Raw genomic sequence first — 57,048 nt, 5'->3', positions numbered from 1 at the left:
TGAGCGTCGATCAGGTCATGACCAAGGAGCCGAAGACGGCCGGACCGGATACGCTGGTTGCGACGGCGCTGCAGACGATCAACAATTCGGCCATCTCCAGCCTGATGGTTGTCGAGGGTGGACGGCTGGTCGGACTTGTCCATCTGCACGATCTGCTGCGCATCGGCGCGGCCTGAGAGGCCGTTTGGAAACTCTACTCTGGCGGCCATCTGATGGCGTTTTCTGCGCTTCCGGTGCTCACGGACCAGCGCATGACCCCGGAAACCGATTTCGGTTTCCGGAAAGGATCATGCGCAAATGCAAAGTGTTAGAGCGTCCTTTGCGCGTCCAAATGGACGCGCAGCGCTCTAATGTCCGCTGCGCGCCGGTTCTCGAAACCACCACCATATGACTCGCCAGAGCGAATTTCGAAACCGTCTCTGACAGAGGCTCAGGCCTGTTTGAAAAGTCGCCCCGCCGAGATCGGTGGGATCGGTCCTAAACCGCCTCGACCGTCAGTTCCAGATCGGTGTCGGCCGCGCCCGTCACGCGCACCTGTGTGCCGGCCGGCAGATCGGGGCCTGAGACGCGCCATAGCGTGTCGCCCAGCTTAATGCGGCCGCGCCCGTCCTTGATCGGCTCGGCAAGTGTCGCCTTCCTGCCGATCATTTGTTCGCCGCGGCGGTTGAGCAGTGGCTGGTCTGTCGGGTCGTGGCGTCCGCCCGCCAGTCTCTTGCCGACATAGGTTGAAACCAGCGACATCGCCAGGAAAGCGAGAACCTGGACCTGCCAGGTCCAGAAACCTGCGTCCCAGATGAGCAGGGAGACTGCACCGATCAGCAATGCGGCGATGCCGATCCACAGCATGAAGATGCCCGGTGCGACGACCTCCATTACGAGGAGAATGAAGCCGAGAACCATCCAGTTCCAGGGACCGAGTTCCGAAATGATGCGGTCAAACATGGGGTCGGCCTCAGCTCTCGCTCGGGCGAACTACGGGCGGGCGGGCGGCTTGCCGCGGCGTGCCGGCAGTGCCGTCGCCTCTGAAGACTTCCTTGGCGATCTCGCCGATACCGCCGAGCGTGCCGATGAGCGACGAAGCTTCCATCGGCATCAGCACAACCTTGCTGTTTGTGGCTGAGCCGATCCTGGTCAGCGCTTCGGTGTATTTCAGCGCGACGAAGTAGTTGAGCGCCTGCACGTCGCCCTTGGAGATCGCTTCCGACACCACCTGCGTGGCGCGGGCTTCGGCCTCGGCGGAGCGTTCGCGCGCCTCGGCGTCGCGGAAGGCGGCTTCCTTGCGGCCCTCGGCTTCCAGGATCTGCGACTGCTTGAGGCCTTCGGCGTCAAGGATCTGCGCGCGCTTGTTGCGTTCGGCCATCATCTGGCGACCCATCGATTCGACGAGATTGGCCGGCGGGTTGATGTCCTTGATCTCGACACGAGTGATCTTGATGCCCCAGGGATGCGCGGCCTCGTCGACGACGCGCAGCAGGCGCTCGTTGATGGCGTCGCGGTTCGACAAAAGCTCGTCGAGGTCCATCGAGCCCATCACGGTACGGATGTTGGTCATCGTCAGGTTGAGGATGGCGTTCTCCAGCCCAGCGACCTGGTAGGCGGCCTGCGCGGCGTTGAGCACCTGGTAGAAGGCGACGCCGTCGACGGCGACGGTGGCGTTGTCGCGGGTGATGATCTCCTGGGTCGGGACGTCGAGCACCTGCTCCATCATGTTCAACTTGGCGCCGATGCGGTCGACGAACGGCACGATGAGGTTAAGGCCGGGGCTCAATGTCTTGGTATAGCGGCCAAAGCGTTCGACGGTATAATTGTAGCCTTGCGGGATTGTCCGGATGCCTTTGAAAAGCACGAGCACGACAAGAGCGACAAGAACAAGAAGCGCGATATCGAAACCACTGAAATCCATTTGGCCCTCCCTCAGATGCCGAGCACATTAGAGCGACGCGCGTCCACTCGACGCACAAAGTACGCTCTAACTTTTATACCTGCGCATCGTGCTTTCCGAAAATCGATTCCGATTTTCTGCCGATGCGGTAGACGTTTCAACGCAACCGACTTCACCAAACACTTAAGTGTGTTTCAGAAATGTTACAATCGGGTGATCGCGAATTGTCGGCGTATGGGCGCCGGGCTAGCGGCGCTCGATTATGTCCGCTTCAAATCCAGCCCGACAGTTCGCGCCGCACCATCGCCTCGATCACCGCCATGCCCTCGGCACTGTCGTTGAGGCAGGGGATGTGCGCGAACTTCTTGCCGCCGGCATGGTGGAAAGTCTCGGCCGCCTCTCTGCCGATCTCGTCCAGCGTCTCGATGCAGTCGACAGAAAAGCCCGGATTGACGATGGCGATCGATTTCACGCCTTCTCCGGCCAATTTCTCGACCGTCTTGTCGGTGTAGGGCTGCAACCATTCCTGAGCACCGAAGCGCGACTGGAACGTGGTGATCAGCCTCTTCTCATCCCAGCCGAGCTTTTCCCGCAGCAGCCGGGTCGTCTCCAAGCAATGGGCCTCATAGGGGTCACCCTTGTCGGAATAGGGTTTCGGAATGCCGTGATAGGAGGCGATGACCACCTCCGGTTCGAAATCGAGCGTCGCCAGATGGCGCGAGATCGAACGGGCAAGCGCCTCGATATAGACCGGTTCGGCATAGTAGGGCGGCACGCTGCGGATCGCCGGGGCGCGGCGCATCTTCATCAGCGCGCGAAACAGCTGGTCGTTGGCGGTCGCGGTGGTGGTCGCGGAATATTGCGGATAGAGCGGAAAAGACAGAATGCGGTCGCAGCCTTGCGCAACCAACCCTTTGGCGACGCTCTCGGTCGAAGGATTGCCGTAACGCATCGCCCAGTCGACGATAACGTCGGGCAGGTCGCGCAGCGCCTCGGTCAGCTTTTCCCTCTGGGCGCGGGTGTAGGTGCGCAGCGGCGACTCGTTACGCTGCCGGTTCCATATCCTGGCATAGTTGGCGCCCGATTTCTTCGGCCGCGTGGTGAGGACCAGCCCGTAGAGGATCGGGTACCAGATCGCCTTGTTGAGCTCGATGACGCGCGGATCGGACAGGAATTCCCTGAGATAGCGCCACATCGGCCTAAACTCGGTGCCGTCGGGCGTGCCGAGATTAACCAGCATGACGCCGATCCTGCCCGCCCCGACCGGCGGCTGACCTGCCGGCTGCGGGCCGAGGCCCTTCGCCGCCGCGGCCTTGGGATCGACAGGGTTGGAAAGCGTCATTAGGGATCTCCGGACACCGCGCGAAACTAGCGATGCCGCGCCGGTTTTCAATGCAGCGTCTGGCCGCACCTTATCTTACCTCGAGCGGAAAGCAGAAAACCCGCCCGGTTCCCCGGACGGGTTTTCCAGCAATGACGGAAGAATTTAGTTTGCGGCCGGGATGGTCAAGGTTGCGCCGACGGGAAGGCGGCGCGGCTCATAGTCCTTGTTGGCGTCCGAGATCGTTTTCCACTTGGCGCCATCGCCATAGGCCTTCTCCGCCAGGTCCCAATAGGTATCGCCGGCAACGATCACATGGCTGCTTTCGGCCGGTGTTGCCTCGGCCGGCTTTGCCGGCTCGGCAGGCGCAGCCTCGGCTGGTTTGGCGGGTTCCGCCGCAGGAGCCGGTGCCGCGGGCGCCGTCTCGGCCGGCTTAGCCGGCTCAGCAGGTGCCGGCGCTGCCGGGGCGGGTTCCGCCGGGACGGCTGGCGGCGTCGTGGCGATATCGTCCGAACCAGCCGGCGGTTCGGGCATCGCCGGCTCCGCAGTTGCGGCTGGAGCCGTTTCTGCCGGCTTTGCCGGTTCCGCCGCGGCGGCGGCCGCGATCTCGGTGATGCGGCCATCGAGCTTCGGCGTATAGGGCCGATGCGCGCCGAGATAATCGGCGACCACCTGTTCGAGGCCCGGACCGTAATCGTAGGCGTTCTTGGCCTTGTCGGCGAATACGTCGTAGCCATCGCCGCCCTGGCGCACATAGTTGTTGGTGGCGACCAGGTAATCCTTATCCGGATTGATCGGCGTCCACGCGCCGCCTTGCATGACTTCGACCGACTTGACGCGCCCGGCATTCGGGGCGGCCGATTTGTCGAATGAATACTTCAGGCCGGCAACCTGCGGGAAGCGTCCGGCGCCGTCCTCGATCTGGCTGAGACCGTTCTCTAGCCCGGCAACCAGATCCCTGCCGGAAATCTGGAAGGTCGCCACTGTGTTCTGGAATGGCAGCACGTTCAGCACCTCGCCCATAGTGACGGTGCCCTGGTCGATCGAAGCGCGCAGGCCGCCGCCATTCGTGATGACGATCTCGACACCCTGGTCCTTGACGCGGTCGAGGACGGCATCGGAGACAAGATTGCCCATCTCGCACTCGCGGGTGCGGCAGTTCTCACGGCTGCCGTCGATCGCCTTGGTGGTCTCGGCGACCTCCTGGTTCTTCAACGCCTCGATCGGCGCGCCAAGCTCCTTGATGCGGGCAAGCACGGCGGAATCCGGCGTGATCGACTTGTCGAGGTAGATCGGGTCTCCGCTGGCTTGCTTGACGACGCCGTTATCGTCAAACACGACCTTGAACTCGCCGAGATATTTCGAAAAGGACGCCGCCTGGACGACCGGCACCTTGTAGCCGTCCGGATTGTCGACCATCGTCGGGTAGGGGCCTTCAGCCTTGGGGTCGGTGTTGGACAGCAGCGAATGGCTGTGGCCGCCGACCACCACGTCGACACCCGGGATCTTGGCGATGACGTCGCGCTCTCGCTTGTAGCCGATATGGGTGACCGCGATGATTTTGTTGACGCCTTCTCCCTTCAGCTTCTCGACCTCTGATGTGATCGACTTGACGTCGTCCTCGATCGTGACGTTAGGGCCTGGCGAAGTGAGTTCCGGCGTGTCGTTGGTGACCGCGCCGACGACGCCGATCTTCTGGCCGCCGACCTCGATCACGATCGACGGTTTCACGCGGTCACCGAGCTTGGATTGCGCGTTGGCCTTCACGTTGGCGCCGAGCACCGGAAACTTGATCATGTCCAAAAACGGCGCCAGCGCCGCCTCGCCGTCGTCGAACTCGTGATTGCCGACCGCCATGGCGTCGAATTTCATCTGGTTGAGGAATTCGCCTTCGGTCTTGCCCTTGTAGGTGATGTAGAAAAGCGAGCCCTGGAAATTGTCGCCGGCGCTGAGCAGCAGCACGTTCTGGCCCTCGAGTTTCTTGCGCTCCTGGGCGATCGCCGTGATCAGCCGCGCCGCGCCGCCGATGCACTCGCCCTTGGTCTCCTCTTCGGCCGAGCAGGTCGATTCATATTTGTTGTTGCTTTCGATGCGGCTGTGCCAGTCGTTGATGTGCAGGATGTTCAGCGTGTAGTCGGCAAAGGACACGCCGGCCGACAGGCCAAGCGTGGACGCCGACAGGGCGGCAACGGCGGCGATCTTCTTCATTTTCGTCTCCCGGATGACCTGAGTACAGCGCCGCGCGTCATTTCGGACGCACAAGGACACTGTACCAATTTGCGCATGATCCTTTCCGAAAATCGATTCCGATTTTGGGGTCATGCGCAGAGGTGTTTAACGCCCTTGCTTGACTGGAGCATAACAGCCAGCTTTTGCCCATATACACATCGCGTTTCAGCAAGCGGAATCGGGGACAGTTTTGCCGGCGCAAAAAAAGGGCGGAGGCCCCAAGCCACCGTCCTTTGCAAAGCAGTTCAGTAGGGGCCTCAGGTACGTCGCGTCAGCACGAAGTTCTGCCCGCTCGCGCTGGTGCAATTAAGCTGCGAGGTGGAGATCAACAAGCAGTTGAAGCTGATCGGCGTCTGGCGGATCAGCGAAGTGCCCTGGATCTCGACCGAGGTGCCGCCGGTCATGGTGTAGCTGCCGTCGGCAAGTTTCTGGCCGGTGTCGGTCGCGACGGTGTTGAAGCTGCCGCCGGCGAAGGTCGACAGGCCCGTGCCTTGCGCGTCGATCCATGAGCCTTCGACCGGGCTCCGCGCGGCCAATGGCGGCCCGCCCGGGCCGGCGGTGGTGCACGCCGCCAAGGCGGCAGCGGCCGCGACAATGCCGGCCGAAAGCAATTTGCGCGCAATCGTCATCATCAAAACCCTCTCCTCTCGCATCGGCCCGAAAATCGATCCGATTTTTCGGAAAGCACGATGCGTACATTCAAAGCGCTGGAGCGCACTTTGTGCGTCCAAATGGACGCACGTCGCTCTGGGCCACCTTCCTTCAATCGCCCGATTTCCAGGCGATTGCAAGGCAGTGAGACATTGCTATCGAACGAGGATGTTGCACTATCGAACGAGGATGTTGCGGAATTGCCATGGGTCGTTCTTGTCGAGGTCTTCCGGGAACAGACCAGGGCGGTTATCGAGCGGCGTCCAATCGGTGTAGTAGCCCTTGATCGGCCCGAGATAGGGGGACTGCACTTCCAGGCAGCGCTTGTAGTCCATCTCGTCGGCCTCGACGATGCCGGCTTCGGGATTTTCCAGCGCCCAGACCATGCCCGCCAGCACTGACGACGTGACCTGCATGCCCGTCGCGTTCTGATAAGGCGCCAGCTTGCGTGCTTCCGCCAGCGACAGTTGCGAGCCGTACCAATAGGCGTTCTTGTCGTGTCCGTAGAGCAGCACGCCGAGTTCGTCGACACCGTCGACCAGTTCGTTCTCATCGAGCACGTGATGTACGGATTGCGGCTTGCCGGCGGCACCGAACATCTCGTGCAGCGACAGTATGGCGTCGTTGCAGGGGTGGTAGGCGTAGTGGCAGGTGGGGCGATATTGAACCTTGCCCTTCTTGCCGCGCAGGGTGAAGAAGTCGGCGATCGAAATCGACTCGTTGTGCGTCACCAGGAATCCGTATTGCGGTCCGGGCGTCGGGCACCAGCTGCGCACACGCGTGTTGGCGCCCGGCTGCTCCAGGTAGATCGCGGCCTTCGAGCCATGCTTGTGCTCCTTGGCGTTCTTCGGCATCCACGTTTCATGCGTGCCCCAGCCGAGCTCGGCCGGTTGCAGCCCTTCCGAGATGAAGCCTTCGACCGACCAGGTGTTCCAGAACACGTCCATCGGCTTCGGCTTCTTGGTGCGCTGTGTGTCGCGCTCGGCGATGTGAATGCCCTTGACGCCGGCCTTTTTCATCAGCCTGGCCCAGCCTTCGCGATCTTGCTGCGCGGGCTCTGAGAACTCGAGGCCAAGATCGGTGGCGAGGTTGACCAGCGCCTGCTTGACGAACCACGAGACCATGCCTGGATTGGCGCCGCAGGTGGAGATTGCGGTCGCCCCGCCGGGATGCGCGTGCTTTTCTTCGATCATGGATTCACGCAGCGCGTAGTTGCTGCGGCTGGCATTGTCGGCCTTGGCGTCGAAATAGAAGCCGAGCCATGGCTCGACGACGGTGTCGATGTAGAGCACACCCAGCTTGCGACAGAGCCGCATCAAATCCACTGAGCCGGTGTCGACCGACAGGTTGACGCAAAAGCCCTGGCCGCCACCTTTGGTCAGCAGCGGCGTCAGCAGCTTCTTGTAGTTCTTCTTGGTCACCGCATCCTGCATGAAGGTGATGTCGCGCTCGTCGAGCAGCTTGCGGTCGGTATCGCGTGGGTCGATGACCGTCATGCGCGACTTGTCGAACTTGAAATGGCGCTCGATCAGCGGCAGCGTTCCCCGTCCGATCGAGCCGAAGCCGATCATCACGACAGGGCCGGTGATCTCACCGTAAACGGGCCAGTTTTCATTCGCCATTTTATCGATTACTCCCTCAGATAGGCTGAAAAGCCGGGCAAACAGACGCAAAGCGGAGCATTTTTTTGCCCGACCGCCACGCGCTACAACCACAGATCATTGTCATAAACCAGCGAAAAGCCGCGAGCTACGCCGCATTCGTCATGTGGTTAAGGGGGACGACCAGTCGCTGACGGTCGGCGGTCATTCCCCGTGAAAGAGTTGGCCCTTGTGGTCGAGTTGGGCGAACTCGAGCGCCAACAATGGCGCGGCGAAAGATGCGGCGAGTGTTGCCCGGTCGGGCGCCAACCCGTTCAGCGGATTTTCGCCCTCGGTGCAGCTGTGGACGCCCGAACCAGTTCCACGGGCAGAACGACTTGGCGGGGCGTCGTGGCAATGCTCTCACGACCGATCCTTACCGCGATGTCCGCGATCCTGCTGCCAGGCCTTGCCTCGATTTTAGACAGGCCAGCGCTCCAAGCCGTGCGACACTTTTCGGTTGACGAACGTAATAACATAACATAACGGATCGTCAAGAGCTGGGCTGACCTTGATGGCTCCCGCGGAGATGGATCGAATGGCTGCCTGTGTGATCTTTCAAGACCTGACGCTGGGCTACAACAGCCATCCCGCCGTGCATCACCTCGATGGGATCGTCCGGTCCGGCGATCATCTGTCGGCGGGCACGATCTACGTTTCTTCCATCTCTGCCGGGACGCGCGGCTGCTCGCCACGCGTCCGGCACATCTCCCACAGAACCGCTTGAACAAAGGAGTTGATCGAATGTCCAGGACGCTGAAGCTCGCCGCCGTGATGGGCGTCATAACATCGTTGCCAATCATCCCGTCGGTGGCCGCGGCCGAGAACCTCAAGGTTGTCGCCAGTTTCTCGGTCATTGCCGATTTCGCCAAGAATGTCGGCGGTGACCGTGTCGACATCATCACGCTGGTCGGCCCGAATGGTGACGCCCATGTCTACGAACCGAAGCCGGCCGACGCGGCCACCGTCGGTTCTGCCGACGTGGTGCTGGTCAACGGCCTCCAGTTCGAGGGCTTCCTCCAGCGTCTCGTCGAAGCGAGCGCGACGAAAGCGCCGGTCGTGGAATTGACCAAAGGCGGCGAGGTGTTGCGCAACACCGAGGAAGAAGGTCACCACGATCAGGATAAAGCCGCCAAGGGCGAGGCAGGGCACGCCGCGGAGGCGAAAGAGGGCCATGAGGAAGGGCACCATCATCACGGCGAGTCCGATCCCCATGCATGGCAGTCGGTGCACAATGCCGAACTCTACGTGAAGAACATCGCCGATGCCTTCTGTGCCGCCGATGCGGCCGGCTGTGACACTTATCGGGCCAATGCCGAATCATACGGCCAGCAGCTCGAGGCACTGGAAGAGGAGATCAAGGCTGCTGTAGCTGAGATCCCCGAGGACAAGCGCACGATCATCACTTCCCACGACGCCTATGGGTATTTCGAGCACGAATACGGCATAAAATTCCTCGCACCGGAGGGCGTCTCCACCGAATCTGAGGCCTCAGCCTCCGACGTCGCGGCCCTCATCAAACAGATCAGGCAAGACAAGGCTTCGGCAATCTTCGTTGAAAACGTCACCAACCCCCGCCTGATCGAGCAGATCGCCAGCGAGACGGGTCTGAAAATCGGCGGTGAACTCTACTCCGACGCCCTGTCGGACGAGAACGGTCCGGCCGCGACCTATCTCGAGATGATGCGGCACAACATCACGGCGATCAAAGGCGCGATCCTCGGAAGCTGATCGTCGCGCCACGACGGAAAGGCGGAGCAATCCGCCGTTTCGTCGACCGCAATCAGTTATGTAATAACATCAAGGAGAATACCGTGAGGACAAATTGGGCGTCAGCCACGGCCATCGCGCTGCTTCTGTCTCTATCTGCAAGTGCGGGCCATGCCGAGGAGGTAACCGCCTGGCGCCTCTTCATCTCGGATCACGCGGATCCAAAGGTGACCGTAATCGATGCGGTCGATGGCGGAAAGCTCGACACATTCCAGATTAAAGGGCCGGCGTCGCTCCATCGCAGCGAAAGCGGCCGGACTGTGTTCGCCGTGCAGGGCGCGGCCGGCGTCGTTACCGGGATCGCGAGCGGCATTTCCTTCGACGACCACGGCGAACACGGCGACATCGACGTTGAAGCGCCAAAACTCGCCGGCGTCGAGATCACAGGCAAGAAGCCGTCGCATTTCGTCGAGCATGACGGAGACTTCGCCGCTTTTTTCGACGGCGAAGGTGTCGCCCGTATCATCTCCGAAAAGGTCGTCCTGGAAGGCAAATCGGATTTCAGGGAAGTGAAGACGGACGCGCCGCAGCACGGCGTCGCAGTCGCCTATGGCTCCCATGTCATCCTGTCGGAGCCGAACAGGGAAAAGCCGGATGAACTCCCGGTCGGCATCAGGGTCGCTGACGAAGCCGGCGCGCCGATCGGCGGCATCCACGCCTGCCCCGACCTCCACGGCGAGGCGTCTTCCGGCAATATCCTGGCTTTCGCCTGCGCGACCGGCCTGCTTGTCGTCAGCCATGGCGACGGCACCCCGGCGATCCGTCATCTGCCCTATGCCGACAGCCTGCCGGATGGCAAAACGACGACGCTGATCGGCGGCAGGGGCCTGCAATATTTCCTCGGCAACTACGGCGCCGACAAGGTGGTGCTGATCGATCCGACGGTCGAAAGCGACGCATTCCGGCTGATCAGCCTTCCGACGCGCCGCGTGCATTTCGCGATCGATCCTGTTCGTCCGAAGTTCGCCTACGTTTTCACTGAGGACGGCCAGCTTCACCAGCTCGACGTGGTCAAGGGGGAGATCGCAAACTCGCTCAAGCTGACCGATCCCTATTCGATGGACGGTCACTGGAGCGAGCCGAGGCCGCGCGTCGCTGTCGCCGGCGACAGGATCGTGGTCACCGATCCTTTGAAAGGCGTGCTGCGTCTCGTTGACGCGACGTCGTTCGAGAAAACCGGCGACATTGCTGTCGAAGGCAAACCCTTCAACATCGTCTCCGTCGGCGGCTCCGGTCAGACCCACGAAGGCGAATAGTCGCTCCTCCCAAGCGGCTGCCGCGCGTCCGGCCCATTCTTTCTCGGGCCGGACGCATCTTCTCCAGCTCGCAAGGGGAAAACCATGCTTGAGACACAGCCATGGGCGTGACGCCTGGTGCCTTTTCGGTGCGTTTCAGCCCAGCCGCGCCGGGATCAATCCGCGCAGGGAATTGCCAACGAACAGCGCTTTGGCCGACTTCAGATCATCCAAGCTGTAGATTGCCTCGCGGGCGCGGCCTTCGTCCAGCAATTCGCCGCGCAATACGCCCGGCAGCAGGCCGCAATCGAGCCGCGGCGTTGCCAGCGCGCCGTCGCCGAAATCGGCAAAGAGATTGGTGATCGTGCCCTCACAGATTTCGCCACGCTCATTGGCCAGCAGCACCTCGTCGGCCCGGCTGATCAGATACTCGGCTCGCGCCCGCTGATAGGTGTCCCGGCGACTCGTCTTGTGGCGCAGCAGGGTGTCGTTTGAATCGAGCCGCACCCGCGCCAGTTGCAGCCTCCACACTTTGTCGGCTGCATGCGGCTCATAAGGCAGCGCCGAGACCGTCACCTTGCCGCTGCGCGACAGGACGAGGCGTGTGCGCAAGGCTATGTCCGGCAGCTCGACGGCGTTCTTGAGCATCTCGCCGACCTTCTGCGGATCGCAGGCAAAACCCAGTTCGGCTGCCGAGCCATAAAGGCGTGCCAAATGGCGGTCGAAACGGAGGAAGCCCTGGCCCGGCTGCCAGCGCATGGTTTCGATCAGCTCGAAATCGGCGGTGTTCCCGTCGCGTAGCGCGCTTTCAGCAGGCACTCTTGATACTCCTCCTCGGCCGTCGAATCGAAGACGACGCCACCACCGATATTGTAGACGGCTTCGCCACTGGAAAAGAGCGATATGGTGCGGATCGCAACCGAAAAGCGCATCCTGCCGCCGGGCGCGATCCAGCCGATGGCGCCGCAATAGACATCGCGCGGTGTGGCTTCCAGATCGTGCAGGATTTCCATGGCGCGGATTTTTGGGGCGCCGGTGATCGATCCGCATGGAAACAGCGCAGCGAAGATCTGGCGGATGGTGAGGTCGGGCAAGAGCTTGGCCCGCACACGGCTCACCATCTGGTGGACGGTCGGGTAGCTCTCGATGCGGAAAAGCTCCGGCACCTCCAGCGTGCCGACCTCGCTGATCAGCGAGATGTCGTTGCGCAGGAGATCGACGATCATCCGGTTCTCAGCCTGGTTCTTCTCATCATTGAGCAAGAACGCCTTCAGCCGCTTGTCCTCCGCCTTGGTCGCGCCGCGCGGGGCGGTGCCTTTCATCGGATGGGTTTCGATGATGCCTTCGGCGTCGACCTCGAAGAACAGTTCCGGCGAACGCGACAAAACAACCGGATCGCCGAGCGCGATCAGCGCGCCGTATTTTACCGGCTGGCGCTCGGTCAGCGCGTCGAAGGCGGCCAGCGGATCGCCCGACCACTGCGCATGCACCGGAAAGGTCAGATTGCCCTGGTAGCAATCGCCCTTTCGAATGTGATTGTGGAGCCGCGCAAAGCGTTTTGCGTAGTCTTGTGAAGACCAGGCAGCCCTCGCGTCGAAGATCGGACCGTTGGTCGCTGGCGCGTTGCTGGGCACGACCGCCTGTTCGACAGGCGCGTCGAAGACCCCCAGGCAGACAAGCGGGGCGCGGCGTCCGCCCGGCAGCAGCGGAACGAGCTTCGGTTCGAGCAGGTAGCCGGCCTCGTAGGAGAAATAGCCGGCCAGCCATTTGCCGGCGTCATGCGCGGCCTGCGCAATTTCCAGCGCCGGCAGGAAATCCTCCGCCTCGTGCGCCACGATGATGCCGGCCGGGCCGTCGAAAACGAGCTGATGGGCGCGCTCGTCATTCCGGAAAATTGCAGAGGGCAGGGACATGGGACTCGGATGCTGCGGTCGATGACGCCAGCTATCGCTCTATATGGGGGCTCGATCGCGCGCAATCGAGAGCGCGGCGTCTCAGGACGCAAAGGCAGCCTTGGTGCAAAAGCAAACTGGCGGCACCTCAAGGCGCCGCCAGTGCTCGATGCTGGCAGGCAATTCAGGTGTTGCTCGCGGTCCCCGCGGTCGGGAAGCGGCGCGCGAATTCCTTCTCGTCGCCGGCGGCAAGCAGTTTCGCCTGCTCGATCCAGCGCTCACGCTCGATGCGGCCGTCGAACTGGAGAACGTCTTCGATCCGCTTGATATCCGCCGCCGTCCAGGCGGCGATCTGAGCGTAGGTTCTAACCCCCAGGCCGTGCAGCTTCCGCTCGTTGACCGGGCCGATGCCGATCAAGCGACGCAGACTGTCGGTCTTATCAGCTGCTGCCGCCGCTGTTGCCGTGCCGGCGGTAGCCTTCTTTGCCGCCGGCGCAGCCTTCCTGGCTGTGGCGCTCGTTTCCGACGCGGCCGCTTTCGACGCACTGGCTTTTGGCGCGGCTGCCGCCTTGGCGGCCGCCGGTTTCTTGGACGCGGTCTTGGCCGGCGTCGACTTGGCCGGCGCGGTCTTTGCTGGCGCGGACTTGGCCGGCGTGGGCTTGGCCGGCGCGGATGTCGACATCAATGCCGACGGTGCCGGGATTGCTGCCTTTGTCGCGCCGGTCTTGGCGCCTTGTGCCTCGGCCAACTGGCGCTCCAGGTCGGCGCGGGCGCCGCGGCATACTTCCAGCTCGCCGGTCAGGCGGTCGGCGTCGGCGCGCAGCCTGTCGCGCTCGCTGCGCGTGCGGTCCATGTCACCGCGCAGGCTGTCGAGCTCGCCACGCAGGCGTCCCCAGATGAACCAGCCAACCAACACACCTACCAGGAACGCCAGGAGCATGTAGAAAAAAGTGCCCATTGTCTCTCTCTCCAGTCCGATCCATCTGCCACGGCCTGGAGTGGTGACCTTGGCACAAGGACCATTCAATGGTGGCTCCGCTGTTGGCGGAACAGCCGGCTTAGATCGAGCTGTCGGCGACCGGCTTTTCCTGCCATGGCCAACGGCCGCTGTCGCACTCGCCGAAGCGCCGTGACCGGCGGAAGATTTTTTCCTGGCCTGAGCCCCGCGCCCGACTGAGCTTGAGGCGGGACGCTATCATACAGCTTCCGGAAAGCTACCGGAAAAATTCCACGGAGAGTTATTTAAGAACAGATATTTAGAGCAAGAATAGAACGGCCTCAATATGCATTGCGGCTAAACTGTTCTGTCAGCCCCGGATGGTCAGCGCTGTGCGTCAATTGTCCAAAGCTTCGAGCTCGTCGATCAGCCCGCCGATCACGCCAAGTCCGATCTGCCAGAAGGCAGGGTCGGTGGCGTCAAGACCGAAGGGTGCCAGGAGCTCGGAATGATGCTTGGTGCCGCCGGCGCGCAGCATGGCAAAATATTTCTCCTGAAAGCCACGCTCCGCATTTTGATAGACCGCATAGAGCGAATTCACCAGGCAGTCGCCGAAAGCATAGGCGTAGACGTAGAAGGGCGAATGGATGAAGTGTGGAATATAGGTCCAGAAGACCTCGTAACCATCGCGCAGCTTGATCGCCGGCCCGAGGCTTTCCGCCTGCACTTCCAGCCAGAACTGGCCGAGCTTGTCGGATGTCAGTTCGCCGTTCTTGCGCTCGGCATGCACCTTGCGCTCGAACTCGTAGAAAGCGATCTGGCGCACGACCGTGTTAATCATGTCCTCGACCTTCTGGGCGAGCATGGCCTTGCGCTCGCGCTTGTCCGTGGTCTGGTCCAGCAGCGAGCGGAAGGTCAGCATCTCGCCGAACACGGATGCCGTCTCGGCCAGCGTCAGCGGCGTCGAAGCCATCAGCGCGCCCTGGCCTGCGGCCAGCACCTGATGCACGCCATGGCCAAGCTCATGCGCCAGCGTCATCACGTCGCGCGGCTTGCCCATGTAGTTGAGCAGAACATAGGGATGCGCCGACGGCACGGTCGGATGCGCGAAGGCGCCCGGCGACTTGCCCGGCCTGACCGGCGCGTCGATCCAGTTGCGGTCGAAGAAAACCCGGGCGATCTCCGCCATGTCAGGTGAAAAGCGCTGATAGGCGGAAAGCACGGTGTTCTTGGCCTCGTCCCAGCCGATGATCGCTTGCGGGGTCTCTGGCAACGGCGCGTTGCGATCCCAGTGGTTCATCATCTCCATGCCGAGCCAGCGCGCCTTCATCGCGTAGTAGCGGTGCGACAGGCGCGGATAGGCGTCGCGAACGGCTGAGGCCAGCGCATCCACCACGCTGCGCTCGACGCGGTTGGCGAGATGGCGCGAATCGGCGATGTCCTCGAAGCCGCGCCAGCGGTCGGAAATCTCCTTGTCCTTGGCCAGTGTGTTGGTGACCAGCGTGAACGTGCGCAGATTCTTGCGGAAGGTTGCGGCCAGCGCTTCAGAGGCCCGGCGGCGCACCTCGCCATCGGCGTGCTGGAGGCGGTTCAGCGCCGGCTCCAGGGTAAGCTCCTCGCCATCGATGTCGAAGCGCAGATCGGTCATCGTCTCGTCGAACAGGCGGTTCCAGGCGCCGCGTCCGGTAATCGACTTCTCGTGGAAAAGCTGCTCGACCCGATCCTCGAGCTGATAGGGCTTGTCCATGCGCAGATCGAGCACCCACGGCCGGTAGTGAGCGAAGGCGGGATCGGCAGCGATCGCGGTTTCGATCGCGGCATCATCGATGAGATTCAGTTCGAGCGCGAAAAACAGAAGATGCGCGCTGGCGTCGGTCATCTTCTCCTGAATGTCACCATAGAGCTTGGCGCGCTGCGGATCCGCGGTGTTGCCGGCATAGATCAGTCCGGCATAGGAGACGATCCGGCCGATCAGTTCCTCCAGCGCCTCATAGGCGGCAAGCGCCTCGCCCAGCCTGCCGCTGTCGGCACGCTCCGCCTCGGCGGCGAGCGTGCCTTTCCAGCGGCTCTCGAAGCTGATGGCATCGGCCGCCGCCCTGGCGATGTCGCGCTTCAGCTCGGGGGCGTCCATGCCAGAATAGAGATCGGCGAGATCCCATTCCGGCAGATTGCCAAGCTCCGCCGCGCCCTGACCGGATGCCGCCGCCGCAAGCTGCCGACCAAAAACCATGCGCATTGCCGATACTTTCCAGATTGCAGGACCCAAGCGGCCAGACTCAAAGATTCAAGAGGGGGATTAGAAAGCCGGTCAAATCCTAAGGAATTCGTTCACCGGGTTTTTTGAAACCTTATTTAGAACCCTGTGCCAAGATGATCCATAGGGTGGATTGCCCTTGGGTGGGCATATTGGGCGAGCATCGTTGAACCAGTCATGACAGGTTCCATACTCATAGTCGATGACGATCCCGTGCAGCGCAGGCTGCTCGAGGCGGCCGTGACGAAATTCGGCCACAGCGCGATCATCACGGATGGCGGCGAGGCCGGTCTCGACGCCCTCGACGGGCCCAATTCGCGCGACGTGTCGGTGGTCATCCTCGACCTCGTCATGCCGGGCCTCGACGGCATCGGCGTGCTGAAGGCGATGCGTGAGCGCGGCATCCAAGTTCCGGTCATCGTACAAACCGCCCAGGGCGGCATCGAGACCGTCGTTTCGGCCATGCGTCATGGTGCTTTCGATTTCGTCGTCAAGCCGGCCTCTCCCGACAGGCTGCAGGCATCGATCGGCAATGCGCTCAAGGTCGAAGCGGTCGAGGGTGAAGTGAAGCGCACGTCGCGGCGGCGCGGCGGCCATCTGACCTTCAAGGACATGATCACGCACAGCCCGGCGATGGATCGGGTGATCCGTCTCGGCCAGAAGGCGGCCGCGTCCAACATCCCGATCCTTATCGAGGGCGAATCCGGTGTCGGCAAGGAGCTGGTGGCGCGCGCCATCCAGGGCAGCGGCGATCGCCGCTCAAAGCCCTTCGTTACCGTCAATTGCGGCGCCATCCCCGACAATCTGGTCGAATCGATCCTGTTCGGTCACGAGAAGGGCTCGTTCACCGGCGCCACCGAAAAACACACTGGCAAGTTCGTCGAGGCGCATTCGGGCACGCTCTTCCTCGACGAGATCGGCGACCTGCCGCTCGACGTGCAGGTCAAGCTGCTGCGCGCCGTTCAGGACGGTGAGGTCGATCCGGTCGGCGGACGTTCGACCGTCAGGGTCGACATCAGGCTGATCTCGGCGACACACCGCAATCTTTTGCAGCAGGTCAAGGACGGCAAGTTCCGCGAGGATCTGTTCTATCGCTTGAATGTCTATCCGATCTTCGTGCCGCCGCTGCGCGATCGTCGCGACGACATCCCGTATTTGGTCGAGCACTTCCTGGAGAAGGTTGCGCCCACCGATCCACGTCACCGCCTGCACGGCATTTCGGCTGCGGCGCTCGCCATGCTGCAGGCCTACGACTGGCCGGGAAACATCCGGCAGCTGGAAAACGCCGTCTTCCGGGCCTCAGTGCTTTGTGAAGGCGATGTGCTGACCGAAGAGGAGTTTCCGCAGATCCGGGCGCAGGTCGAGGGCACCGTCAACCTCGATGCGGATGGCGCGTTGCCCGCCTCGCCCTTGGTCATCGAGCCGCCTGGCGAGAACGCCCCGGCCGATAACGGCATCGCTGCGACCGAGCGCGATCCGCCGGCCTGGCCGCAGCCCCGCTTCGGCACGCTGCGGGCGCTCGACGAACGCGGCAATGTGCGGGCGCTGGCCGATGTCGAACTCGAAATGATCAAGCTCGCCATCGACCATTACAACGGCCAGATGAGCGAAGTTGCCCGCCGCCTCGGCATCGGCCGCTCCACGCTCTACAGGAAGCTCAAGGAATACGGCATCGATCCGGAAACAGGCCGTATCGACCGGCTTGCTTCCTGACAAAGCAAGTGCGGACCAGCTTGTCAGCCTGGCATCAGGACAAATCGACAGTCATCGATCGGGCGTGACGAGCGTCGGGCGACGCGCTTGCGGCGGTGTTCACGCATTGAGGCGGCCGGTAACAGGTCGTGTTCATGGCAAAGGCCGAAACATGATCTAAACCAGCAGTTTACCAAGAAACCCTGCGCATATTTTTGACGGGATATCGCCACGGTGTTACCGCATTTCGGCTTCAATAAGCGATGATTAACCATTAGGATCGATATTCGGATGCGAGCACCACCGCATCCGTTGGTCAAATCCGGGGACAAACGGCAGCCTGCAAGGCCTTTTGATTTGAACAAAGTCGAACGACACACAAACGGGCGGCATTATCACATGAGCGTCTGGCCGAGATGGCTGGCAGCGGTGATCCTCGCCTTTGGCTTCCTTACAGCGGCTGCGACCGGCGCCAGCGCCCAGACGCGTTCGCTGAAACTCTATAACCTCCACACCAAAGAGAAGGCGGAGATCGTCTTCAAGCGCGGCGGCCGCTACGACCAGGCGGGTCTGAAAAAGATCAACGTCATCCTGCGCGACTGGCGCCGCAACGAGCCGACCAAGATGGATCCGCGCTTGCTGGACCTGGTCTGGGAGGCTTACCGGCAGAGCGGCGCCACCGACTATATCCAGGTCGTGTGTGGGTATCGCTCGTCGTCCACCAACTCGATGCTGCGCAGCCGCAGCAGGGGCGTCGCCAAGAAAAGCCAGCATATGCTCGGCAAGGCCATGGACTTCTACATTCCCGGCGTGCCGCTGAAGAAACTTCGCGACATCGGTCTGCGGATGCAGGGCGGCGGCGTCGGCTATTATCCGAGATCCGGCTCGCCCTTTGTCCACATGGATGTCGGCAATGTGCGCCACTGGCCGGGCATCAGCCGCCAGGAATTGGCGCGTGTGTTCCCCAATGGCAAGACGCTGCACGTGCCGAGCGACGGCAAGCCGCTGCCCGGCTATTCACAGGCGCTCGCCTCCTACAAGGCGCGCAAGGGCGCCGGCGCTCCCGCCATCGAACTGGCCAGCGCAGGTGGCGGTTCCAAAAGATCCGGTGGTCTGCTGGCGGCTTTCTTCGGCGGCGGTGAGGACGAGGCGGATGACAGCGCCGATGTCGCAGCCGCGCCAACGCCGAAGTCAACCAACGTGAAGCTGGCGAACGCGAAGCCGGCGCCGGCCGCCAAGAGCAGCAAGCTTCCGGGCATTGCCATCGTGTCGCCTCAGGATGCGAAACGCGCCGAGATTCCGCAAATCGCCGATGCGCCTGCTCCGGAACCGGAGGAGGACACGCCGGAAACGATCATTGCGGCGCTGCCGGCGCGCAGCGTGCCGCTGCCTGATTTCGCCCCGCGTCCGAAGACCGATGTCGGCGCTCAGCCGCCCGAAAACGTTCCGTTCGGCGTGGCGGATGCCACCGCCACCACCGAACAAGCGGTGGCGAGCGCGCAAGCGCCGGCAAGCGCTCCCTTCGGCATGGCCGAGCCGTCTGCTGTCGCCGATGCGGCGCAGGTTGCAGCCAACAACATTCCGTTGCCGACCTGGCGTCCCGATCACTCGCTGCCGGCCGACCTTGCAGCGGCCGACCTTGCGCCGCAGGACAAGGATGTGCTTTTGGCGCTCGCGGATACGGCCGGACACGGCAAGACCGCTACCGATGCGTTCTCGGTGCTGCCGTCGGCTCGGCCCGACTTAGCTCAGCCCGACTTGGAGCGGCCCGACTTGGCCCAGACGGACCACGTCCAATCCGACGCGGTCAAGGCCGTCCTGGAGCGGGTCAGCGCAACCGACGAATACCAGGTCGCTTCGCTCTCCCAGCCGAGCTCGGTTCTCAGCAATCCGGCGAGCGTCAATGCCGCATCGCCGCGCGAGGCTGTCTTTGCCCGTCCGGCCGGCTCGGATCCGGCCGCGGCGATCGGTGCGGGTGTAAAGACCACCCGCAAGGCAGCCAGGGCAACCGCCCGTGACCTGAAGCCTGGTCCCAAGTCAGTGGTGGTCGCCGCCGAGCCGAAGGCCGCGCGCTGGGCATTGAACAGCGGCGAGAATGTCGCCACCGTCTCCAGCGCAACGACGGCGCCGCGCTATGCCTACAATATCGTGCACACGCCGCCGACCGAGGTCTACACCGCGGGCTTCCAGCCGAACGATCAGCTGGCCGACGCCAACCGGTTCACCGGCAATGCCGTCAAGTTCTTGTCGGTAGCCCGCTTCCAGACCAAGTAGCGGATCGACCAGCAATACAAAGCCGCCGGGTAACCCGCGCGGCTTTTTGCTGTTCGCAAACAAAAACGCCGCGATGCTGCCAGTCCACTTGGGGGTAAGAGTTTCTCTACCGCCCGAGCTTGCTCGCCGCGCGCGCCAACGCCTCGATTTCGTCCCACCTGCCGGCCTTGACCAAATCGTCCGGCGCCACCCAGGAGCCGCCGACGCAGATGACGTTGGGCAAGCTCAGATAGTCGGCGGCGTTCTTGCCGGTGATGCCGCCGGTCGGGCAGAATTGCACATCGGCGAGCGGCGAGGCGAATGCCTTGAGCGATGCGATGCCGCCCGACTGTTCCGCCGGGAAGAATTTCAGGAAACGCAAGCCCGCCTCGCGGGCGGCCATGATCTCACCCGGCGTGATGGCGCCGGGCAGCAACGGAACGTCGCTGTCCTTCGCCGCCGCCAGAAGCTCGCCGGTGATGCCGGGGCTGACGATGAACTTGGAGCCGGCTGCTGCCGCCTCGCCGAACTGGCGGGCGTCCAGAATGGTGCCGGCGCCGACGATGGCGTCCTCGACTTCGCTTGCCACAAGCCGGATCGCCTCCAGCGCGTCAGCTGTCCGCAGCGTGATCTCGATCGCCGGCAGGCCGCCGCGTGCCAGGGCACGCGCCAGCGGCACGGCATCGGCGACATTGGCGATCTTCAGCACCGGGATAACCGGTTGGCCGTTGAGGAGCGACAGGAGCTTTTCGGTCTTGCTGGGCATTTGTCGTCTCTCCGGTATTGATCCGTTCAACCGGTTAGCAGAAGGCCGTTTTTCTGTCCACGAAACGAAGCGTGTCGCGATGTCACGCACTGCCGGGAATTCCGGCAGCCCGGCCGTCAAAGCAACAAGAAGAGGCGGTTCCACGCGTCAGCCTTGAATCGGCTTTCATGAGCGTTTAGTGGCTTTGGCGATGACACTGCCCAATCGACCTTTCCGCGTTGCCGCGCTCTACAGGTTTGCCCGTCTCGACGACTTCGAGGCATTGCGCGCGCCGCTCACCGCCTTCTGCTGCGGACGCGGTATCAAGGGCACGCTGCTTCTGGCGCATGAGGGCATCAACGGCACGGTCGCCGGCAGCGAAGCTGACATCGCCGCGCTCATCGATCATCTCGAATCCATCGAAGGTCTCGCCGGTCTCGAGGTCAAGTACAGCAGCGCCACGCAGATGCCGTTCCACCGCATGAAGGTGCGGCTGAAGTGCGAGATCGTCACCATGGGCGTTAGGGATATCGATCCGACGGCAAGCGCCGGCACCTATGTCGCACCGGCCGACTGGAACGCGTTGATCTCGGATGCGGACACGATCGTCATCGACACGCGCAATGCCTACGAGGTATCGATCGGCACCTTCAAGGGCGCGGTCGATCCCGCTACGGCGAGCTTTCGCGAATTCCCGGCCTGGGTCGAGCAGCACCAAGCCGAGCTCGTCGGCCGGAAGGTGGCCATGTTCTGCACCGGCGGCATACGCTGCGAGAAGGCAACGGCCTATGTGAAGTCGCTCGGCTTCGAGGATGTGTTCCATCTCAAGGGCGGTATCCTGAAATATCTCGAAGAGGTGCCCGCCGAACAGAGCCTCTGGCAGGGCGAGTGCTTCGTCTTCGACGAGCGCGTCTCGGTGTCGCACGGGCTGGTCGAGGGTGAGGCGGAACTGTGCCGCGCCTGCCGGCATCCGCTGATCGGGCAGGACCTGTTATCGCCGAAATACGCCGCCGGCATCTCATGTCCGCATTGCTTCGATGCCCGTTCCGACGAGGATCGCGCGCGCTACGCCGAGCGTCAGCGCCAGGTTGAGCTTGCAGAAGCGCAAGGCAGGGCTCCGCACGTCGGACGTTAGAACGACGTGCGTCCGCTTGGACGCACTTGGACGCACAAAGTACGCTCTAACACTTTGAATCTACGCATCGTGCTTTCCGAAAATGGATTCCGATTTTCGGGCCGACACTGCAGATCCTGACATCATCTTGTTTTCGCCATCATTGGCAAAGCGCTCATCCGTCATTGTAATGCCAATATGCGGGGCCTACCTCTTCAACGTCCGAAAACCTGCCCGTCCACGTTCGGCCGGGCCAATTCTGGAGGCATTGATGTTCGATCCCAGGAAGCTCCTCGACGATCTGCTCGGCTCGCAAATTCCCGGAACGGGGTCGACCGTCCGCGACAAAGGGGGTCAGGCGATGCAGATGGCCAAGGACAATCCGCTGGCGGCCGGCGCGCTGGCCGCGGTGCTGCTCGGAACCGGCGCTGGCCGTCAGGTCACCGGCACTGCGGTGAAGCTCGGCGGCCTGGCCGTGATCGGCGGCCTCGCCTACAAGGCCTACCAGAACTACAAGAACGGCAAGGCGCCTGCGGAGACGGCCGCAGCCGGCTCGCCGGAATTGCTGCCGCCGCCCGCCGACACCAGCTTCCATCCCTCGCAAGCGCCGCAAGGCGAGGACGAATTCACGCTGACGCTGGTGCGGGCGATGATTTCGGCGGCGAAGGCCGACGGCCATATCGACGACGACGAACGGCAAAAGATCGCCGGCAAGCTCAGCCTCGCGGGCATCGGCTCCGACGCTGAGAAATTCCTGATGTCTGAGCTGGAAACGCCGCTCGACCTGGATACGCTGGTCGCCGGCGCCCAAACCGACGCGCAGAAGCTCGAACTCTACACCGCCTCGCGCCTCACCATCGATCCGGATACGCGTGCCGAACGCGGCTATCTCGATCTGCTCGCCGGCCGCCTCGGGCTGCCGGACGCACTGGTCGACCATGTCGAGGCGACGGTGTCGGCGGCAAAGGTACCGGCGCCAGAGGTGCCGGAGTCAGGGGTGCCGGCGTCGGGCAAGGCAACCGCCGGTTTGCGCTGGTAGGGTTCCGGGCCGCGGAGAGCGGGAATCCGGGCGCCCTCTCGCGTTAATGTCTCGTTTACCTAGGAAGCGCATGATTTTAGCTAGTCGGATCGGCTTTCCTCCTCCCAAGCCGGTTCAGATCAGGGCGGCCGCCAATGGCCGCCCTTTTGTCAAAGCCAGTTAGCGCATGAGCCGAAATCGGAATCGATTTTTGGAAGCGATCATGCACAAATCAAATTGCTCGATATCAAGGTGCTATGGCGTCCTTTGCGGACACGCGGCGCTGTAGGAGGACAGTTATGACAGACTACAAAACAGCCATCGTCACCGGCGCCGGCACCGGCATCGGCAAAGCCGTCGCTACGGCGCTGCTCATGGCCGGCTGGAATACGGTGTTCTGCGGACGCCGCAAGCCGGTGCTGAACAAGGCGATCGCTGATGCCGGATCTACACAAGCCAAGGCGCTGGCGGTCGCCTGCGACATCAGCAGGGCCGATCAGGTCGACGAGATGTTCGAGACGGTGGCGGCGGCCTTCGGCCGTGTCGACCTGCTCTTCAACAATGCCGGCACAAGCTACAAGTCGACATTGATCGACGAAATCCCCGTCGAGGTGTGGAACGAAGTTGTCGGGGTCAATCTCACCGGCTCGTTCCTGTGCGCCCGCGCCGCCTTCGGCGCTATGCGCAGGCAACAGCCGATGGGTGGCCGCATCATCAACAACGGCTCGGTGTCTGCCTACGCGCCGCGTCCGGGCTCGGTGCCCTATACCGCGACCAAGCACGCTATTACCGGGCTGACCAAGACGCTGGCGCTGGACGGCCGGCCTTATGACATCGCCTGCGGCCAGATCGACATCGGCAACGCCTTGACCGACATGGCGCAGGCGATGACGGTCGGGGTACCGCAAGCCAATGGCTCGATCGCCGCCGAAGCGGTGATGGATGTCCAGCAGGTCGCCAATGCCGTCGTCCACATGGCCAGCCTGCCGCTCGAGGCCAATGTGCTGTTCATGACCGTGATGGCGACGAAGATGCCGTATGTCGGGCGAGGGTGAGCGGCCGGTTCGCGTAAGCGAATTCATCGTGCCAGTGGCACGATGAAAGGCCGGCGAACGCCGGGACGCTGCGCACCAGCGGAGACCCGGCCGGGCGGCGTTCAATTTTTGGCTAATGCATGTCGCGCAAAAGTGCGCAGCGGTTTTGCGACAACGACATGCATAAAACAAGAACTTAAAGCGCGTCGCATGAATCCGTTCAAATGCGACGCGCTTTAGGACTGCCTGACCGAAAGCGGCACGCCGGGAAGATACAGCGAAATGGGGCGGATTTCGTAGACGGCGGTCGGATTGACGCGGCGAAGGTCGCGCGCAATCGCGATCGCGGCATCGCGCGTGGCGCAGTCGACGACGTAGAGCCCCAACAATTGTTCCTTGGTCTCGGCGAAGGGTCCGTCAATGACCATTCCGGCGCCCGGCCCGCGCAAGGTACAGGCGTCTTGGGTCGCCCCGAGCCGCGCCGCCGGGCCAAGGGTGCCTTCGCGGTATAGCCGTTCGTTTATCTGGAGCAGGTCGGTCATCAGCGCCGCATCCTCGTCCGGAGTCAGCGCCGTGATCACTTCCTCAACGTGATAGGCGAGGATGGCATAAAACATCTGACGTCACCTTTCTTCGGTCGTGAATTCTATCGCCGACGACAGCGATCTCCTTGTTGAGACAGTGCCGCGCGTCCTATCGGGCGCAAAGGACGCCGTAGCACTTTGATTTGCGCCTCCGCGAAAATCGATTCCGATTTCGGGTCATGCGCTTGTTCTCACTTGCCCAGAAACGCCTCGATCCGCTCCAGCGCGCGCAGGATGTTCTCTTCGGAATTGGCGTAGGACAGCCTGATATAGCCTTCGCCCAGAATGCCGAAATCGGGTCCGCCGATCAGCGCCACGCCGGCATCCTCAAGCAGGGCAGACGCCAGCTTCTTGGCCTTCCAGCCGGTTTTTGAGACATTGGGGAAGGCATAGAACGCGCCCTTCGGTGTGATGCAGGAAACGCCCGGCAAGGCGTTCAGCCCTTCGACCACGACTTTCCTGCGGCGGTCGAAGGCGCGCATCATCTTGTCGACGTCGTCCTGCGGACCATCGATGGCCGCGATACCGGCATACTGGCTCGGCGCGTTGACGCAGGACCAGCAATTGACCGCCAGCTTGCGCACCTTGTCGTAGAGGTGGGCGCCCTTGTCGCCGTTCGGCCAGATCGACCACCCCATGCGCCAGCCGGTCATCGCCCAGGTCTTCGACCAGCCGTTGAGTACGATCAGCCTGTCGCGGATCTCAGGGAAACTCAGCAGCGAGCAATGGGTCTCGCCGTCGTAGGTCATCACGTCGTAGATCTCGTCGGAGAGGATGGCGACGTCAGGGTGCGCTTCCAGCCCTTTGACCAGCTTCTCAATCTCGGCGCGGGGGGTGACCCCGCCGGTCGGGTTAGCCGGCGAGTTGAGGATCAGCAGCCTGGTCTTCGGCGTGATCAGCGCCAGCGTCTCCTGCGCCGAGAAGGCAAAGCCGTTCTCCTCGCGCATCGGCACCGGTACCGGAGCAGCACCGGTGAACTCGATCATTGAGCGATAGATGGGAAAGCCGGGATCGGGATAGAGGATCTCGGCGCCCGGTTCACCGAACATCAGGATCGCGGCAAACATGGTCGGCTTGCCGCCGGGCAGGATCATCACCGCCTCGGGCGAAACCTCGACGCCGGTGGTGGTCAGCGTGCGGCGCACCACCGCTTCGCGTGTCGCCAGCAGGCCGTTGGCCGGCGTGTAGCCGTGGTGGCCGTCGCGCAGCGCCTTGATCGCCGCCTCGACGATGTGCTGCGGCGTCTTGAAGTCGGGCTGGCCGATGCCGAGATTGACGATATCGCGGCCCTGATGGGCGAGCGCGGTGGCACGAGCCAGCACCGCGAAGGCGTTTTCCTCGCCGAGACGATCGAAGGCCGAAATCGTGTGGAGCATTTTTCCTGTCCGTGTGGTTCTTTCACCGAGCGAGCGTTTTTGTGAGCGTCCTTTCGCAAAAGTCAAACGGATTGGAGCTTTGGGTGTCGGAAAACCTCAAGAATTGGCAACCGCGCCCGCGGCCAGAACGCAAAGTCCTGGAGGGGCGCTATGCCAGGCTGGAACCGCTCAACGCCGAAAAGCACGGCGACGGCCTGTTCGAGGCGTCGTCGGTGCCTGACGTCGATGGCCGCTTCGTCTGGCTGTTCGACTATCCACCGCAGACCCGCGCCGCCTTCCAGCCATGGCTGGACAAGGCCGAAGCCAGCGAGGACCCGCTGTTCTTCGCGGTCATCGACAAGGCCAGCGGCAAGGTCGCCGGACGCCAGACGCTGATGCGAATCGATCCGGCCCATGGCGTGATCGAGATCGGCAACATCTATTGGGGGCCGCTGATCTCGCGCAAGCCGGCGGCGACGGAAGCGCAGTTCCTGTTCATGAAATACATCTTCGATGAGCTTGGCTATCGCCGCTACGAATGGAAATGCAACAACCGCAACGAGCCGTCGAAGCGCGCGGCGGAGCGTTTCGGCTTCAAGTTCGAGGGCATTTTCCGCCAGCATCTTGTGGTCAAGGGCGAAAACCGCGATACCGCGTGGTACGCGATCATCGACAAGGAGTGGCCGGCACTGCGCAGAGCCTATGAGGCATGGCTCGATCCGGCCAATTTCGATGGCGACGGTCGCCAGAAGCGACGGCTCGAGGATTTCCGCGCCGAGTTCGGCGCCTGACCATGATCCCGAAAAATGGAGGCCGGTTTTCGGGCAAGATCACGGTCAAACGAGAAGGACCATGATCCCGAAAGTGGAATCCGGTTTTCGGGCAAGATCATGGTCAAACGAGATTGAGCCTCCATCCCGATTCTGCCGGGATGGATCAGGCTCTAGCAGGAGTTTGCAGATGGCGCATGGTTCGCAAGGGCATGACCACAGCCACGGCGCCGGTCATGTGCACGGCTCGACCGACAAGAAACGGGTGTTGGTCGCAGCCTGCCTGACCGCCGGCTTCATGGTCGTGGAAGCGCTTGGCGGTCTCTTCACCGGATCGCTGGCGCTGCTGGCGGATGCCGGCCACATGCTCGCCGACTGTATCGCGCTCGGCCTTGCCTGGTATGCTTTTCATCTGGCCGGCCGGCCGGCCACCGTTCGCCTCACCTATGGTTTCGGCCGGGTCAAAACGCTGGTCGCCTATACCAACGGCATCGCCATCTTCGCCATTGCGCTGTGGATCATCTATGAGGCGTGGGAACGCCTGCTGACGCCTGCGCCCGTGCTCGGCGGGCCGATGCTGGTCGTCGCGATCGCCGGTCTGCTGGTCAATATCGGCTCCTTCTTCGTGCTGCATGGCGGCGACCGCGACAGCCTGAACATGCGCGGCGCCATCCTGCACGTGCTCGGCGACCTGCTTGGCTCGGCGGCGGCGATCATAGCTGCGCTGGTCATCCTGGCAACGGGCTGGACGCCTATCGATCCGATCCTGTCCGTCCTCGTCTCGCTGCTGATCCTGTCCACGGCCTGGTCGCTGATGCGCGAAGCAGCTCATGTCCTGCTCGAAGGCGTGCCGGCGAGCCTCGATCGCGACCTGATCGCCAGGGACATAGAGGGGACAGTCAAGGGCGTGCGCGAGGTGCATCACATGCATGTCTGGTCGCTCGACGGGTCAAGCAACATGGCGACCTTGCATGCTTGCCTCAACGATGGCGTCGATGCCCACAAGACGGTCAGCGCCATCAAGAAGCGGCTTGCCGCCGAGCATGGCATTGCCCACGCCACCGTAGAACCGGAATTCGGCCATTGCGCCGACAGCCATGATGGCCACGATGGCGAGCACGACCATGCGCACGATGCGGCTCCGCATCATGGCCACCATCACTGACTGCGGGAGTTAGTTCCATGGCATTGGTAACGAACTTGATGAATTCCTGCCGCGTCAGGGCCGCGTGATGGATCGCGACACGCGCAACGCGGCGATAGGCGCCCTCTGGGTGCTGCTGCTGTTCGGCATCGCCGCCTACTATTTGCCAACCGTGATGCTGGCGGCCGGCCGCGTCTCGACCATTCTTGCCGCTGTAATTGCCGCTGTCTTCATGGTGGCCATTTTCGTCGTGTTTTGGCTGCGTGGCCGCAGCCAGCGCAAAAAGGATCATTGATATGCGTGTTTTGATTACCGGCGCGGCAGGCATGGTCGGCCGCAAGCTCATCGCCCGGCTGGCGAAGGACGGAACGCTCAGCGGCCGGAAGATCGCCGCGCTCGAGCTTCACGATATCGTGCCGCCGCAGGCGCCGGCGCTGGAAGGCGTCGGCGTCACCATCCATACAGGCGATCTCGCCGCGGCGAGCGCGATGGAACGGCTGGTCGCGTCGCGCCCCGACGTGATCTTCCATCTCGCCGGCGTCGTGTCGGGCGAGGCGGAAGCCAATTTCGATCTCGGCTATCGCGTCAATCTCGACGGCACAAGGGCGCTGTTCGATGCGGTAAGGCTGGCGGGGTTTGCGCCGCGCGTCGTCTTCACCTCGTCGATAGCCGTGTTCGGCGCACCGTTTCCGGACATCATCCCCGACGAATTCCACCCGACGCCGCTGACCTCCTACGGCACGCAGAAGCTGATGGGCGAAGCATTGCTCGCCGATTATACGCGGCGCGGCTTCTTCGACGGCATCGGCATCAGGCTGCCGACCATCTGCGTCAGGCCGGGCAAGCCCAACAAGGCGGCTTCGGGCTTTTTCTCCGGCATCATCCGCGAGCCGTTGAGCGGCCAGGAAGCAATATTGCCGGTGCCGCGCTCTGTCGTGCACACCCACGCCAGCCCGCGCTCGGCGGTGAATTTTTTGATCCACGCAGCAGGGATCGACGGCAGCGCCGTCGGGCCGCGCCGCAATCTGACGATGCCCGGCGTCGCCGTCACGATCGGCGAGCAGATCGAGGCCTTGAAACGCATTGCCGGCGCCAAAGCGGTGAACCTGATCCGCGAGGAGCCCGACGATACGATCTGGGCGATCGTCAAGGGCTGGCCGACACGGTTCGAGGCGCGGCGGTCGAGGGAGCTTGGCTTTGCCGCCGAAACCAGCTTCGACGACATCATCCGCGCCCATATCGAGGAGGAGCTGGATGGGAAGATCTAACTTGCGTTGATATTCAGGTCACGGTGGGCAGCCGCCTTCCGGTACTACGCCAATTATCGACCTCGGCGCTGCCCCTCACCTGCCTGCCGGCAGGGCGGTGCCAAGACCGACATTTGTGGTCAGTACTGGAGAGCCGCGCGTCCGATCGAGGCGTCATCCGCCAGCCGTCAGGCTCGCCGAAAGCAGCAGCAGCCCGAACAGGAAGACGAAGGCTGCGCCGCCGATCTCGACGATCGAATGGATGCGGTTGCCCATGCGGCCGTCACCGGCGAAATAGACTGCCCAGTTCTTGGCCGTCACCGCCAGCGTCGCCAAGATCGAGACCGTGATCGCGGTGCCGAGCGCCATCGCCAGCACCGACAGGATGCCGCCGAACCACAGCCCGTTGAGCATGGCAAAGCTCAGCACGATCAGCGCGCCCGAGCAGGGTCGGATACCGACCGCCGCCACCGCCGACCAGGCGGTGCGCCAGTCGAATCGGTCGCCGGAAAGCAGCGCCGGGTCGGGCGCGTGTGAATGTCCGCACGTCTCGCAGACCTCGCCCGCATGGTGATGATGATCGTGCCCGCCATGGTCATGGTGATGGTCGTGTGCGCCATGATCATGGTTGTGGCCATCATGGCCATGTGCGTGAAGCGCATGGGAATGCGCCAAATGCGCATGTGCGGAATGTGAGTGGCCTGTTTGCGAATGGCCGGCATGGGCCGCCGACAGGCTGTAGGCAGGGTTCGCGCCGAACAGACGAAGGATAGCGGGGCCGGCCTTGCGCCACAAAAGCCAGGCGCCGAACAGGGTGACGAAGACAAAACTCATGACTTCGAGGAACCAAGCCGCGTCGGTCATCGATATGGTGGTGCCGCGCAGGACGAAGTAGGCGAGCATCATCACCAGGATCGCCGTCAGCGCCTGCAGCAGGGCCGAGACGAAGGACAGCATGATGCCGCGCTTGAGCGCGACTTCGTTCGCCACCATGTAGGACGAGATCACCGCCTTTCCGTGACCGGGGCCGGCGGCATGGAAAATGCCGTAGGCGAAGGACAGGCCGATAAGCAACCACAGCTTGCTGCCATCCTCGCGCATTGCCTTCATCGCGCCGGCAAGCGCGCGGTAGAATTCCTGCTGTCGCAGGTTGATCCACATCAGGAGTTGGGCGAACGGGCCGGTGGTGGGAGCTATCCCGTCATTGGTGCCGATGCCGAGCGAGCTCTGGGCGTGGGCGGAGCCGAGGACGTGCGTCATCACAAGGGCGACGGCCAAAAGGCCGAAGGCCAAACGCAGGGACGGTTTCGTCACCGGATCATCCTTCTGGCTTACAGTTCAGTTCAAGCTTGGTCGCAAATATCTTGCTCATATCAGTGCCTGTCGGATCGTTGAAGAAGGCGTCCGTCAGGGTCTTCTGGTTCGCGGCGAGCGCCTCGTCAGGGTTCGGACGAACGACCTTGCTCGTGCATGTCGACGGCAAGCCGGCGACCTGCAGATTGGCGTCCTCGGTGAAATCGATCGCCGTGTAGAAGGTCGGGTCATAGACGCCGATATCGATCTTGCCGGCCAGCCTGGTCGGCGCCTTCGGTTCGGATTCGAACAGGATGATGAGCTGGTCGTTGTCGAAATTTGCCATCAGCTGCGGCGGCGGGTTCATCGCCTCGTCCTTGCCGTCGACGGTGACGAGCTGGAAGTAATTGAACTCCGCCAGCGAAGCGTGGACGGTGTCGGCGACTTCCTTCAGCTCCTTGTCGTCGAGCTTCAGATCGGAATTCTTGTCGAATTCCATCATCACCGTACTCGAAAACAAATCGTCGAAGCGCCAGACGTGGCGCAAGGCCTTCACACTTTGGTGATCCGGGCTGAGGATCACTTCGAGGCGAGCCTCGGCGAAGACGTGGGGATGCACATTTGCTGGCCCGACCGTGGCAAATGTCGCCGCCATGGCCGAAGCCATCATGATTGCTTGCCGTTTCAGGTGCATTCTGGGTGGTGATTCCATCGACTTCGGAGACTGCCGAGAGTTACCAGAAAGGGGGCGAAAATGGGACCCCCCGGCGGCTAAAAGCTCATGCATTGTCAATCGTCTTGAACCACTGCACCAGGAAATCGACAAAGACGCGAACTTTCGCAGGCAAATAGCGCCGGTGCGGATAGACCGCAAAGATGCCACCACCCGGCAGGATGCGGTCATCCAGCGCGGTCACCAGCCGGCCACTTTCGATATCGGGCGCGGCGATGAAATCCGGCAGGATGGAAAATCCCAATCCCGCCACGGCGGCGGCCCTTGCCGCCATCGGGCTGTTGACCTCGATCGGACCGGAGACCGAAACGGTTACCGTGTCGCCGCCGTCGCCCTTGAACGGCCAGTTGGTCAGCCAGCGGCCGTTGGTGTCGATGATGCAGGGCACGCGGCCAAGGTCCTGCGGCCGCACCGGCATGCCGTGCTTGGCGATCAGTTCGGGCGATGCGCAGAGCCGCACCGAGAACGGCGCCAGACGCCTCGCGATCAGAGAGGAGCTTTCCAGCCGCGAAATGCGCACAGCGAGATCGAAACCTTCCTCGACCAGATCGACGAAGCGGTCGTCGAGATGAATGTCGAGCACGATGTCGGGATGCTGCTTGGCGAAGTCGATCAACGATTGGCCGATCGGCGCGTCGGCAAAGGTGCGCGGCGCCGACAGCTTGATCCTGCCACGCACGTCGCCGGAGGATTCGCGCACCGCATCGGCCAGGCTGTCGACCTCGCGGACGATTTCCGAGGCGCGGCGGTAATAGGTGTGGCCGGCCTCGGTTAGCGAGAACTGCCTGGTGGTGCGGTTGAGCAGCAGCGCGCCGAGCTCGTCCTCCAACTCGCGCACATATTTCGACAGCAGCGCCTTGGAGCGGCCGATCTTGCGCGCTGCTGCCGAAAAACCTTCGGCCTCGACCACGTCGATGAAGGCGCGCATGCGGGTCAGCGTATCCATGTCATGCGCTCCTTTGGTGGGCTGAAAGGATGCGCGCGGCAAGCGCCATCAGCTGCCGGTCGCTGTTCTCAGGTCCGAGCAGCGAGAGACCGAAAGGGGCGCCGTCGACATGGCCCAGCGGCAGGGTGATCTGCGGAAAGCCCGACAGGCCGGAAAGACACAGCAGTCTCAGCGCGCGTTCGCGATAGGTCTGCAAATCGTCGAAGGAATCGGTCTTGAGCGGGGCGGCACCCGGAACGGTCGGCAGCACAAGGACGCCGTCCTCGCCAAGACGCTCGGCAAGTTCAAGACGAAACGAAACGCGACGTTCCGTTTCACGTTGCGCGGTTGCGGCGTCGATGGTCGCGCCATGCTCGAAACGCTCCTTGACGCCGGGGCCGAGCATCCGGTCACCCTGCGAGATCCAGGCACCATGATTTTGCCACGCCTCGTATCCCTGCAGCGTGCGGAAGCACCAGTAGAGATCGTCGGTGGAATGCGAGAGCGGCGCAATGACCCGCGGCGCGCCCGTTACCGAAGAGACATGGCGGACCATGCCGCGGTATTCATCGGCTTCCCGCGGGCCGAGCACGAGCCCGTCCAGCACATCCAGGGCGAGCGGACGCTGCAATTCGTGGCGATGGAGATCGTCGCCGAGCAACTCCGCGCCGACCTTTTCGTAGGTGACCATATCCCTGGCGAACCAGCCGAACGTGTCCAGTGAAGGGGCCAGCGGCATGGTGCCATCGAGCGAGATGCGGCCATGCGTGACCCTGAGGCCGATCAGGCCGCAAAAGCTTGCCGGCGCGCGGATCGAGCCGCCGGTGTCGGAGCCGGTAGCGATGTCGGCCAGCCCGCCGGCTACCGCGGCGGCGGAACCGGAGGACGAGCCGCCAGTGATGCGGTCCGGCGCTGCCGGATTGACCGGCGACGGAAAATGCGCGTTCAGCCCCATCAGGGAGAAGGCCAACTCGTCGGTCTGCGTCTTGCCGACGAAGCGCGCGCCCGAATCAAGCAGCGCCTGGACGGCCGGCGCTGTCGCCAAGGCGGGTGAACCCTCCTGGTATTTCTGCGGATTGCCGCAGCCGGTGCGGTAGCCGGCCACGTCGTAAATATCCTTGACGGCCAGCCGCAGACCGGCAAGCGGGCCGGATTGCGCGTTGGATACAGGGACATCATCAAGGTCGAGAAAAGCGTTCAGCGGGCCGCGAGTGCCTGTCATGCGTTCGATATCCGGATACAGTTGTTGCAACATTGTTCGACGCCAGGAATTTTACAACCTGGCGTACGATTTTTATTGATTGTGAAATCCTTCGACCTTATATCGCGCTTGCCCAAAGTCGCACGTGCCTGTGGGTGTCCGCCGATCCTCAAAATGGTGAGGGATATCGGTAAGGTAACTGGAGCTAACCCCTCCAGTCGGTTTAGCGGCCAACCGCCAGACCGAGGACACCTTGAAGCAACGACGGTGCGGGCCTTTCTGGTGTTCTGCCGGTTGTCCAAAGACCGGGGTTACTGAAGAGGCACACCTTCATTGCCGGCAGTGCGGACGGGTCTCCCATCCAAGCCAAGGCAGACAAAGCGAACCGAGGCCGGGCAAGGCCAAGGTTCACCGCCGCGAGACGGCGCTTCATGGTTCCGGGGTCTCCACCGGCTGGTTCCATGGATTTGACGTCCCGCCTTTGTCCACCGCGTGTTCGCGAGGTCGATGACCCGCGTCCCGCAGCCTTTGTGCGCGCCGAAAGGCGCTGATGGAGAGACCCCGATGGCTACCCAGCGCATCCTTGACTTCCTCGCCACCCGACGTCCGAACGGCCCATGCCTCGTCGTCGATCTCGATGTCGTGCGCGACAATTTCCGCGCCTTCGAGAAGGCGCTTCCCGATTCGAAAATCTACTATGCGGTGAAAGCAAATCCGGCGCCGGAAATCCTGCGCCTGCTTGCTGCGATGGGCTCGTCCTTCGACACCGCTTCCGTTGCCGAAGTCGAGATGGCGATGGACGCCGGTGCGCCGGCGGACCGCATCTCCTTCGGCAACACCATTAAGAAGGAGCGCGACATCCAGCGCGCCTATCAGCTCGGCATCCGGCTGTTCGCGGTGGACTGCGTCGAGGAGGTCGAGAAGATCGCCCGCGTTGCACCCGGCGCCCGTGTGTTCTGCCGCGTGCTGACCGACGGCGAAGGCGCCGAATGGCCGCTGTCGCGCAAGTTCGGCTGCGTGCCGGCGATGGCAGTCGACGTGCTGCGTCGTGCCAGGACGCTTGGGCTCGACGCCTATGGCGTGTCGTTTCATGTCGGCTCGCAGCAGACCGACCTGACCGCTTGGGACCGCGCCCTTGGTGACGCCAAAAAGGTGTTCGCGACGCTCGCCGAGGAAGGCATTGTGCTCAAGATGGTCAATATGGGCGGCGGTTTTCCGACCCGTTACCTCAGGGATGTACCGGTGGCACAGGCTTATGGCCAGGCGATCTTTTCGGCGCTGCGCAAGCATTTCGGCAACGCAATTCCCGAAACCATCATCGAACCGGGCCGCGGCATGGTCGGCAATGCCGGCGTCATCAAGTCCGAAGTCGTGCTGATCTCGAAGAAGGCCGACAACGACAATGTGCGCTGGGTCTTCCTCGACATCGGCAAGTTCGGCGGTCTCGCCGAGACGATGGACGAGGCGATCCGCTACCCGATCGTGACCGCGCATGACGGCACCGAGACCGCGCCGTGCGTGCTCGCCGGCCCGACCTGCGATTCGGCCGATGTGATGTACGAGAAGACGCCGTATCCGCTGCCCCTGTCGCTGACCATCGGCGACGAGGTGCTGATCGAGGGCACCGGCGCTTACACGACGACCTACGCCTCGGTCGCGTTCAACGGCTTCGAGCCTCTCCGATCCTACGTGATCTGACGGCTCGCAAGAGCCGGTCAGATCACCCGGTGCGGGCGACGAGATCGCCCGCTTCGGTTCGCCTGTGGAACAATCCGCTCGTGAAGGATCGCGGAAATGGAAATTGTCGATTTCATTGTTGAAGGCGCTGCGCAGCGCTCGATCTCCACCCTTGAGGGGGAGATGGCCGCAAAGCGGCCAGAGAGGGTCGGCTCAGCTGTCGCGACCTCTCTTGGACTGTGTGGGGCCGGCGCTTCACGCGCGGCGACCCCCTCTGTCGCCTTCGGCGACATCTCCCCCGCGAGGGGGGAGATTGCCGGCGCTTTCGTCACCGCCGCCGAAACCGCTGCTGACGTTTCGGCGCGCGAGGCTTTGCTCGATCGCGCCATGGGGCCGAAGCGCCGGAAAAAATCGTCGGAAAAGCTGCGGCGCGGCCGCCGGCCTTCGGAAGGCCTGGCCTTTGTCACACGTGATGCGACGGGTGCCGTCACCGGCACCGTACGGCTCTGGGACGTGGTGCTGGGCGAGGGCGGTCGGGCAGCCCTTTTGCTTGGCCCGCTCGCCGTCGATCCCACAATCAAGAATGCCGGCATCGGCTCGGCGCTGATGCGCCATGCGATCACTGAAGCCGCGCGTCTCGGTCACGCCGCGATCCTTTTGGTCGGCGACGCGCCCTATTATGAGCGCTTCGGGTTCTCGGCGGAAAAAACCGGCTCGCTTGCCATGCCGGGCCCTTATGAGCGGCACCGCCTGTTGGCGCTGGAGCTGGTGGAAGGCGTACTCGCCGGCGCGCAGGGCACGCTGAAGGCGGCGGGGCGCAAGCTGAAGTCACAGCGACTGCCGCTCGCGGCCTGACGGATCGGAAACAAGCCGCCGCCCATCGGGCGGCGGCTTGTTTCCATCCCGATTGGTTGGATCAGCCGATCAACTGGCTCAGCGCCATGGCGACGCTCATGTCGCCTTCGACCTTTATCTTGCCGGACATGAACGCCATGGTCGGGTTGAGATCGCCTGATATCAGCGACTCCAGATCGTCGAGCGAAAGCTTTATGGTGCAGTCGGCCGGCGCGTCGGTGGTCGACACATCAGCGCCGTCGATGACGATGACACCGTCGCCGCCGGTATCGAATTTCACGGAACGATCGAACCCGGCACTCGCCACGCGCGCGCTGATCTTGTCGGCAATTTCCTGAACGCCCATGGCCGTTCTCCTCGTCTCGTTGCGTTTGTCGCAGATTGGCGCTTCGATTCTGGCCGAAGTCGCCGTCTTGCGCATTTCGCGATCACGGTCGCTGGGGCATATAGCTTTGGGTTGACGTTTACGTCAACGCGGTTCCCCGAGATGAGAATGGGTTTTATCGCCGCAGCGAAGCTGCCCCGTCGATGCTGCCCGGTGCGCGTTTGCGTGGCTGGAGAGATAAGGTCGCGCAGGGCATTACCTGTTTTACGAGGATTTCGGCTGCCCAACAGGTTCTCGTCGTGCGGCGGCCCTTATCGTTTCGAATGTATCCATGATCACTGTAGCAAGCGTGTCTGTTTCGGGCTGGCGAGGCTCCCGTGCCTTGACTAACAAGACGGCAGTCTCCGGCAGGTCGGGCAGGCCCTCGTCGCTCCCTACAGCCCGCAGTCCGGGCACCAGCGTTGCTTCCGGCAAGATCACCACGGCGAGACCCGCCAGGGCAGCAGCCTGCTGACCTTCGACTGTTGTGGCCGTAGACACGATTTTGTAACGCCGGCCGGCTCGTTCAAGAGCGCGAAGTGCGGTGCCGCGCCACAAGCACCCATCCAGCCATGGTGGCAGCCATGGACAGTCCCCTGGAGAAAGGGCCAACGGGAGCGGTCTTGCAAATGGGCCGAATGCTGTGCGGACATGATCCACTTCAACGGACCGCGCCACAATTCGGAGACCGGCCACTGGCGTGGCTCGTGGCCCCCGACACAGACCAGCAAATCGATGTTACCTGCCTTGAGCTGGGTACGAGCTGGCACGACGGCGCATGAGAAAGTTCGATTGTCATTGTGGGGTTGGTCGCAGCGAAACGGGCGAGAACCTGTGGCACAAAGAGATGCGCGTAGGCTTCGGGAGCCCCAAGGCGGACCGAACCGTGCGTGCCCCGCGCGCGCAAGGTCGCGAATATTTCGTCATTCAGCTCCAGCAACATCCGCGAACGCTCTATCAGAAGTCTACCGCCCTCAAGGCCGGCGAAATGGCGGTCTTCGACAATCGCCGGGTGCTTCACGGCCGCCAATCGTTCAACCCAAACACGGGGCTGAGACATCTGCGGCGATGCTATGTCGATCGGGGTGAGTTTCAGAGCCGCATTCGCGTCCTCTCCCGATAGCGGCACGACGATGATCGCGGATGTGCGGTCAGTAGCTGTCGGTACCCAAGGTCTGGAACTCCGGCCGACGTTCCTCCGGTGGGTTGGTTGCCCGAAAGCCCGCGACAATCAGGGCAGTTACAGTTTGCATCATTCAAACAGACGAGGACAGTGGCCTAGCCTGTCCCTAGCGTAGGGTCGACCTTTTGCGCTCGGAGGTGGCGTAAACGGGACCATGACAGGAGAATCAAGAGCGGTCATCTCACGCGGCGACCGCGGACGATCAGGGGAGGTAGGATGAACCCGTATCCGGCAGGCGAGGATCAAGACTCCGTGGTGGCGCTAGAAGGAGGGGACGTTCAGTCATGAGAATCAAAAGTCTGATCAAGCGTGCCGAGAAGGTGGACAGAGCATTCAAGGAACTCGAAGCCGATTTGGCGGATGCATTCGATGAGTGTCTCAACCTGGACTACCAATCGCCGTTGAATGACGTCCCGGATGAGAATCTCGCGGCAAGGAATGACAACTCTCAGCCCGAGGACGATGCGGACACTCCCGAGATCGCATTACGGCTGACTTCCCACACACAAACCCGACTGGCTGCGTTAAATGCCGTTGATGGGCTTTTTGACGATGCACGGGAGTATCTGGAGGAGATCAACACGAAACTGTCGGAGATCGCGACCTCGCATCATCTGACAGGCGAATTCCTGAAGCTGCTTCACGGGGACATTCTTCGCGCCAACGAGCTGGAACTGGCAAATGTCAGCCTGACCACACAGCAAAGAGTGCTGTCGGAGCAGCTCCACGACGCGACCAGAAAGCAGCGCGAACGTGAAAGCGCTGTCGAAGCCCTGCAGCAGCGCGAGATAAGCCTGGTCGAGGACAAGGAGGCACTTCGCGGTGCGCTGGCTGCAGCAAGGCTGGAACTCATCGTGGCAGGCAATGCGAGCGCAGAACGCGAAGCGGAGTTCGGCGACCTCGTCAAAACGCTTTCGGCCAGATCGGCCGAGGCCAACAGATGCGCACGCGAGAACGAGATACTGAGGGAAAAACATGTCAGCCTGTCGATCGATCTCGACAAGGCGCTGAAACGGGAAGCTGAGGCGCGGCACAGGCTGGATGAACTCTCGACGATCCATGCCAATGACGCGGCGCGACTTTCGGAACTGCTGGCTGCGCTTGGCAAGAGCGAGAAAGAGGAAATGCGGCTGCAGAAATCGCTCGATATCGCGCAAGCGAAGCTGTCGGAAATGACGGAAGCGGCCCGTATCATGGAGGGTGACAGGGAAGCCGAGCGTGCGCGTAGTTTCACGGAGATCGGCGGCCTGCGTTCCGAAATTCGCAACCTCCAATCACGATTGGAAGTTGCCTCAAGCGAGAACAGTCAGGCCGCCAGCGAGATCGCCAATCTCAAGGCTCAATGCAGCGACGCTGTGGCCGAAAAGCAAATTGCGGAGGAAAGGTTGTCCGCTCTCAGAAAGGAGAACGAAAACGACAAGATGCACCTTTCGACGGTGAGCGCGAATTTTTCGCAGCTTTCCCTGCAGCAGGCATCCGAACAGATACAGCTCGATGTCCAGAGGCAGGAATGCGAGGATCTGCGAGCCGAAGTCGCGTTGCTCGATGCTCGGGTCAAGGAACTGTTGCCCTATGAGCGTCTCCACAAGGTCACAAACGCCAGACCGCATGAGAACGGCGTGGTCGAGATCACCGGTGTCGTGGCGGAGAAGGCCCGCGCCACAAGCAGGCGGCGCGTCCGTACAAACCTGCGCGCTGCATCCTGAGGCGCGGGTAGGGTGCCGATTTCGTGTACGGTGTGACCCATCAGCTTGGCGCATGGATTGGAGCGTCATGTGCTCATCCAGCTGAACACACCGGCACGGTCTAGTGTTCGATCGGTCCTTTCGGCATGACGATCGTGGTGCCGGCGGTTGTCGGACGCTCGATCATGCGACGGACGCGCGGCGGCTCGTCGCCGCTGTGCAGCGCCCGTACGCGTTCGCCGATAACAGCGTCGGCATGGGTGGCCCGCTTGTTGTGGCGGATGTATTCGAGCCATGTCGGCGTGTGATAGTGCTCGATCCATATTGCGGGATTTTCGAGATCGCGCGCCAGCGTCCAGTTTCGGGCGCCGTCACGGCGGCGGATGCGGCCGCGTTCGGCCATGGTGGCCAGGAATTCCGGCACGTCCTCCTCGCGGATGATGTACTCGATCATGATGGCGATGGGGCCGCTGCGCAGTTTTAGGTCGAGCGCAAGGTGCGGTTCCTTGAAACGGTTGGTGGGATCGAGGTTGAGCACTGCCTGCTGCGGCAACGGCAACAACAGGCCGATCGCGCCGCCCGCCAGCATCGCGACAGCAGCCGCAACCAGCGCGAATTCGGCGCCATTCGCATCGGCGACGACACCCCAAATCCAACTGCCGAGCGCGATGCCGCCGAACGTCGCCGTCTGATAGACCGAGAGCACCCGGCCGACCACCCAGCGCGGCGTCGACATCTGCACGGTGACGTTGAAATGCGATAGCGCGATCACCCAGCAGGCGCCGCCGATGAGCAGCCCGAGCGACGTCTGCCAGGCGTGTTCGCTGACGGCGGCATTGAAGGCGCAGAGCGCGAAGCCGGCGAATGCCATGCGCACCATCGTCTCGCTGGACAGGATCTGCCTCAGCCGGACGCTGATCAGCGCGCCGCCGACGGCACCGATGCCGAACGCACCGAGCATGATGCCGTAGGTCAAGGCATCGCCCTTGACGACATCGCGCGCCACCAGCGGCAGCAGCGCCAGAACCGCGCCGGCGCTGAAGCCGAAAGCCGCACCCCTGACCAGCACCTTGCCGATATTGGGCGACATGGCGACGTAGCGCAGGCCGGCGCCCATCGCCGCGCCCAGCGTCTCGCGCGGCAGTGTCGAGGCCGGCAGGTCCGGCTTCCAGCGGGCAAGCACGATGAGGAGCCCGACATAACTCAAAGCGTTGGCGGCAAAGGCCGCTGCAGCACCTGCGGCGGCAACGATGATGCCGCCGATCGCCGGGCCGACGCTGCGCGTCAGGTTGAAGCCCAAGGAGTTGAGCGCGACGGCCGCAGGCAGCTTGGCGCGCGGCACCATGTCACCGACAGAAGCCTGCCATGACGGGTTGTAAAGCGCCGTGCCGCTGTTGATCAGGAAGCCGAAGGCGAGCAGCGTCCACGGCGTCATCAAGCCAAGATAGGTGAACACGGTCAACAGAACCGAGACGACCAGCATGAAGGTCTGGGCAATCAGCATGACCTTGCGCCGATTAAAGCTGTCGGCGATCGCACCGGCAACGAGCGCAAACAGCATGATCGGCAAGGTGGTCGAGGCCTGGACCAGCGCAACCTGATAGGACGAGGTGGCGATCGTGGTCATCATCCAGGCGGCGCCGACGCCCTGGATCAAGCCACCGAAATTCGAAACCAGACTGGCGGACCATACGGCACGGAAAATGCCGTGCCGGAACGGCGCCAGCGCCGAGACGCGTTCGCTGTCCGGCTCGTCGTCGATCATGGATGCTTCCCCGACTTCAAATGCTGCGTTCTTCCAGAATCGGTGCCCTCATGCCGTCCCCTAGAAGTAGAGCATGACTTCGCAAAGGGCGAACGCCTTTTCAAAGAAGATCATGGTCCAACAATAAGATAGCCGTGGTTGGAACAGGTCAGCGGCCATTCTTGCAGGCCGCGTGGAGCGCTTCGGTGAGGTGGCCGACTTCTGCCCGCCGCGCCCGCTGCCTACTAGGCCGTGAACCCATAAAACGCGAACGGCTGAGATTGGTGGGAAGCGGACTGGCGGCTTCAGGAATTTGTCTTCGATTACTTCCCAGCGGACTCGGCAACGGAAGCCGCCTGCTCCAAGAACTCGGCGCGTTGGGCAAAAAATACTTAGCGACTTGACGAAGTTTTCGCTTGCGCCACCGGCAAATTGGGCGATAGTTAGCGACATGGCTAAGCATGATCCTGCTCTCTCGCTACTCTTCCATGCGCTCGCTGATCCGACCCGCCGGTCGATCCTGACCCGGCTCGCCGAAACACCTGCGCGGGTAACGGATCTGGCTGGGCCCACGGGACTACGGCTGCCCACGGTGATGCGGCACCTTTCCGTGCTGGAGGAGGCAGGGTTGATCACCACGTCCAAGGACGGGCGGATACGCACCTGCGCCATCGTACCCGAGGCTCTGGATCCGGTGCGGACATGGCTCGATGAACAGCGGGCCATCTGGGAGGCTCGGCTCGACCGGTTGGATGCATTTGTGATGAATGTGATGAAGGAAAGCGAAGAATGACACAGAACCCCGCTACAAACAGTGCGACCCGTGCGGTGCCTGATGATAGGAAGGGCCGCTTTGCGACGCTCACCTTCGAACGGGACGTGGCCGCGCCATTGGCCGTGCTGTGGGAGGCATGGACGGCCCCGGCCGCGCGGGCGATCTGGGCTGCGCCATCGCCCTCGGTCACCGTGGAGTTCCTGGAGGCCGACACCAGGGTGGGTGGACGCGAGGTCTCGCTCTGCAAGGTAGAGGGCCATCCGGACATCCGCTGCGAGTGCGGCTGGCTGGCGTTGCAGCCGGCGCTGTGCAGCGTGAACTACGAGGTGATCTCATCCGAAGGCGTGACGCAATCGGTCGCGCTGGTGACGGCGGATATCTCGGGAACGCACGAGCGCAGCCGGCTGGTCGTGACGGTGCAACTTTCCTCGCTGGCGGAGGACATGGAGGCAGGCTATCGAGAAGGCTTCGGCGCGGGACTAGACAACCTGGCGGGCGCGGCTGAACGGACCATGGTGCTGCAGCGGGTGATTCAGGCGCCGCGGTCCATCGTGTGGGGCGCGTGGATGAACCCTGAAACGCTGCCGCAATGGTGGGGGCCGGAAGGCTTCTCCTGTCGAACGAAGAGGATCGACTTGCGAGCGGGCGGCGAATGGGTATTCGACATGATCGCGCCTGACGGCACGGTCTTCCCGAACCACCATCTCTATAACGAGGTCCGGCCCGAGGAGAGGATCGGCTATACGCTGCATTGGGGCGAAAACGGGCCGAAACATGCCGACGCCTGGGCCTCGTTCGAGGATCAGGACGGGGCAACGAAGGTAACGCTGGGCATGGTATTCAGCACGGCTGCCGAGTTCCAGGAGGCGAAGGGCTTCGGTGCCCTGGAACTGGGACTGCAAACTCTGGGCAAACTGGAACGCTTCGTCGCATCCCGCTGAAATGCTGCGACTTCCCGTCGGCCCGAATTAGGGCTTGTGGACGAGGTCCTCATCCATGTCGCGCCCGTCCTCATCGGCGACGGCATCCGCCTCTTCAGTCAGAAGGGCATGGAGCCGGTCAAGCTGGAGAAGACCGAGGTCTCGGAAGCGGGGCAGATCACCAACATGCGCTTCCGCTTCGCGGGATAGGGCCGAGAATTCACAAAGGGATACACGAAGAGGAGGGTTCTATGAGAAAACTGATCATATGGGACATGGTAACCGTCGACGGCTTCTTCGAAGGTCCTGACAGGGACATCAGCTGGTTCGTCTTCGAAGAAGAACTCGAGAACTACATTCGTGAGACCCAGGAAAAGGCCGACACGCTGATCTTCGGCCGCGTGACCTACGAGCTCATGGCAGCCTATTGGCCGTCCGAGCAAGGCTGGATCGCGGATTTCATGAACAAGATCGAGAAGGTGGTCTTCTCGCGCACGCTGAAAAGCGCCGACTGGAACAACACGAAGCTCTTCAACGGCAATGTCGCGGAAGAAGTCTCCAAGCTGAAGACCAGGGACGGCGGAGACATCTTCGTGTTCGGCAGCGCCGACCTCACGGCGACCCTGATGGAGCACGGCCTGATCGACGAGTATCACCTCGGGATCAACCCCGTCATTCTCGGGAAAGGCACGCCGCTGTTCAAGGGCGGCCCGAACCGGATACCCCTGAAGCATCTCGAGACGAGGACGCTCAAGTCAGGTGTTGTCATCCTCCATTACGCGCCGGAGAGCAGACAATGACGATCGATCCGCGGTGTGTTCCCCTTGGAACGTCGTGGGTGGCAGGCCCCGCCTCACGCGCGGTGCCCATGTGAAAGACGAAGCTTGCGGCAAGCACCGAGGCCGAGATCAGGGCATCACGGCGGCTGAGCGGCAGGCTTGGGACGGGGGTACTAGGCTTGGAGGAACTCGGTGAGTTATTCAAAAGGCGGCGCAGAGAAAGCATAGGCGGTGGTCGAACATTGAAGGGCTTTGCCCAACGGCCCGACGACAGCTCTCGAGCCGCTCTCATGATCTTTGCCAGTCGGCTTCAAAGGCCCCTTTTTGCTGAGATGACAAGGGCCGATCAACAAGCGTGGGATGACGAGGCTCGATGCGTGTTCAACTCTTGCGGCGCATCGTTCTGAATGCTCGTCATCCCATTGAGGTTAGCTCGCGGCGCTTGGCACCGGCGTGTTTAGCAACTGCTGCTCCCACAGGAACGCGATGCCGCTGCCACCGAAGTGCTGGACGAGAATCTCGGTCAGCTCCTCGACATGCTCGGTGCGCGCCCAATCGCGTTGCCATTCGCCAGCGAGCGCCATCACGGTCATCACGTTCGCGCCGGCCGCGGCCATGCGCTGGATGGCAACTTCGTGAGACTCCTTCGAAATCCCGCCCGACGCGTCGGTTATCACGGTCACGTCCCAGCCTTCGCCGGCGGCCTGGATGACAGGCATTGCGACGCAGACCTCGGTCCACAGGCCGGCGATGATCAGTTGCTTGCGGCCGGTCCCCTTGACGACGTTCACCACATTCTCGTCCTGCCAGGTGTTCACCCAGGTGCGATCGATGACTTCCTGGTCCGGAAATACGTCGGTGATCTGCTTAAAGAGAAGTCCACCGCGCGCCGCGATCACGCTGGTGAGAATGGTCGGAACATTGAAGGCTTTTGCTAGCTTCGCCAGCGCGGTCGTGTTGTTGACCACCATATGCGGATCGTGGCTGTTCAGGTTCGCGAGTTGATAAGGTTGGTGATCGATCAGAACGAGGACCGAATCTTCGGGACGAAGAAGCGAATCAAGGCCGTTACGAGGGGTCATCAAGACTTCCTTTCTCTGCCGCTATGGACGGCAATGGGTTCACGGGAGACATGCGCCAGCCGGGCGACGTTGCCTGGACGCAATTTGCTGTTCCTTTTGGTGATGCGGTAGTGCCATAGTCAGGCAAGCTGTGTCGCGAAACGAGGAACGCCGAATTGGACATCGAAGATCTACAGACATTCGTCGCAGTGGCTGATGCAAGGGGCGTATCGGCCGCCGCGCGCCGGCTCGGCGTCTCCAAGTCAATCGTCAGTCGGCGGCTTTTCCGGATCGAAGCAGAACTCGGGGTTCAGCTTCTTGCACGAACGACCCGCGGCGCCGCGCTTACGGAAGCGGGGATCACGTTCAGGGATCATGCGGCCCGAGCCAGCGCCGAGATCGACTTGGCCAGGGAAACGATCCTCCCAGCCGGTGACCTTCGCGGCCGCCTGCGAATTGCCGTGCCGCTTTCTTTCGGCCCGACTCACTTCGCCCCCGTGCTCGCGGACATGGCGCATCAGCACCCGCTGCTCCAGATCCATACCTCCTACAGCGATCGCTTCGTCGATCTCATCACCGAAGGTTTTGATTGTGCGATCCGGGTTGGCTACCTTCAGGATTCCAACCTGATCGCGAGACGTGTCGGGCCGATCTATGGGAAACTGGTCGCCAGTCCGGACTATATCAGAGTGCACGGTTCCCCCGAGACGCCGGATGAGCTCGCTGCCCATCAGTCCCTCATGCAGGGAACCGAAGCCTGGCAACTCATGGATGGCAACAAGATCGTCACGGTTCAGCCGCAGGGCAGGTTCAAGGCCGACAACGCTACGGCGCTCGCCGCCGCAGCAGCAGCAGGAATCGGCATCGCCTGGCTCCCCGATTGCATCACCTATGACTATGTGACCTCCGGAGCGCTCGTTCCGATTATGACACGCTATCCGCCACCGCCGGCGGGTGCATATGTCATCCGACCGCCGGGGCAGCACCCGGCACGGAAGATACGCATACTCACCGAAATGCTGGTCGAGCATTTCGAACGAAATCCCCACCTCTGGGGTATCGACCGGTAAAGCACTGACATCCGCGAAGCCGTTGGCAGACGACGCGCTCGCCTGCGGGCCACCGGCCTCAGCGACATCATTGCCTGCACGTTCCACTTTCCGCGACGCAGCTTGGCGCATTGCGTGGCTAGTTGCGGAGACGGCCGCCCGCTAGTTCGGGCCGTCGTCGGCGGGTAGCACTCAAGGTCGAATGGCGCGCTGAGAACTGGGGCAAGGGACGCTTCGATCTCCCGATCGATGACCGGGATGAGCAAATTCCTCTTCCGGACTGACCGGCGCTGATAAGGTGATCGCGCGGACGCGGCTCGAGCGGTCGAGGACGACATCAACGATGTCGCGTGCCGGTTGCATGCAGGATGGAGACAGCGAAAATGAGCAACAAGTGGCCCCACCTCGACTACCTCAGTTGGCGCGAGACGTGTTCCGCACTGCATCTATACTTGCAGATCGCCGGCAAATATCGGCTGGCTCATACCCCGTGGCTCAACCATTCCTGGAACGCGACCTTCTATGTCACGCCTAACGGCCTGACATCCTCGCCAATCCCCGACGGCCCTGGCATCGAGATCCTGTTCGACTTTCGAGACCACATGGTGATCGGCGCGAGCGGCGACGGCCGCAAGGCGTCTTTTGCGCTCGGGCCGACCACGGTCGCGGCATTCCACGCCAGCTTCGTCCGGCTGGTTTCCGAACTCGGCGGCACGCCGACCTTCAACGGCCAGCCGAACGAAGTGCCGGACCCCGTACCGTTCAACGAGGATCATCGCGAACGGCCCTATGACCGCGACGCCGTTCAACGCTTCCATCACGCGTCGATGGCGGTCGACAGGGTCTTCAAGACGTTCCGAACCTCCTTTCTCGGCAAATCCAGCCCCGTTCACCTGTTCTGGGGCGCTCTGGATCTGGCCGTCACGCGCTTCTCAGGGAGGCGTGCTCCTCTCCATCCGGGCGGCATTCCGGCATTGCCGGACGACGTAACGCAGGAGGCCTACGACCGCGAGGTTTCCTCGGCAGGCTTCTGGCCGGGCGGCGGCGGCATCGATTATCCCGCCTTCTACGCCTACGCCTATCCGACGCCGAACGGCTTTCGAGGCGCATCGGTCCGGCCCGATGCGGCGTTCTGGCATGACGGCCTGTCGGAGTTCATCCTGCCCTACGATGCGGTGCAGTCGGCTGCCGATGGCGACGAAGCACTTCTGGCGTTTCTCGTCTCGACCTACGAGGCCGCCGCCGATCTCGGAGGATGGGACCGCGATCTGCTGGAGTGCATGCAAGGGCGGCCGGGTCAGGTGCGGCTGCCACACGCCGAGCTGCCGAAGAAGGCCCCTTCATCGACCGACGAAAAGGTTGAACGGGAGGATGGCGCATCCAAGGGACGCTACCGGATGGTCGTCGATGGCATCGAAGCCGAGATGACCTATAGCCGCGCCGGCGAAGGGTTGATCATCATCGACCATACAGAAGTTCCAGCAGCCTTGCGGGGCCGCAAGGTCGGCGAGCAAATGGTGCGCCAGGCGGTCGAGGATGCACGACGCGAAGGGGTCAATATCATTCCGCTTTGTCCGTTCGCAAAAGCGCAGATCGACCGTCATCCGGAATGGCAGGATGTGCTTCCTCGGTCATAGGCTGCCAACAGCCCGACCACGCGCATTGCGGCGCGTGCTGAACGGCATCTTCTGGGTGCTGCGATCTGGCCTTTTTTACGAATGTCGTTGCCCAAGGCCGCTGCGCTCTCTCGGGTCGAACGCCCGGGGCAGCCCTTTGGGCGACATGCATTACCGATCTTCGAATCCGGTCAGCACGCCGACGGCGTTGATGCCGATGTCCTCGACGGCATAACCGCCTTCCATGACGAACAGCGTCGGCAGGCCGAGCTTGGCGATGCGACGGCCAATCTTGGGATAGTCGGCGCTTTTCAGCTTGAACTTGCTGATCGGGTCCTTCTCGAAAGTGTCGACGCCGAGCGAGACGACAACGACATCGGGAGCGTAAGCCGCAAGTTTTGCGCAGGCGTCCTCCAGCGAAGCATTCCAGGCATCCCATGCGGTGCCGAACGGCATGGGGTAGTTGACATTGAAGCCTTCGCCGGGCCCGGCGCCGCGCTCGTCGGCATGGCCAAGGAAGAACGGATATTCGGTCATCGGGTCGCCATGCAGGTTCAGCACCTGCACGTCGCCGCGGCTGTAAAATATCTCCTGCGTGCCGTTGCCGTGATGGTAGTCGACATCGAGGATCGAGACGCGCCTGGCGCCGTGGTCGCGGAACCATTGCGCGGCAACCGCGGCGTTGTTGATGTAGCAATAGCCGCCCATGAAGCCAGCACCGGCATGATGGCCAGGCGGCCGGCAGAGCGCGAAGGCTGATATCTCGCCGCCCTTGACCAGGGCGGCTGCGGTCAGCGCCACATCATAGGACGACTTGATCGCCTCCCAGGTGCCTTTGACGAAGCTGGCGCCGCCGTCGAAGGAGTAAAAGCCAAGCAGCGCATCGATGGTTTGGGGGCGCACATCGCCGCGCAGGCCGCGCGTCGGCCAGGTGAAGGGGATGGCCGAGCCTGTTCGGCCGGACGCTTCCCAGAGCGGCCATACGGTCGGCAGGAAATCGATGTAGTCGCTGGTATGCACCTGCTTGGCGGCAGCGAGGTCGTGCGTGTCAGGCGGCAGCACCGGGCCGAGCTTTTCGCTCTCCACCCTCGCCTTGATGAACTCGGCGCGCGAGGGCTTCTCGAAAGCCGGCACGATGGCGCCCGAAATCAGCTCGAAATTGCCGGCATGACCGGCGTGAAGAGGAGAGAAAACAGTCTTCATTTTGGCGGCCGGCTCGCTCTTCGGGTTGCGTATCCGTCATTGACGGATTGCTTTGTGGCAGAGAGTTTCAGCCCCGCCAAGAGGCATCCAGACAGTTGTTGCGAGTGGCAGCGGGACGGCTTGCCAGACGCCAAGACTCTGCTAGCCTAAACTCAAACGGGAGAAAATTATGCCGCCATCGGCCGATCTGATCGTCGAGAACGCCAGCATATTGACGATGGATCCCGATACCCCCCGCGCCGAAGCCATAGCCGTCAAGGGCGGCGAAATCATTGCGATCGCAGATCGCGCGACCGTGCTGGAGCACAAGGGACCCGGCACGCGCGTCATCGACGCCGAGCGCGGCTCCGTCGTTCCCGGCTTCATCGAAGCGCATATGCATCTTTTCGCCGGCGCGGCCGAGCTCGATCACCTCCAGCTGATGGGCGTGCACGGTTTCGATGCGCTTTGCGACGCTGTGCGCAATTATGCCGCAAAGCGGCCGGATCTATCCGTCCTGCAGGCGCAAGGCGCCGACTACACCATCCTGTCGGCGGCCGAGCGGGTCAGCCGCCATCACCTCGACCGCATACTGCCGGACCGGCCCTTCGTTATGGCGGCGCCCGACCACCACACGATGTGGGCGAACACCAAGGCGCTGGAATTGGCCGGCTTGCTGAGAGGCAAGCGGCTTGGTCCCGGCAATGAGATCGTCATGGGCGACGACGGGCTGGCCAGCGGCGAATTGCGCGAGGGCGAGGCTTTTGGGCCGCTGATCGCGCTGGCTGGCGAGGAGCGTGTGCGGCTCGGCCTGGCCACCGGCGGCGAGCCGGACCCGAAACCGACGCCGGCGGAGCAGACCTCCGACCGGGCGATCATGCGCCGCGGTTTGGAATGGTGCGCCAGGCACGGCATCACCTCGATCCAGAATATGGACGGCAATCTGCACCAGCTCGAGCTCCTGTCCGAGATCGAGGCCGAGGGAGGGTTGCTGTGCCGGGTGCAGGTGCCGTTCCACTACAAGAACTTCATGACGCTCGACATGCTCGACAAAGCCTCGGTGATGGCTGAGCGCTACAATGGCGAATGGCTGTCGTCGGGCATGGTCAAGGTGTTTTACGACGGCGTGCTCGATTCATGGACTGCGGTGATGGTCGAGCCCTATGCGGACCGTCCGGATTGGCTGGGCGAGCCGCTTTTCACGCCGCAGCAATTCATCGACCTTGCCGTGGCCGTCGACAGGCGCGGGCTGCAGATAGCAGTGCACTCGATTGGCGACGGCGCCGTGCGCGCCGTGCTCGACGGCTACGAGGCGGCGCAGAAGGCGAAATGGCAGGCGCGACGGCCGGCATCGGGTCGAGCATATCGAGGTGGTCACCGCCGCCGACGTTCCGCGTTTCGCGAAGCTTGGCGTCATTGCCTCGATGCAGCCACCGCATCCGCCCGGCAGCATGGGCTTGCCGCTGGAACCAACAGTGTCGCGCATCGGGCCCGCCCGCTGGCCGCTGAGCTATGCGTGGCGGACGCTGAAGAATGCCGGCGCGCGCGTCGTCTTCGCCTCCGATTGGCCGGTGTCGCCGATCGATCCGATCCTGGGCATTCAGGCGGCAATGCTGCGCAAACCATGGGCAGACAGTGATCCCGACCAGAGCTTCTCGCTGCATGAATCGCTTGCGGGCTATACGGTGGAAGGCGCCTATGCCGAGTTCATGGAGCACCGCAAGGGCCGCTTGAAGTCAGGCTTTATGGCCGATCTTGTGGTGCTGTCAGGCGACATCGAGGCGACCGCGCCGGAAGCGCTGCATACGGTGCGGCCGGTGACGACGATCTGCGGCGGCAAGATCACTTATCAGGCATGACGGTGGCATGGGAATTGCGTTCTGAATCGACATTCAGATGTACGCTTGCCAAGCCATGCGCCGTGTGCTGACAATCGAGTGGGAACTGGATTCGCCCTTAAGAGCGGACACAAGAATGGGGTAATCGTGCCGGAACAACCGGGTAGAAGTGCAATTGAAGTTCGTGGCGTCCGCAAGGTGTTCGGTACCGGGGAGTCACAGGTCGCCGCCCTCGACACAGTTTCGGTGTCGATCCGCGAAAATGAGTTCTTCACGCTGCTTGGTCCGTCCGGCTGCGGGAAGACGACGCTTTTGCGGCTGATCGCCGGCTTCGATTTCCCGAGCGCCGGCGAGATCCTGCTGCATGGCCAGGACATCGCGCCGCTGCCGCCGTTCAAGCGGCCGGTCAATACCGTGTTCCAGAATTATGCGCTGTTCCCGCATATGACGGTGGCCGAGAACATCGGCTTCGGGCTCGAAATGCTCGGCAAGCCCAAGGCCGAAGTGAAGGCGCGCGTCGCCGAGATGCTGAAGCTGGTCAAGATGGAGGCGCTCAGCAACCGCCGCACCAGCCAGATTTCCGGCGGCCAACAACAGCGCGTGGCGCTGGCGCGGGCTCTGGCGCCGCAACCAAAAGTGCTGCTGCTCGACGAGCCGCTGTCGGCGCTCGACTTCAAGCTGCGCAAGGAGATGCAGATCGAGCTGAAGCGGCTGCAGCACGAGACCGGCATCACCTTCATCTTCGTCACCCACGACCAGGAAGAAGCGCTGACCATGTCGGACCGCATCGCGGTGATGTCGTCGGGCAAGATCCTGCAGGTCGGGACGCCCTGGGATATCTATGACAAGCCGGCGGAGCGCTTCGTCGCCGACTTTATCGGCGAAACCAATTTTCTCACCGCGGCCATATCAGGCATGGGCAACGGCAAGGCACGCGCAACGCTCAAATCCGGCGCGATGATCGACGCGACCGTGGCTGAGGGCTTCCAGCCGAAGGACAATGCCACCGTGGTGGTCAGGCCGGAACATGCCAAGCTGACCAGCGGCAAGGGCGACCTGTCAGGCACGGTCGAAAACATAGTCTATTTCGGCACCGACACGCATATCCATGTTCGACTGGACAGCAGCGAGGCCTTCACCGTGCGTCAGCAGAACACGCGCAGCGCCGGCTGCGGCTTCGAGCGGGGCGACAAGGTCGGCATTTCGATCGGCAACGACGCCGCACAAGTGCTGAGGGATTGATGGCGAGCGCGGAACAAGTCGCCGAGGACGCCGAACGCCGTGAAATCCGCGATCGCTGGCTGCTGTCGGCGCCGGCACTGATCATCATCTTTCTCGCGGCGACCGGCCCTCTGCTGATCGTCGTGATCTATTCCTTCCTGACGCCGGGGCCGTATGGCGACGTGGTGTGGAAATTCTCAACCGACGGCTGGCTGTCGGTGCTGATGCAGCGTGACATCTTCGACGATACGCTGGCCTTCGCCGACGCGCATTTGTCGATCTTCTGGCGCTCGGCCAAGCTGTCGTTCATGACAACGATCTTTACGCTGCTGTTTGGCTTCCCGACTGCCTATTTCATCGCCACCCGGCCGGCGCGGCAGCGCGACATCTGGCTGTTCCTGATCACCATCCCGTTCTGGACCAATCTGCTGATCCGCACCTTCGCCATCCAGGAGGTGATCCGCAACGAGGGCATCGTCAACACGGTGCTGATCAAACTCGGCATCATCAGCCAGCCGATCCAGATGATGTTCACCGATTTCGCGCTGATGGTCGGCATGACCTATGTCTATCTGCCGCTGATGGTGCTGCCGCTCTATGCCAGCATGGAAAAGATCGACTTCCGGCTGGTCGAGGCGGGTTACGACCTCTATGCCAACCGCTTCCAGGTGCTGAGGCGGGTCATCATCCCGCTGGTCAAGCCCGGCATCATCGCCGGCTCGATCCTGGTCTTCATCCCGGCGCTGGGCGCCTATGTCACCCCGCGCGTGCTCGGCGGGTCGAAGAATATGATGCTCGGCAATCTGATCGAGCTGCAGTTCGGGCAAGGCCGCAACTGGCCGCTCGGCTCGGCGCTGTCGCTGTCGCTGATGGCGATCGTGATGGTCGCGCTGCTCCTATATGTCCGCTCCGTCGGGCGCCGGGGTGGCGCGCATGGCTAGCCGCTTCGACATCCGCCGGCAGACCGGCTTTACGACCATCGCAATGATCTGCTTTTTCGCGCTGTACCTGCCGATCGTCACGCTTGTTGTCTATGCCTTCAACGCCGGCAATTCGATCGCGATCTGGGAAGGCGTGTCGCTGCGCTGGTTCTACCAGGCCTGGAGCAACAGCCAGGTCGTCGATGCCGCCATCCGGTCGCTGCAAATCGCTTCGGTCGCCGCGACTATTGCCACGATCGTCGCCACCATGGCTGCACTTGCTACGACCCGAACGAAGCCATATCCCGGCCTCGGCTTCAAATACGCCTTCATCAACCAGCCACTGATGGTGCCGGAAATCGTCACCGCGGTGGCGCTGCTGATCTTTTTTTCGCGCATCAAGATCTGGACCGGCTATTCGGGGCTGGGCTACCTGATGGCCGCGCACACCGCCTTTTGCATCCCCTTTGCCTATCTGCCGATCCGGGCGCGGCTCGAGAACATGGATCTGTCGTTGGAGATCGCTGCGGCCGACCTCTACGCGACACCCTGGAAGGCTTTTCGGCGCGTCACCTTTCCGCTGCTCTGGCCAGGCATCCTTGCCGGGCTGATGCTGGCCTTCGTCATCTCGCTGGACGACGTCGTCATCACGGAGTTCGTCAAGTCCGGCGGCCAGGATACATTGCCGACTTACATGCTCGGCCAATTCCGGCGCGTTATCACGCCGGAAATCAACGCGATTTCGACGGTGTTCCTGCTGATCTCGATATTGATCGTCACCGTCTTCTTTTTCATCAGCAGGAAAAAGGATCAGGAGTGACAGGAGAAACGATGAAGTGGAAACTGACTGCGACGGCACTCAGCGCCGCGCTGTTCGCCTCGGCGGGTCTCGCCCGCGCCGATGGCGAACTCAACTTCTACAATTGGGGCAACTACACCAGCCCCGACCTCATCAAGAAATTTGAGGAAAAATACAAGGTCAAGGTGACCGTCACCGACTACGATTCCAACGACACCGCGCTGGCCAAGATCAGGCAAGGCGGCAGCGGCTTCGATATCGTGGTGCCCTCGGCGAGCTTCGTGCCGATCTGGATCGGGGAAGGGCTGCTCTTGGAGACAGAGCCGAACAAGATGGAGAACTTCAAGAACATGGATCCGAAATGGGTCGATGTTCCCTTCGATCCGGGCCGCAAATACACCGTGCCGTGGCAGTGGGGCACGACCGGCGTCACGGTCAACACCTCGGTCTACAAGGGTGATCCCAACACCTCGGCCATCTTCATGGACCCGCCGCCGGAACTGGTCGGCAAGGTCAATGTCGTGCCCGAAATGGCCGACGTCATGCATCTCGCCATCAGATATATCGGCGGCGAGCCGTGCACCGGCGACAAGGAGGTGCTGAAGAAGGTGCGCGATGCGCTGGTGGCGGCAAAGCCGAAATGGATATCGATGGACTACGGCACGGTCGAGAAGTTCGCCAAGGGCGACTTCGCCGCCAGCGTCGACTGGAACGGCGCATCCTTCCGCTCCCGCCTGCAGAACAAGGACATCGTCTATGGCTATCCGAAGGAGGGCTATCCGATCTGGATGGACAATCTCGCGGTGCTGAAGGACGCCAAGAACGTCGAAAACGCCAAGCTGTTCCAGAACTTCATCATGGATCCCGAGAACGCCGCGATGATCTCATCTTTCGCGCGCTACGCCAACGGCATCAAGGGATCGGAAGCCTTCATGCCTGAGGACATGAAAACGGCGCCGGAGGTCAACATCCCCGCCGAGTTCGTCGACAAGGGCAAGTTCATGCTGAACTGCGCGCCCGACGTGCAGGCACTCTACACCAGGATCTGGACCGAACTGCAGAAGTGATCGCATTGTGACGGACCCGGCGGCGGGCGCCGCCGGGTCCGTTTTCATGTTTGCCGGGACGCATCTCATGACTTCCTACCGTAACAGTGAACCGGTGCCGCCGATCATGCAGGGCTCGCCGCCCAAGATGGTGCCGCCGAAGCTCGACTGGGACCGGCCGCCATGGAACCGCTGGGCGTTCCAGCACATCCGCGAAATTCTGCCGACCGTCGAAGTCTGGCGCGGCAATGGCCATCGCCGGCGGTTCGAGCGAGCTGAAATCGATCTCGATGCGCTGCCGGTGAGCGACAGCACGGGGCAGCCTGCGACGCTGGCCGGGCTGCTGGACGAAACCTATACGGACGGGTTCCTCGTGCTCAAGGACGGCAAGATCGCCTATGAGCGCTATTTCAACGGCATGACCGACCGCACGCTGCATTTGTCGCAGTCGATGGCGAAATCGGTCACGGGCTCGGTATTCGGCATGCTGGCCGGGCGCGGCCTGCTCGATCCGGCCATGCCGGTGACGACTTATCTGCCGGAGCTGGAAGCTACCGGCTGGGCGGGCGCCAGCGTGCAGCACGTGCTCGATATGACGACAGGCGTGCGTTTTTCCGAGGAATACACCGATCGCTATTCCGACATCGGTCAGGTCGATGTCGCCAGTGGCTGGAAACCCGTGCCGCCGGACAGCGACCCGGCCTTCGAGTGGCCGTCGCATATGTTCGAATTGATCCTGGGGCTCAAGGAGACAAGCCGGCCGCATGGCGCTGCGTTCGAATACCGTTCGATCGAGACCGACGTGCTCGCCTTCATCATGGAACGGGTGACCGGCAAGCGGCTGGCGCAGCTGGTCTCGGAAGAACTCTGGCAAAAGATCGGGGCGGATGAAAGCGCCTGCTTCACCGTCGACAGCGCCGGCTACGCCATCGCCGACGGCGGTTTCAACGCCACGCTGCGCGACTATGGCCGCTTCGGCCAGCTGATCCTCGACAATGGCGGCGGCGTGATGCCGGCCGACTGGATCGTGGCGACGCGCAATGGCAGGCATGGACCGGATTTCAATCCCAGCCTGCCGGAAGGCAGCTACCGCAACCAGTTCTGGATCGAGGACCCGCGCTCACGCGCGCTGATGTGCCGGGGCGTGTTCGGGCAGCTGATCCATATCGACTGGAACACGAGAATGGTTGTGGTGAAGCTTTCGAGCTACCCGGATTTCACCGACATCGACTATTCGGTGGCGACGCTGAAAGCCGTCCACGCGATCGCTGCCGCGCTGGCCTAAGAGACCGTTTGGAAACTCTACTCTGGCGGCCATCTGATGGCGTTTTCTGCGCTTCCGGTGCTCACGGACCCAAATGTCCGCTGCGCGCCGGTTCTCGAAACCACCACCATATGACTCGCCAGAGCGAATTTCGAAACAGTCTCTAACTTCCTAAAAAAATCGAGAGGAAACACCATGACCGGCAAGACCGCGTTCGAAACCAGATATGGCTTTGCCCGCAATCAAGTGCTGCTCGGCAACTGGCGCGAAAGCCCGTTCAGCCGGTGGTCGTTCCAGAATGTCGGCGAGTTGGTGCCGAGCGCACGCGTCGCAGCTGTGCCGGGCAGTGCCGAAATACCGGTTCAGGATTTCGGTGGGCTGCTTGACGAAAAGGTCGCTCTGGCCGGCGGCCCGGAGACCGTTGCGGCCTTTCTCACGCGTTCCGATACCGACGCGCTGACGATCATGAAAGCCGGCAATATCATCGGCGACTGGTTCGCACCGCATATGCAGTTCGGCGCCCGCCACATCATCTTCTCGATCAGCAAGTCGCTGACCGCCATTCTGGCCGGCATATTGGAAGGCGAGGGGATCTTTGATCCGCAGGCTCCGGTGACCCGCTATCTGCCGGAAGCTGCCGGCTCGGCCTATGGCGATGCCAGCGTGCGGCATGTGCTCGACATGACCGTCAGCCTTGACTTCGAAGAAGCCTATCTCGATCCGGAGAGCGCCTTTGCCCGCTATCGCCGCGCGACGCTGTGGAATCCGGGCGGCGGCACGGAAAGCCTGACCGACTTCATCCTGACGCTGCAGCGCCTTGCCGAGCCGCATGGCCGGACGTTCCGCTACCGCTCGCCCAATTCCGACCTGCTCGGCATCCTGCTCGAGCGCGCGTCCGGCCGGCGCTTCGCCGAACTGATGCGCGAGCGATTATGGCTGCCGCTTGGTGCAACGAGCGAAGCGTCGGTGACCGTGGACAGGCAAGGCACTGCGCGCACAGCCGGCGGCATTTCGGTGACGCCGCGCGACCTGGCGCGGGTCGGCGAGATGATGCGGCAAGGCGGCATGGCCAATGGCCGGCGCGTCGTGCCGGAAGCCTGGGTGCGCGACACGACCGGCACAGGGGGAGACACTGAGGCCTGGCAGCGTGGCACGATGGCGTTCCTCTTTCCGCAAGGCCGCTACCGCAACAAATGGTACCAGACCGGTGCGGCAAGCGGCGCCTTCTGCGGCATCGGTATCCACGGCCAGTGGCTCTATGTCAATCCGAAGGCGGAAGTCGTCTTTGCAAAGATGTCGTCGCAGCCGGAGCCGGTCGAGGAGCCGCTCGATGTCGATATGGTAGCGTTCTTCGAAGCGCTGAGCCGGATGGTCTGACCATCCAGGAAACCCCTGGCACCGCAGCTTTCCTGTGGACCTGTCAGAGTGATCGAGAACGCCGCGGTTGGCGGAGCGACGCTCTGAGCTTATGGTCGCCGCTCTTTTCGACAGGACAGCAGGAACGACATGGCATCCGACATCAAGCGCATCGCGGCAATCATCGCAGCCGAGATCACTGCCCGGCCCGAACAGGCCGCGGCGGCGATCGGGCTGCTGGACGAAGGTGCGACGGTGCCGTTCGTGGCGCGCTATCGCAAGGAGGTCACCGGCGGCCTGGACGACACGCAGCTGCGCCTGCTTGCCGAACGGCTCGCCTATCTTCGCGAGCTCGATGCGCGCCGCGACACCATTCTCGGTTCGATCCGCGAGCAGGGCAGGCTGACCGAAGAGCTTGAAGCCAAGATCGCGGCGGCCGCCACCAAGGCGGAACTCGAAGACATCTATCTGCCCTACAAGCCGAAGCGCCGGACCAAGGCCGAGATCGCGCGCGAGCGTGGGCTGGGACCGCTGGCCGAGGCCATCCTTGCCGACCGCGCGGCGGTGCCCGCCGAACTGGCGCTGGCCTACATCAGTGAAGAGGTGGCCGATGCCAAGGCGGCGCTCGAGGGCGCGCGCGATATCCTGTCCGAGCAGTTCGCCGAGAATGCCGATCTGGTCGGCAGACTGCGGACCTACATGAAGGAACGCGCCTTCATGCGGTCGCGCGTCGTCGACGGCAAGCAGGAAGCCGGCGCGAAATTCTCCGACTATTTCGACCATGTCGAGCGCTGG

The 57,048-nt window shown here is 62.6% G+C and carries 52 protein-coding genes and 2 pseudogenes (2 of these 54 cut by a window edge); 32 read left to right on the top strand and 22 right to left on the bottom strand.

Features of this window, described 5'->3' with window-relative positions:
• Window positions 1-176, top strand: the final stretch of a protein-coding gene (locus BQ8482_RS22910) for a KpsF/GutQ family sugar-phosphate isomerase (protein ID WP_123149658.1). 826 nt of this gene lie to the left of the window's left edge; 176 of the gene's 1,002 nt are visible here — the last part of the coding sequence; its start codon lies beyond the left edge, outside the window; its stop codon occupies window positions 174-176.
• A 301-nt stretch (window positions 177-477) separates the two neighbouring features.
• On the opposite strand, the gene BQ8482_RS22905 is transcribed toward BQ8482_RS22910, so the two are convergent.
• The 6 genes from BQ8482_RS22905 to BQ8482_RS22880 form a co-directional block, all read right to left on the bottom strand.
• On the bottom strand, window positions 478-942 hold the full coding sequence (locus BQ8482_RS22905) for an NfeD family protein (RefSeq protein ID WP_123149657.1): 465 nt from the start codon (window positions 940-942) through the stop codon (window positions 478-480).
• Window positions 943-952: 10 nt separating this feature from the next.
• The gene (locus tag BQ8482_RS22900) at window positions 953-1,903 is read right to left on the bottom strand and encodes an SPFH domain-containing protein (RefSeq protein WP_123149656.1); all 951 of its coding nucleotides are present in this window, start codon (window positions 1,901-1,903) and stop codon (window positions 953-955) included.
• Between the two features lie 250 nt (window positions 1,904-2,153).
• Window positions 2,154-3,224 (bottom strand): ferrochelatase, encoded by a 1,071-nt coding sequence (hemH, locus tag BQ8482_RS22895; RefSeq protein ID WP_123149655.1) that lies wholly within the window; start codon window positions 3,222-3,224, stop codon window positions 2,154-2,156.
• 144 nt (window positions 3,225-3,368) lie between these two features.
• Window positions 3,369-5,411 (bottom strand): bifunctional metallophosphatase/5'-nucleotidase, encoded by a 2,043-nt coding sequence (locus tag BQ8482_RS22890; protein ID WP_123149654.1) that lies wholly within the window; start codon window positions 5,409-5,411, stop codon window positions 3,369-3,371.
• Between the two features lie 278 nt (window positions 5,412-5,689).
• The gene (gene omp10 / locus BQ8482_RS22885) at window positions 5,690-6,061 is read right to left on the bottom strand and encodes an outer membrane lipoprotein Omp10 (protein WP_123149715.1); all 372 of its coding nucleotides are present in this window, start codon (window positions 6,059-6,061) and stop codon (window positions 5,690-5,692) included.
• Window positions 6,062-6,259: 198 nt separating this feature from the next.
• Entirely contained in the window at window positions 6,260-7,705 is a 1,446-nt protein-coding gene (locus BQ8482_RS22880) for a homospermidine synthase (RefSeq protein WP_123149653.1), read from the bottom strand.
• A gap of 556 nt (window positions 7,706-8,261) precedes the next feature.
• Between BQ8482_RS22880 and BQ8482_RS22870 the strand changes: the two are divergent.
• The 3 genes and pseudogenes from BQ8482_RS22870 to aztD form a co-directional block, all read left to right on the top strand.
• Window positions 8,262-8,351: pseudogene (locus BQ8482_RS22870) on the top strand (zinc ABC transporter ATP-binding protein AztA); the annotation flags it as partial.
• A 116-nt stretch (window positions 8,352-8,467) separates the two neighbouring features.
• The gene (gene aztC, locus BQ8482_RS22865; protein ID WP_123149652.1) at window positions 8,468-9,454 is read left to right on the top strand and encodes a zinc ABC transporter substrate-binding protein AztC; all 987 of its coding nucleotides are present in this window, start codon (window positions 8,468-8,470) and stop codon (window positions 9,452-9,454) included.
• A gap of 83 nt (window positions 9,455-9,537) precedes the next feature.
• Entirely contained in the window at window positions 9,538-10,749 is a 1,212-nt protein-coding gene (aztD, locus tag BQ8482_RS22860; protein ID WP_244602936.1) for a zinc metallochaperone AztD, read from the top strand.
• A 135-nt stretch (window positions 10,750-10,884) separates the two neighbouring features.
• Here the strand turns inward: aztD and BQ8482_RS22855 are convergent, their stop codons facing one another.
• The 3 genes from BQ8482_RS22855 to BQ8482_RS40665 all read right to left on the bottom strand — a co-directional run bounded on the left by BQ8482_RS22855 (window position 10,885) and on the right by BQ8482_RS40665 (window position 13,038).
• The gene (locus BQ8482_RS22855; RefSeq protein ID WP_123149713.1) at window positions 10,885-11,547 is read right to left on the bottom strand and encodes an aminotransferase class IV family protein; all 663 of its coding nucleotides are present in this window, start codon (window positions 11,545-11,547) and stop codon (window positions 10,885-10,887) included.
• Window positions 11,496-12,641, bottom strand: a complete 1,146-nt coding sequence (locus tag BQ8482_RS22850; protein ID WP_123149651.1) for an aminodeoxychorismate synthase component I — start codon at window positions 12,639-12,641, stop codon at window positions 11,496-11,498. Before BQ8482_RS22850 ends, BQ8482_RS22855 begins: the two co-directional genes overlap by 52 nt.
• A 163-nt stretch (window positions 12,642-12,804) precedes the next feature.
• Complete coding sequence (locus tag BQ8482_RS40665) at window positions 12,805-13,038, bottom strand: hypothetical protein (protein ID WP_374120339.1); 234 nt, start codon at window positions 13,036-13,038, stop codon at window positions 12,805-12,807.
• On the opposite strand from BQ8482_RS40665, the gene BQ8482_RS40660 reads away from it, so the two are divergent.
• Window positions 13,028-13,564 carry a pentapeptide repeat-containing protein gene (locus BQ8482_RS40660; RefSeq protein WP_425294123.1) on the top strand — a complete coding sequence of 179 codons (537 nt, stop codon included), beginning with the start codon at window positions 13,028-13,030 and terminating at the stop codon, window positions 13,562-13,564. The two genes, BQ8482_RS40665 and BQ8482_RS40660, sit on opposite strands and share 11 nt — an antisense overlap.
• Window positions 13,565-13,954: 390 nt before the next feature.
• On the opposite strand, the gene BQ8482_RS22840 is transcribed toward BQ8482_RS40660, so the two are convergent.
• Complete coding sequence (locus BQ8482_RS22840; protein WP_165848672.1) at window positions 13,955-15,793, bottom strand: M3 family oligoendopeptidase; 1,839 nt, start codon at window positions 15,791-15,793, stop codon at window positions 13,955-13,957.
• A 195-nt stretch (window positions 15,794-15,988) separates the two neighbouring features.
• Between BQ8482_RS22840 and BQ8482_RS22835 the strand changes: the two genes are divergently transcribed.
• On the top strand, window positions 15,989-17,524 hold the full coding sequence (locus tag BQ8482_RS22835; protein WP_123149649.1) for a sigma-54-dependent transcriptional regulator: 1,536 nt from the start codon (window positions 15,989-15,991) through the stop codon (window positions 17,522-17,524).
• Window positions 17,525-17,902: 378 nt separating this feature from the next.
• Window positions 17,903-19,777, top strand: a complete 1,875-nt coding sequence (gene mepK, locus BQ8482_RS22830) for a peptidoglycan L,D-endopeptidase MepK (protein WP_123149648.1) — start codon at window positions 17,903-17,905, stop codon at window positions 19,775-19,777.
• Between the two features lie 106 nt (window positions 19,778-19,883).
• Here mepK and BQ8482_RS22825 read toward each other — a convergent pair whose 3' ends face one another.
• Window positions 19,884-20,522: a 2-dehydro-3-deoxy-phosphogluconate aldolase gene (locus BQ8482_RS22825; protein WP_123149647.1), complete on the bottom strand. Its 639-nt coding sequence runs from the start codon at window positions 20,520-20,522 to the stop codon at window positions 19,884-19,886.
• Window positions 20,523-20,712: 190 nt separating this feature from the next.
• Between BQ8482_RS22825 and trhO the strand changes: the two genes are divergently transcribed.
• From trhO to BQ8482_RS22810, 3 genes are all read left to right on the top strand, one after another.
• The gene (trhO, locus tag BQ8482_RS22820; RefSeq protein ID WP_123149646.1) at window positions 20,713-21,636 is read left to right on the top strand and encodes an oxygen-dependent tRNA uridine(34) hydroxylase TrhO; all 924 of its coding nucleotides are present in this window, start codon (window positions 20,713-20,715) and stop codon (window positions 21,634-21,636) included.
• A 250-nt stretch (window positions 21,637-21,886) separates the two neighbouring features.
• Window positions 21,887-22,654: a tellurite resistance TerB family protein gene (locus tag BQ8482_RS22815; protein ID WP_123149645.1), complete on the top strand. Its 768-nt coding sequence runs from the start codon at window positions 21,887-21,889 to the stop codon at window positions 22,652-22,654.
• Between the two features lie 278 nt (window positions 22,655-22,932).
• Complete coding sequence (locus BQ8482_RS22810) at window positions 22,933-23,688, top strand: SDR family oxidoreductase (RefSeq protein WP_123149644.1); 756 nt, start codon at window positions 22,933-22,935, stop codon at window positions 23,686-23,688.
• Between the two features lie 215 nt (window positions 23,689-23,903).
• Here the strand turns inward: BQ8482_RS22810 and BQ8482_RS22805 are convergent, their stop codons facing one another.
• Complete coding sequence (locus tag BQ8482_RS22805) at window positions 23,904-24,284, bottom strand: YciI family protein (protein WP_095492689.1); 381 nt, start codon at window positions 24,282-24,284, stop codon at window positions 23,904-23,906.
• 158 nt (window positions 24,285-24,442) lie between these two features.
• The gene (locus tag BQ8482_RS22800; protein ID WP_123149643.1) at window positions 24,443-25,627 is read right to left on the bottom strand and encodes a pyridoxal phosphate-dependent aminotransferase; all 1,185 of its coding nucleotides are present in this window, start codon (window positions 25,625-25,627) and stop codon (window positions 24,443-24,445) included.
• Between the two features lie 83 nt (window positions 25,628-25,710).
• Between BQ8482_RS22800 and BQ8482_RS22795 the strand changes: the two genes are divergently transcribed.
• The 4 genes from BQ8482_RS22795 to denD all read left to right on the top strand — a co-directional run bounded on the left by BQ8482_RS22795 (window position 25,711) and on the right by denD (window position 28,788).
• Window positions 25,711-26,397, top strand: a complete 687-nt coding sequence (locus BQ8482_RS22795) for a GNAT family N-acetyltransferase (RefSeq protein ID WP_123149711.1) — start codon at window positions 25,711-25,713, stop codon at window positions 26,395-26,397.
• Window positions 26,398-26,566: 169 nt separating this feature from the next.
• The gene (locus BQ8482_RS22790) at window positions 26,567-27,541 is read left to right on the top strand and encodes a cation diffusion facilitator family transporter (protein ID WP_123149642.1); all 975 of its coding nucleotides are present in this window, start codon (window positions 26,567-26,569) and stop codon (window positions 27,539-27,541) included.
• Window positions 27,542-27,608: 67 nt separating this feature from the next.
• Entirely contained in the window at window positions 27,609-27,815 is a 207-nt protein-coding gene (locus tag BQ8482_RS22785) for a hypothetical protein (protein WP_123149641.1), read from the top strand.
• Window position 27,816: 1 nt separating this feature from the next.
• Window positions 27,817-28,788: a D-erythronate dehydrogenase gene (gene denD / locus BQ8482_RS22780; RefSeq protein ID WP_123149640.1), complete on the top strand. Its 972-nt coding sequence runs from the start codon at window positions 27,817-27,819 to the stop codon at window positions 28,786-28,788.
• Window positions 28,789-28,941: 153 nt separating this feature from the next.
• On the opposite strand, the gene BQ8482_RS22775 is transcribed toward denD, so the two are convergent.
• The 4 genes from BQ8482_RS22775 to BQ8482_RS22760 all read right to left on the bottom strand — a co-directional run bounded on the left by BQ8482_RS22775 (window position 28,942) and on the right by BQ8482_RS22760 (window position 32,940).
• Window positions 28,942-30,081: a nickel/cobalt transporter gene (locus tag BQ8482_RS22775; RefSeq protein ID WP_425294122.1), complete on the bottom strand. Its 1,140-nt coding sequence runs from the start codon at window positions 30,079-30,081 to the stop codon at window positions 28,942-28,944.
• A 4-nt stretch (window positions 30,082-30,085) separates the two neighbouring features.
• On the bottom strand, window positions 30,086-30,754 hold the full coding sequence (locus BQ8482_RS22770) for a DUF1007 family protein (RefSeq protein WP_123149639.1): 669 nt from the start codon (window positions 30,752-30,754) through the stop codon (window positions 30,086-30,088).
• Between the two features lie 85 nt (window positions 30,755-30,839).
• Window positions 30,840-31,739 (bottom strand): LysR family transcriptional regulator, encoded by a 900-nt coding sequence (locus BQ8482_RS22765; RefSeq protein ID WP_123149638.1) that lies wholly within the window; start codon window positions 31,737-31,739, stop codon window positions 30,840-30,842.
• A 1-nt stretch (window position 31,740) separates the two neighbouring features.
• Window positions 31,741-32,940, bottom strand: coding sequence for an amidase (locus BQ8482_RS22760; protein WP_123149709.1), 1,200 nt, complete (start codon window positions 32,938-32,940; stop codon window positions 31,741-31,743).
• A 543-nt stretch (window positions 32,941-33,483) separates the two neighbouring features.
• On the opposite strand from BQ8482_RS22760, the gene odc2 reads away from it, so the two are divergent.
• On the top strand, window positions 33,484-34,617 hold the full coding sequence (gene odc2, locus BQ8482_RS22755; RefSeq protein ID WP_123149637.1) for an ornithine/lysine decarboxylase: 1,134 nt from the start codon (window positions 33,484-33,486) through the stop codon (window positions 34,615-34,617).
• 270 nt (window positions 34,618-34,887) lie between these two features.
• Window positions 34,888-35,451, top strand: a complete 564-nt coding sequence (locus BQ8482_RS22750; RefSeq protein WP_244602941.1) for a GNAT family N-acetyltransferase — start codon at window positions 34,888-34,890, stop codon at window positions 35,449-35,451.
• A gap of 61 nt (window positions 35,452-35,512) precedes the next feature.
• Here BQ8482_RS22750 and BQ8482_RS22745 read toward each other — a convergent pair whose 3' ends face one another.
• Complete coding sequence (locus BQ8482_RS22745; protein ID WP_123149707.1) at window positions 35,513-35,797, bottom strand: SCP2 sterol-binding domain-containing protein; 285 nt, start codon at window positions 35,795-35,797, stop codon at window positions 35,513-35,515.
• 243 nt (window positions 35,798-36,040) lie between these two features.
• Window positions 36,041-36,316: a hypothetical protein gene (locus BQ8482_RS40360; protein WP_342210979.1), complete on the bottom strand. Its 276-nt coding sequence runs from the start codon at window positions 36,314-36,316 to the stop codon at window positions 36,041-36,043.
• Window positions 36,317-36,593: 277 nt separating this feature from the next.
• Between BQ8482_RS40360 and BQ8482_RS39490 the strand changes: the two genes are divergently transcribed.
• A complete protein-coding gene (locus BQ8482_RS39490) occupies window positions 36,594-36,938 on the top strand; it encodes a TauD/TfdA family dioxygenase (protein WP_244602935.1) in 345 nt (114 codons plus the stop codon).
• A gap of 344 nt (window positions 36,939-37,282) precedes the next feature.
• Complete coding sequence (locus tag BQ8482_RS22725) at window positions 37,283-38,704, top strand: coiled-coil domain-containing protein (RefSeq protein ID WP_123149634.1); 1,422 nt, start codon at window positions 37,283-37,285, stop codon at window positions 38,702-38,704.
• Between the two features lie 100 nt (window positions 38,705-38,804).
• On the opposite strand, the gene BQ8482_RS22720 is transcribed toward BQ8482_RS22725, so the two are convergent.
• Complete coding sequence (locus BQ8482_RS22720; RefSeq protein ID WP_123149633.1) at window positions 38,805-40,448, bottom strand: MFS transporter; 1,644 nt, start codon at window positions 40,446-40,448, stop codon at window positions 38,805-38,807.
• Window positions 40,449-40,878: 430 nt separating this feature from the next.
• Here BQ8482_RS22720 and BQ8482_RS22715 point away from each other — a divergent pair, with 430 nt between their 5' ends.
• The 4 genes from BQ8482_RS22715 to BQ8482_RS22700 are packed head-to-tail and all read left to right on the top strand — an operon-like array spanning window position 40,879 to window position 42,922.
• Window positions 40,879-41,220 (top strand): ArsR/SmtB family transcription factor, encoded by a 342-nt coding sequence (locus BQ8482_RS22715; RefSeq protein ID WP_123149632.1) that lies wholly within the window; start codon window positions 40,879-40,881, stop codon window positions 41,218-41,220.
• Window positions 41,217-42,143: an SRPBCC family protein gene (locus BQ8482_RS22710; RefSeq protein WP_123149631.1), complete on the top strand. Its 927-nt coding sequence runs from the start codon at window positions 41,217-41,219 to the stop codon at window positions 42,141-42,143. Before BQ8482_RS22715 ends, BQ8482_RS22710 begins: the two co-directional genes overlap by 4 nt.
• A 36-nt stretch (window positions 42,144-42,179) precedes the next feature.
• Window positions 42,180-42,332 carry a dihydrofolate reductase family protein gene (locus tag BQ8482_RS22705; protein WP_123149630.1) on the top strand — a complete coding sequence of 51 codons (153 nt, stop codon included), beginning with the start codon at window positions 42,180-42,182 and terminating at the stop codon, window positions 42,330-42,332.
• A gap of 41 nt (window positions 42,333-42,373) precedes the next feature.
• A complete protein-coding gene (locus BQ8482_RS22700) occupies window positions 42,374-42,922 on the top strand; it encodes a dihydrofolate reductase family protein (protein ID WP_123149629.1) in 549 nt (182 codons plus the stop codon).
• A 407-nt stretch (window positions 42,923-43,329) separates the two neighbouring features.
• Here BQ8482_RS22700 and BQ8482_RS22690 read toward each other — a convergent pair whose 3' ends face one another.
• Complete coding sequence (locus tag BQ8482_RS22690; RefSeq protein ID WP_123149628.1) at window positions 43,330-43,983, bottom strand: hydrolase; 654 nt, start codon at window positions 43,981-43,983, stop codon at window positions 43,330-43,332.
• A gap of 155 nt (window positions 43,984-44,138) precedes the next feature.
• Between BQ8482_RS22690 and BQ8482_RS22685 the strand changes: the two genes are divergently transcribed.
• The gene (locus tag BQ8482_RS22685; protein ID WP_123149627.1) at window positions 44,139-45,032 is read left to right on the top strand and encodes a LysR family transcriptional regulator; all 894 of its coding nucleotides are present in this window, start codon (window positions 44,139-44,141) and stop codon (window positions 45,030-45,032) included.
• 362 nt (window positions 45,033-45,394) lie between these two features.
• Entirely contained in the window at window positions 45,395-46,648 is a 1,254-nt protein-coding gene (locus tag BQ8482_RS22675; RefSeq protein WP_123149706.1) for a DUF5996 family protein, read from the top strand.
• Between the two features lie 150 nt (window positions 46,649-46,798).
• Here BQ8482_RS22675 and BQ8482_RS22670 read toward each other — a convergent pair whose 3' ends face one another.
• Entirely contained in the window at window positions 46,799-47,830 is a 1,032-nt protein-coding gene (locus BQ8482_RS22670; RefSeq protein ID WP_123149626.1) for a histone deacetylase family protein, read from the bottom strand.
• A 169-nt stretch (window positions 47,831-47,999) separates the two neighbouring features.
• Here BQ8482_RS22670 and BQ8482_RS39480 point away from each other — a divergent pair.
• From BQ8482_RS39480 to BQ8482_RS22630, 8 genes and pseudogenes are all read left to right on the top strand, one after another.
• Window positions 48,000-49,668, top strand: a pseudogene (locus BQ8482_RS39480) (amidohydrolase).
• 126 nt (window positions 49,669-49,794) lie between these two features.
• A complete protein-coding gene (locus BQ8482_RS22660) occupies window positions 49,795-50,889 on the top strand; it encodes an ABC transporter ATP-binding protein (RefSeq protein ID WP_123149625.1) in 1,095 nt (364 codons plus the stop codon).
• Window positions 50,889-51,809 (top strand): ABC transporter permease, encoded by a 921-nt coding sequence (locus BQ8482_RS22655; RefSeq protein ID WP_123149705.1) that lies wholly within the window; start codon window positions 50,889-50,891, stop codon window positions 51,807-51,809. Before BQ8482_RS22660 ends, BQ8482_RS22655 begins: the two co-directional genes overlap by 1 nt.
• Entirely contained in the window at window positions 51,802-52,608 is an 807-nt protein-coding gene (locus BQ8482_RS22650) for an ABC transporter permease (protein ID WP_123149704.1), read from the top strand. Before BQ8482_RS22655 ends, BQ8482_RS22650 begins: the two co-directional genes overlap by 8 nt.
• 11 nt (window positions 52,609-52,619) lie before the next feature.
• Window positions 52,620-53,654, top strand: coding sequence for an ABC transporter substrate-binding protein (locus tag BQ8482_RS22645; protein WP_123149703.1), 1,035 nt, complete (start codon window positions 52,620-52,622; stop codon window positions 53,652-53,654).
• A gap of 67 nt (window positions 53,655-53,721) precedes the next feature.
• Window positions 53,722-54,918 carry a serine hydrolase domain-containing protein gene (locus BQ8482_RS22640; RefSeq protein ID WP_123149702.1) on the top strand — a complete coding sequence of 399 codons (1,197 nt, stop codon included), beginning with the start codon at window positions 53,722-53,724 and terminating at the stop codon, window positions 54,916-54,918.
• Between the two features lie 174 nt (window positions 54,919-55,092).
• Window positions 55,093-56,274, top strand: coding sequence for a serine hydrolase domain-containing protein (locus tag BQ8482_RS22635; RefSeq protein ID WP_123149624.1), 1,182 nt, complete (start codon window positions 55,093-55,095; stop codon window positions 56,272-56,274).
• A gap of 129 nt (window positions 56,275-56,403) precedes the next feature.
• A protein-coding gene (locus BQ8482_RS22630; RefSeq protein WP_123149623.1) for a Tex family protein crosses the window boundary here: on the top strand, window positions 56,404-57,048 show its 5' end (the start). The gene runs 1,668 nt beyond the window's last position; only the first 645 of its 2,313 coding nucleotides appear in the window; its start codon is at window positions 56,404-56,406; the stop codon falls past the right edge of the window.

The organism is Mesorhizobium delmotii (assembly GCF_900149755.1).
GTDB lineage: Bacteria > Pseudomonadota > Alphaproteobacteria > Rhizobiales > Rhizobiaceae > Mesorhizobium > Mesorhizobium delmotii.
The sequence above is the reverse complement of the archived record's forward strand: the minus strand, read 5'-3'. Positions and strand labels throughout refer to the sequence as shown.

Bases quoted from the DNA above. Each gene is read 5' to 3' on its own strand.
- BQ8482_RS22905 (WP_123149657.1), bottom strand. From the start codon at position 942: ATGTTTGACCGCATCATTTCGGAACTCGGTCCCTGGAACTGGATGGTT.
- BQ8482_RS22900 (WP_123149656.1), bottom strand. From the start codon at position 1,903: ATGGATTTCAGTGGTTTCGATATCGCGCTTCTTGTTCTTGTCGCTCTT.
- hemH (WP_123149655.1), bottom strand. From the start codon at position 3,224: ATGACGCTTTCCAACCCTGTCGATCCCAAGGCCGCGGCGGCGAAGGGC.
- BQ8482_RS22890 (WP_123149654.1), bottom strand. From the start codon at position 5,411: ATGAAGAAGATCGCCGCCGTTGCCGCCCTGTCGGCGTCCACGCTTGGC.
- omp10 (WP_123149715.1), bottom strand. From the start codon at position 6,061: ATGACGATTGCGCGCAAATTGCTTTCGGCCGGCATTGTCGCGGCCGCT.
- BQ8482_RS22880 (WP_123149653.1), bottom strand. From the start codon at position 7,705: ATGGCGAATGAAAACTGGCCCGTTTACGGTGAGATCACCGGCCCTGTC.
- aztC (WP_123149652.1), top strand. From the start codon at position 8,468: ATGTCCAGGACGCTGAAGCTCGCCGCCGTGATGGGCGTCATAACATCG.
- BQ8482_RS22850 (WP_123149651.1), bottom strand. From the start codon at position 12,641: ATGTCCCTGCCCTCTGCAATTTTCCGGAATGACGAGCGCGCCCATCAG.
- BQ8482_RS40660 (WP_425294123.1), top strand. From the start codon at position 13,028: ATGCCGATCAAGCGACGCAGACTGTCGGTCTTATCAGCTGCTGCCGCC.
- BQ8482_RS22840 (WP_165848672.1), bottom strand. From the start codon at position 15,793: ATGCGCATGGTTTTTGGTCGGCAGCTTGCGGCGGCGGCATCCGGTCAG.
- BQ8482_RS22835 (WP_123149649.1), top strand. From the start codon at position 15,989: ATGACAGGTTCCATACTCATAGTCGATGACGATCCCGTGCAGCGCAGG.
- mepK (WP_123149648.1), top strand. From the start codon at position 17,903: ATGAGCGTCTGGCCGAGATGGCTGGCAGCGGTGATCCTCGCCTTTGGC.
- BQ8482_RS22825 (WP_123149647.1), bottom strand. From the start codon at position 20,522: ATGCCCAGCAAGACCGAAAAGCTCCTGTCGCTCCTCAACGGCCAACCG.
- trhO (WP_123149646.1), top strand. From the start codon at position 20,713: ATGACACTGCCCAATCGACCTTTCCGCGTTGCCGCGCTCTACAGGTTT.
- BQ8482_RS22815 (WP_123149645.1), top strand. From the start codon at position 21,887: ATGTTCGATCCCAGGAAGCTCCTCGACGATCTGCTCGGCTCGCAAATT.
- BQ8482_RS22810 (WP_123149644.1), top strand. From the start codon at position 22,933: ATGACAGACTACAAAACAGCCATCGTCACCGGCGCCGGCACCGGCATC.
- BQ8482_RS22805 (WP_095492689.1), bottom strand. From the start codon at position 24,284: ATGTTTTATGCCATCCTCGCCTATCACGTTGAGGAAGTGATCACGGCG.
- BQ8482_RS22800 (WP_123149643.1), bottom strand. From the start codon at position 25,627: ATGCTCCACACGATTTCGGCCTTCGATCGTCTCGGCGAGGAAAACGCC.
- BQ8482_RS22790 (WP_123149642.1), top strand. From the start codon at position 26,567: ATGGCGCATGGTTCGCAAGGGCATGACCACAGCCACGGCGCCGGTCAT.
- BQ8482_RS22785 (WP_123149641.1), top strand. From the start codon at position 27,609: ATGGATCGCGACACGCGCAACGCGGCGATAGGCGCCCTCTGGGTGCTG.
- denD (WP_123149640.1), top strand. From the start codon at position 27,817: ATGCGTGTTTTGATTACCGGCGCGGCAGGCATGGTCGGCCGCAAGCTC.
- BQ8482_RS22770 (WP_123149639.1), bottom strand. From the start codon at position 30,754: ATGCACCTGAAACGGCAAGCAATCATGATGGCTTCGGCCATGGCGGCG.
- BQ8482_RS22765 (WP_123149638.1), bottom strand. From the start codon at position 31,739: ATGGATACGCTGACCCGCATGCGCGCCTTCATCGACGTGGTCGAGGCC.
- BQ8482_RS22760 (WP_123149709.1), bottom strand. From the start codon at position 32,940: ATGACAGGCACTCGCGGCCCGCTGAACGCTTTTCTCGACCTTGATGAT.
- odc2 (WP_123149637.1), top strand. From the start codon at position 33,484: ATGGCTACCCAGCGCATCCTTGACTTCCTCGCCACCCGACGTCCGAAC.
- BQ8482_RS22745 (WP_123149707.1), bottom strand. From the start codon at position 35,797: ATGGGCGTTCAGGAAATTGCCGACAAGATCAGCGCGCGCGTGGCGAGT.
- BQ8482_RS39490 (WP_244602935.1), top strand. From the start codon at position 36,594: ATGAGAAAGTTCGATTGTCATTGTGGGGTTGGTCGCAGCGAAACGGGC.
- BQ8482_RS22725 (WP_123149634.1), top strand. From the start codon at position 37,283: ATGAGAATCAAAAGTCTGATCAAGCGTGCCGAGAAGGTGGACAGAGCA.
- BQ8482_RS22720 (WP_123149633.1), bottom strand. From the start codon at position 40,448: ATGATCGACGACGAGCCGGACAGCGAACGCGTCTCGGCGCTGGCGCCG.
- BQ8482_RS22715 (WP_123149632.1), top strand. From the start codon at position 40,879: ATGGCTAAGCATGATCCTGCTCTCTCGCTACTCTTCCATGCGCTCGCT.
- BQ8482_RS22710 (WP_123149631.1), top strand. From the start codon at position 41,217: ATGACACAGAACCCCGCTACAAACAGTGCGACCCGTGCGGTGCCTGAT.
- BQ8482_RS22700 (WP_123149629.1), top strand. From the start codon at position 42,374: ATGAGAAAACTGATCATATGGGACATGGTAACCGTCGACGGCTTCTTC.
- BQ8482_RS22690 (WP_123149628.1), bottom strand. From the start codon at position 43,983: ATGACCCCTCGTAACGGCCTTGATTCGCTTCTTCGTCCCGAAGATTCG.
- BQ8482_RS22675 (WP_123149706.1), top strand. From the start codon at position 45,395: ATGAGCAACAAGTGGCCCCACCTCGACTACCTCAGTTGGCGCGAGACG.
- BQ8482_RS22670 (WP_123149626.1), bottom strand. From the start codon at position 47,830: ATGAAGACTGTTTTCTCTCCTCTTCACGCCGGTCATGCCGGCAATTTC.
- BQ8482_RS22655 (WP_123149705.1), top strand. From the start codon at position 50,889: ATGGCGAGCGCGGAACAAGTCGCCGAGGACGCCGAACGCCGTGAAATC.
- BQ8482_RS22650 (WP_123149704.1), top strand. From the start codon at position 51,802: ATGGCTAGCCGCTTCGACATCCGCCGGCAGACCGGCTTTACGACCATC.
- BQ8482_RS22645 (WP_123149703.1), top strand. From the start codon at position 52,620: ATGAAGTGGAAACTGACTGCGACGGCACTCAGCGCCGCGCTGTTCGCC.
- BQ8482_RS22640 (WP_123149702.1), top strand. From the start codon at position 53,722: ATGACTTCCTACCGTAACAGTGAACCGGTGCCGCCGATCATGCAGGGC.
- BQ8482_RS22635 (WP_123149624.1), top strand. From the start codon at position 55,093: ATGACCGGCAAGACCGCGTTCGAAACCAGATATGGCTTTGCCCGCAAT.